At 30.9% G+C, this 57671-nt stretch carries 43 protein-coding genes, 1 tRNA gene, 2 rRNA genes and 2 pseudogenes (1 of these 48 running past the window's edge); 6 read left to right on the forward strand and 42 right to left on the reverse strand.

The genetic code is table 11. The features are described from left to right. From CLMAG_RS28735 to CLMAG_RS28750, 4 genes are all read right to left on the reverse strand, one after another. Window positions 1-2145, reverse strand: a 23S ribosomal RNA gene (locus CLMAG_RS28735); the annotation flags it as partial. Between the two features lie 584 nt (window positions 2146-2729). Further along, a 16S ribosomal RNA gene (locus CLMAG_RS28740) occupies window positions 2730-4239 on the reverse strand. A 721-nt stretch (window positions 4240-4960) separates the two neighbouring features. Then, window positions 4961-5036, reverse strand: a tRNA-Met gene (locus CLMAG_RS28745). A gap of 362 nt (window positions 5037-5398) precedes the next feature. Continuing rightward, window positions 5399-5830, reverse strand: coding sequence for a thermonuclease family protein (locus tag CLMAG_RS28750; protein ID WP_066630798.1), 432 nt, complete (start codon window positions 5828-5830; stop codon window positions 5399-5401). An 831-nt stretch (window positions 5831-6661) separates the two neighbouring features. Here CLMAG_RS28750 and CLMAG_RS28755 point away from each other — a divergent pair. From CLMAG_RS28755 to CLMAG_RS28765, 3 genes are all read left to right on the forward strand, one after another. Continuing rightward, window positions 6662-7093, forward strand: a complete 432-nt coding sequence (locus CLMAG_RS28755) for a helix-turn-helix domain-containing protein (RefSeq protein ID WP_066630799.1) — start codon at window positions 6662-6664, stop codon at window positions 7091-7093. A gap of 177 nt (window positions 7094-7270) precedes the next feature. Further along, a complete protein-coding gene (locus tag CLMAG_RS28760; RefSeq protein WP_066630800.1) occupies window positions 7271-8836 on the forward strand; it encodes a hypothetical protein in 1566 nt (521 codons plus the stop codon). 12 nt (window positions 8837-8848) lie between these two features. Beyond that, a complete protein-coding gene (locus CLMAG_RS28765) occupies window positions 8849-9064 on the forward strand; it encodes a hypothetical protein (RefSeq protein WP_066630801.1) in 216 nt (71 codons plus the stop codon). Between the two features lie 77 nt (window positions 9065-9141). Here the strand turns inward: CLMAG_RS28765 and CLMAG_RS34575 are convergent, their stop codons facing one another. The 13 genes from CLMAG_RS34575 to CLMAG_RS28820 all read right to left on the reverse strand — a co-directional run bounded on the left by CLMAG_RS34575 (window position 9142) and on the right by CLMAG_RS28820 (window position 18970). Beyond that, complete coding sequence (locus tag CLMAG_RS34575; RefSeq protein ID WP_278331915.1) at window positions 9142-9270, reverse strand: hypothetical protein; 129 nt, start codon at window positions 9268-9270, stop codon at window positions 9142-9144. Between the two features lie 6 nt (window positions 9271-9276). Continuing rightward, window positions 9277-10152, reverse strand: a complete 876-nt coding sequence (locus CLMAG_RS28770) for an RpnC/YadD family protein (protein WP_066630802.1) — start codon at window positions 10150-10152, stop codon at window positions 9277-9279. A gap of 19 nt (window positions 10153-10171) precedes the next feature. Further along, the gene (locus CLMAG_RS28775; protein WP_066630803.1) at window positions 10172-10357 is read right to left on the reverse strand and encodes a hypothetical protein; all 186 of its coding nucleotides are present in this window, start codon (window positions 10355-10357) and stop codon (window positions 10172-10174) included. Window positions 10358-10579: 222 nt separating this feature from the next. Next, on the reverse strand, window positions 10580-10795 hold the full coding sequence (locus tag CLMAG_RS28780; protein ID WP_175562215.1) for a hypothetical protein: 216 nt from the start codon (window positions 10793-10795) through the stop codon (window positions 10580-10582). Window positions 10796-10837: 42 nt separating this feature from the next. Continuing rightward, window positions 10838-11071, reverse strand: a complete 234-nt coding sequence (locus CLMAG_RS28785; RefSeq protein ID WP_066630804.1) for a hypothetical protein — start codon at window positions 11069-11071, stop codon at window positions 10838-10840. A gap of 231 nt (window positions 11072-11302) precedes the next feature. Further along, window positions 11303-11575, reverse strand: coding sequence for a hypothetical protein (locus tag CLMAG_RS28790; RefSeq protein WP_066630805.1), 273 nt, complete (start codon window positions 11573-11575; stop codon window positions 11303-11305). Between the two features lie 81 nt (window positions 11576-11656). Then, window positions 11657-11890 carry a nuclease domain-containing protein gene (locus CLMAG_RS31255; protein ID WP_082832138.1) on the reverse strand — a complete coding sequence of 78 codons (234 nt, stop codon included), beginning with the start codon at window positions 11888-11890 and terminating at the stop codon, window positions 11657-11659. Window positions 11891-11922: 32 nt separating this feature from the next. Then, entirely contained in the window at window positions 11923-14481 is a 2559-nt protein-coding gene (locus tag CLMAG_RS28795; RefSeq protein WP_066630807.1) for an ABC transporter permease, read from the reverse strand. Beyond that, window positions 14465-15160, reverse strand: coding sequence for an ABC transporter ATP-binding protein (locus CLMAG_RS28800; protein WP_066630808.1), 696 nt, complete (start codon window positions 15158-15160; stop codon window positions 14465-14467). The genes CLMAG_RS28795 and CLMAG_RS28800 overlap by 17 nt, the downstream gene beginning before the upstream one ends. 120 nt (window positions 15161-15280) lie before the next feature. Next, a complete protein-coding gene (locus tag CLMAG_RS28805; RefSeq protein WP_066630809.1) occupies window positions 15281-16318 on the reverse strand; it encodes a sensor histidine kinase in 1038 nt (345 codons plus the stop codon). Next, window positions 16311-17003, reverse strand: a complete 693-nt coding sequence (locus CLMAG_RS28810; protein WP_066630810.1) for a response regulator transcription factor — start codon at window positions 17001-17003, stop codon at window positions 16311-16313. The genes CLMAG_RS28805 and CLMAG_RS28810 overlap by 8 nt, the downstream gene beginning before the upstream one ends. 201 nt (window positions 17004-17204) lie before the next feature. After that, complete coding sequence (locus tag CLMAG_RS34020) at window positions 17205-18266, reverse strand: hypothetical protein (protein ID WP_066630811.1); 1062 nt, start codon at window positions 18264-18266, stop codon at window positions 17205-17207. A gap of 158 nt (window positions 18267-18424) precedes the next feature. After that, window positions 18425-18970, reverse strand: a complete 546-nt coding sequence (locus tag CLMAG_RS28820) for a transposase (RefSeq protein ID WP_066630812.1) — start codon at window positions 18968-18970, stop codon at window positions 18425-18427. Window positions 18971-19051: 81 nt separating this feature from the next. Between CLMAG_RS28820 and CLMAG_RS28825 the strand changes: the two genes are divergently transcribed. Both CLMAG_RS28825 and CLMAG_RS31265 read left to right on the forward strand, forming a co-directional pair. Next, on the forward strand, window positions 19052-20296 hold the full coding sequence (locus CLMAG_RS28825) for an aminotransferase-like domain-containing protein (protein WP_066630813.1): 1245 nt from the start codon (window positions 19052-19054) through the stop codon (window positions 20294-20296). A 192-nt stretch (window positions 20297-20488) separates the two neighbouring features. Next, window positions 20489-20797 (forward strand): annotated as a pseudogene (locus tag CLMAG_RS31265) (IS110 family transposase); the annotation flags it as partial. Window positions 20798-20800: 3 nt separating this feature from the next. Here CLMAG_RS31265 and CLMAG_RS31270 read toward each other — a convergent pair. The 18 genes and pseudogenes from CLMAG_RS31270 to CLMAG_RS28910 all read right to left on the reverse strand — a co-directional run bounded on the left by CLMAG_RS31270 (window position 20801) and on the right by CLMAG_RS28910 (window position 46412). Next, the gene (locus CLMAG_RS31270) at window positions 20801-20962 is read right to left on the reverse strand and encodes a nuclease domain-containing protein (RefSeq protein ID WP_082832139.1); all 162 of its coding nucleotides are present in this window, start codon (window positions 20960-20962) and stop codon (window positions 20801-20803) included. Next, window positions 20959-21615 (reverse strand): DUF2357 domain-containing protein, encoded by a 657-nt coding sequence (locus CLMAG_RS31275; protein WP_082832140.1) that lies wholly within the window; start codon window positions 21613-21615, stop codon window positions 20959-20961. The genes CLMAG_RS31270 and CLMAG_RS31275 overlap by 4 nt, the downstream gene beginning before the upstream one ends. 120 nt (window positions 21616-21735) lie before the next feature. Next, on the reverse strand, window positions 21736-21918 hold the full coding sequence (locus CLMAG_RS28835) for a hypothetical protein (protein ID WP_066630815.1): 183 nt from the start codon (window positions 21916-21918) through the stop codon (window positions 21736-21738). Between the two features lie 6 nt (window positions 21919-21924). Then, the gene (locus CLMAG_RS28840; RefSeq protein ID WP_066630816.1) at window positions 21925-22212 is read right to left on the reverse strand and encodes a GNAT family N-acetyltransferase; all 288 of its coding nucleotides are present in this window, start codon (window positions 22210-22212) and stop codon (window positions 21925-21927) included. A 242-nt stretch (window positions 22213-22454) separates the two neighbouring features. Beyond that, complete coding sequence (locus CLMAG_RS28845) at window positions 22455-22706, reverse strand: hypothetical protein (RefSeq protein ID WP_066630818.1); 252 nt, start codon at window positions 22704-22706, stop codon at window positions 22455-22457. A 982-nt stretch (window positions 22707-23688) separates the two neighbouring features. Beyond that, on the reverse strand, window positions 23689-24336 hold the full coding sequence (locus CLMAG_RS28850) for a DUF2290 domain-containing protein (protein ID WP_066630819.1): 648 nt from the start codon (window positions 24334-24336) through the stop codon (window positions 23689-23691). Beyond that, window positions 24326-26440 carry a DEAD/DEAH box helicase gene (locus tag CLMAG_RS28855; RefSeq protein WP_066630820.1) on the reverse strand — a complete coding sequence of 705 codons (2115 nt, stop codon included), beginning with the start codon at window positions 26438-26440 and terminating at the stop codon, window positions 24326-24328. Before CLMAG_RS28855 ends, CLMAG_RS28850 begins: the two co-directional genes overlap by 11 nt. Before the next feature lie 627 nt (window positions 26441-27067). Further along, window positions 27068-27874 (reverse strand): endonuclease domain-containing protein, encoded by an 807-nt coding sequence (locus tag CLMAG_RS28860; RefSeq protein ID WP_066630821.1) that lies wholly within the window; start codon window positions 27872-27874, stop codon window positions 27068-27070. 274 nt (window positions 27875-28148) lie between these two features. Beyond that, window positions 28149-29816, reverse strand: a complete 1668-nt coding sequence (locus CLMAG_RS28865; protein WP_066630825.1) for a hypothetical protein — start codon at window positions 29814-29816, stop codon at window positions 28149-28151. 258 nt (window positions 29817-30074) lie between these two features. Then, the gene (locus tag CLMAG_RS28870) at window positions 30075-32282 is read right to left on the reverse strand and encodes a ComEC/Rec2 family competence protein (RefSeq protein ID WP_066630827.1); all 2208 of its coding nucleotides are present in this window, start codon (window positions 32280-32282) and stop codon (window positions 30075-30077) included. A gap of 297 nt (window positions 32283-32579) precedes the next feature. After that, on the reverse strand, window positions 32580-34334 hold the full coding sequence (locus tag CLMAG_RS28875; RefSeq protein WP_066630829.1) for a UvrD-helicase domain-containing protein: 1755 nt from the start codon (window positions 34332-34334) through the stop codon (window positions 32580-32582). After that, a complete protein-coding gene (locus tag CLMAG_RS28880) occupies window positions 34334-36061 on the reverse strand; it encodes an ATP-dependent nuclease (RefSeq protein WP_066630831.1) in 1728 nt (575 codons plus the stop codon). The genes CLMAG_RS28875 and CLMAG_RS28880 overlap by 1 nt, the downstream gene beginning before the upstream one ends. Window positions 36062-36282: 221 nt before the next feature. Continuing rightward, the gene (locus CLMAG_RS28885; RefSeq protein ID WP_066630833.1) at window positions 36283-36837 is read right to left on the reverse strand and encodes a hypothetical protein; all 555 of its coding nucleotides are present in this window, start codon (window positions 36835-36837) and stop codon (window positions 36283-36285) included. 296 nt (window positions 36838-37133) lie between these two features. Beyond that, window positions 37134-38375 carry a nuclease domain-containing protein gene (locus tag CLMAG_RS28890; RefSeq protein WP_423231103.1) on the reverse strand — a complete coding sequence of 414 codons (1242 nt, stop codon included), beginning with the start codon at window positions 38373-38375 and terminating at the stop codon, window positions 37134-37136. 12 nt (window positions 38376-38387) lie between these two features. Continuing rightward, window positions 38388-39370: pseudogene (locus tag CLMAG_RS28895) on the reverse strand (DUF2357 domain-containing protein); the annotation flags it as partial. Next, window positions 39348-42083, reverse strand: a complete 2736-nt coding sequence (locus CLMAG_RS28900) for an McrB family protein (RefSeq protein ID WP_066630839.1) — start codon at window positions 42081-42083, stop codon at window positions 39348-39350. The pseudogene CLMAG_RS28895 and the gene CLMAG_RS28900, both read right to left, overlap by 23 nt. Window positions 42084-42280: 197 nt before the next feature. Next, window positions 42281-43888 carry a hypothetical protein gene (locus CLMAG_RS28905; RefSeq protein ID WP_066630841.1) on the reverse strand — a complete coding sequence of 536 codons (1608 nt, stop codon included), beginning with the start codon at window positions 43886-43888 and terminating at the stop codon, window positions 42281-42283. 82 nt (window positions 43889-43970) lie between these two features. Then, complete coding sequence (locus CLMAG_RS28910; RefSeq protein WP_066630843.1) at window positions 43971-46412, reverse strand: S24 family peptidase; 2442 nt, start codon at window positions 46410-46412, stop codon at window positions 43971-43973. 222 nt (window positions 46413-46634) lie between these two features. Between CLMAG_RS28910 and CLMAG_RS28915 the strand changes: the two genes are divergently transcribed. Further along, the gene (locus CLMAG_RS28915; protein WP_066630845.1) at window positions 46635-47033 is read left to right on the forward strand and encodes a (deoxy)nucleoside triphosphate pyrophosphohydrolase; all 399 of its coding nucleotides are present in this window, start codon (window positions 46635-46637) and stop codon (window positions 47031-47033) included. A gap of 10 nt (window positions 47034-47043) precedes the next feature. Here CLMAG_RS28915 and CLMAG_RS34835 read toward each other — a convergent pair whose 3' ends face one another. The 7 genes from CLMAG_RS34835 to CLMAG_RS28945 all read right to left on the reverse strand — a co-directional run. After that, the gene (locus tag CLMAG_RS34835; protein ID WP_341421198.1) at window positions 47044-48615 is read right to left on the reverse strand and encodes a DUF3427 domain-containing protein; all 1572 of its coding nucleotides are present in this window, start codon (window positions 48613-48615) and stop codon (window positions 47044-47046) included. A gap of 56 nt (window positions 48616-48671) precedes the next feature. Next, window positions 48672-49943, reverse strand: coding sequence for a DEAD/DEAH box helicase (locus CLMAG_RS34840; RefSeq protein WP_341421199.1), 1272 nt, complete (start codon window positions 49941-49943; stop codon window positions 48672-48674). A 103-nt stretch (window positions 49944-50046) separates the two neighbouring features. Further along, on the reverse strand, window positions 50047-50424 hold the full coding sequence (locus CLMAG_RS28925) for an HIT family protein (RefSeq protein WP_066630847.1): 378 nt from the start codon (window positions 50422-50424) through the stop codon (window positions 50047-50049). Between the two features lie 185 nt (window positions 50425-50609). Then, window positions 50610-52280: a DUF262 domain-containing protein gene (locus CLMAG_RS28930; RefSeq protein WP_066630849.1), complete on the reverse strand. Its 1671-nt coding sequence runs from the start codon at window positions 52278-52280 to the stop codon at window positions 50610-50612. A 178-nt stretch (window positions 52281-52458) separates the two neighbouring features. Further along, entirely contained in the window at window positions 52459-53157 is a 699-nt protein-coding gene (locus CLMAG_RS28935; protein ID WP_066630851.1) for an OmpA family protein, read from the reverse strand. A 48-nt stretch (window positions 53158-53205) separates the two neighbouring features. Further along, a complete protein-coding gene (locus CLMAG_RS28940) occupies window positions 53206-55278 on the reverse strand; it encodes a MotA/TolQ/ExbB proton channel family protein (RefSeq protein WP_066630853.1) in 2073 nt (690 codons plus the stop codon). Window positions 55279-55307: 29 nt separating this feature from the next. Then, window positions 55308-57671 carry the 3' portion of a dynamin family protein gene (locus CLMAG_RS28945; protein ID WP_066630855.1) on the reverse strand. 240 nt of this gene lie beyond the right edge of the window, so the window shows 2364 of its 2604 coding nt (coding positions 241-2604); the start codon falls outside the window, past its right edge — the gene reads right to left on this strand; the stop codon is at window positions 55308-55310.

Consider the following 57671-nt stretch of genomic DNA (forward strand, 5'->3'; position numbering starts at 1 on the left):
GCCCTTGTTTCTCAGTCTCCCACCTATCCTGTACAGACAATACCGAAATTCAATGCTAGCTACAGTAAAGCTCTACGGGGTCTTTCCGTCCAATCGCGGGTAGCGAGCATCTTCACTCGCAATACAATTTCGCCGGATTTGTTGTCGAGACAGTGCCCAAATCATTACGCCATTCGTGCGGGTCGGAACTTACCCGACAAGGAATTTCGCTACCTTAGGACCGTTATAGTTACGGCCGCCGTTTACTGGGGCTTAAGTTCATACCTTCGCTTGCGCTAAGTATTCCCCTTAACCTTCCAGCACCGGGCAGGCGTCAGCCCTATACTTCAGCTTTCGCTTTAGCAGAGACTGTGTTTTTGCTAAAACAGTTGCTTGGGCCTATTCTCTGCGACCTACTTGCGTAGGCACCCCTTCTCCCGAAGTTACGGGGTCAATTTGCCGAGTTCCTTGACAACAATTCTTCCGCTGGTCTTAGGATTCTCTCCTCACCTACCTGTGTCGGTTTGCGGTACGGGCGCCAACATCCTCCATAGAGACTTTTCTTGGCAGCGTGGAATCAGATACTTCGCCCATAAGGGCTCCCCATCACGTCTCAGCTAATTACAGGCGGATTTGCCTATCCTGTATACCTAAACGCTTAGACGCACATCCAATAGTGCGCAAATCTTATCCTCCTGCGTCATCCCATTTGTAATAACGTCAGTTGGCGGTATCGGAATATCAACCGATTGTCCATCACCTACGCCTTTCGGCCTCGGCTTAGGCCCCGACTAACCCTGAGCGGACGAGCCTTCCTCAGGAAACCTTAGGTTTTCGACCAATAAGATTCTCACTTATTTCTCGCTACTTATGCCAGCATACTCACTCCTGTACAGTCCACCGCTCCTTTCGGTACGACTTCAACCCATACAGGAAGCTCCTCTACCACTGATACTTACGTATCAATCCATAGCTTCGGTGGTAAGTTTTAGCCCCGGACATCTTCGGCGCAGGATCTCTCGACTAGTGAGCTATTACGCACTCTTTAAATGAGTGGCTGCTTCTAAGCCAACATCCTAGTTGTCTTAGAAATCCCACATCCTTTTCCACTTAACTTACACTTTGGGACCTTAGCTGATGGTCTGGGCTGTTTCCCTTTTGACCACGGATCTTATCATTCGTAGTCTGACTGCTTTGATTCAAGTATATGGCATTCGGAGTTTGATAGGGTTCAGTAACTGTTGTCAGCCCCTAGCCCATTCAGTGCTCTACCTCCATTACTCATTCAAAACGCTAGCCCTAAAGCTATTTCGAGGAGAACCAGCTATCTCCGAGTTCGATTGGAATTTCTCCGCTATCCACAGCTCATCCCATGGTTTTTCAACACCAACGTGGTTCGGTCCTCCACGGAATTTTACTTCCGCTTCAACCTGTCCATGGATAGGTCACCCGGTTTCGGGTCTACGACATGCAACTTTTCGCCCTATTCAGACTCGGTTTCCCTTCGGCTCCATACCTTAAGTATTTAACCTTGCTACACATCGTAACTCGCTGGCTCGTTCTACAAAAAGCACGCCGTCGCACATAAAAGTGCTTCGACTGATTGTGGACACACGGTTTCAGGTTCTATTTCACTCCCCTTCCGGGGTTCTTTTCACCTTTCCCTCACGGTACTGCTTCACTATCGGTCACCAGTTAGTATTTAGCCTTGGGAGGTGGTCCTCCCTGCTTCCCACAAGGTTTCACGTGTCTCGTGGTACTCTGGATTAGACCTGACTGCTCTTTTTTTTCACTTACAGGGCTTTTACCTTCTACGGCGGAGCCTTCCAGCTCTCTTCAGTTAAAAAATTGCAGTATTTATGGTCTATCCGCAACCCCAGGAACAAGTTCCTGGTTTGGGCTCTTTCCTTTTCGCTCGCCGCTACTTAGAAAATCGATTTTTCTTTCTCTTCCTCCGGGTACTTAGATGTTTCAGTTCCCCGGGTATACCTCTATAAACCTATGAATTCAGTTTACAGTACATTACGTTAGTAATGTGGGTTGCCCCATTCGGAAATCTCTGGATCACTGGCTATTTGCGCCTACCCAAAGCTTATCGCAGCTTATCGCGTCCTTCTTCGGCTTCTGGTGCCAAGGCATTCACCATGCGCCCTTTGTAGCTTGACCTATACCGAAAATTGCTATTAACTTCGCACTTCTTCGTCAAGTCTTTCATTGCGGTGCTCATTTACCAGTCAGTAAACTCTGCTCCTCATTCAAGCCTCTCCTCGAATTGCTCGTTACTATCAATTTTCTACTTTCACCTTAAAATCAATATTTACAACACATTTCTGCGTCAGGCCTCTCGTTCAGATACTCATTTACCATAAGTAAACTCCGCTCTTCACTCGTGTCCTTCCTTGAACTGCTCGCTTCTATCAATTTTCTGGTTTTAGTTCAATAAAATCTACAAAGGTGTTAAATATACTTTCGTATAAGTAATTTACCTTTAGCTTTACTTTGTTAAACAATTGCGATTGTTTAACGTTTCTTCACTGTGCAATTTTCAAAGAACAATTGAGGTATTTATGACGAGTAATCTCCTAAGTTACCCCCCTACTACAAACTGTAGTCCCGGGGTAATTCTTAATGCCGAAAGTATTCGGCTAAATTACCCGTTAAAATCCATTTAGGATTTTAACCCCTCAAGATTAAACAGAGGCTAAACAACCAGTCTTTCAGACAGCATTACCTGTCTGTATTATCCTTAGAAAGGAGGTGATCCAGCCGCAGGTTCTCCTACGGCTACCTTGTTACGACTTCACCCCAATCACTAACCCCACCTTCGGCCGCTGGCCCCTTTACAGGTTACCTCACGGACTTCGGGTGTTGCCAGCTCTCATGGTGTGACGGGCGGTGTGTACAAGGCCCGGGAACGTATTCACCGCGACATTCTGATTCGCGATTACTAGCAACTCCGGCTTCATGTAGGCGAGTTGCAGCCTACAATCCGAACTGGGATAGGTTTTTGAGTTTTGCTCCACCTCGCGGTCTTGCATCTCTCTGTACCTACCATTGTAGCACGTGTGTAGCCCTGGACATAAGGGGCATGATGATTTGACGTCATCCCCACCTTCCTCCCGGTTAACCCGGGCAGTCTCACTAGAGTGCTCAACTTAATGGTAGCAACTAATGATAGGGGTTGCGCTCGTTGCAGGACTTAACCTAACATCTCACGACACGAGCTGACGACAACCATGCACCACCTGTCTCCCTGCCCCGAAGGGCTTCATGCATCTCTGCACTATTCAGGGGATGTCAAGTCCAGGTAAGGTTCTTCGCGTTGCTTCGAATTAAACCACATGCTCCGCTGCTTGTGCGGGCCCCCGTCAATTCCTTTGAGTTTTAATCTTGCGATCGTACTTCCCAGGCGGAGTACTTATTGTGTTAACTGCGGCACAGAAGGTTGGACCCTCCTACACCTAGTACTCATCGTTTACGGCGTGGACTACCAGGGTATCTAATCCTGTTTGCTACCCACGCTTTCATGCCTCAGCGTCAGTTACGGTCCAGAGAATCGCCTTCGCCACTGGTGTTCTTCCTAATCTCTACGCATTTCACCGCTACACTAGGAATTCCATTCTCCTCTCCCGCACTCTAGATATCCAGTTTGAAATGCAGCACCCAAGTTAAGCTCGGGTATTTCACATCTCACTTAAATATCCGCCTACGCATCCTTTACGCCCAGTAAATCCGGACAACGCTCGCCACCTACGTATTACCGCGGCTGCTGGCACGTAGTTAGCCGTGGCTTCCTCCTTTGGTACCGTCATTATCGTCCCAAAAGACAGAGCTTTACAACCCGAAGGCCTTCATCACTCACGCGGCGTTGCTGCATCAGGCTTTCGCCCATTGTGCAATATTCCCCACTGCTGCCTCCCGTAGGAGTCTGGACCGTGTCTCAGTTCCAATGTGGCCGATCACCCTCTCAGGTCGGCTACGCATCGTCGCCTTGGTGAGCCTTTACCTCACCAACTAGCTAATGCGCCGCGGGTCCATCTCAAAGCGGATTACTCCTTTAATTAGTTCTTCATGCGAAAAACTAATGTTATGCGGTATTAATCTCCCTTTCGGGAGGCTATCCCCCTCTTTGAGGCAGGTTACCCACGTGTTACTCACCCGTCCGCCGCTAATCCACCCCGAAGGGCTTCATCGCTCGACTTGCATGTGTTAGGCACGCCGCCAGCGTTCGTCCTGAGCCAGGATCAAACTCTCAATTTAAAAGTTTGAATGCTCATTACTTAAGCAGACATCCAAAATCTATGATTTTGTGATGATCGCTTAGTTAAACACGTCAGTGTTTAACTTCATTTACTACTAATATATAGTAGTTAAAGAATTGCTGGTTTAGTTTATTTAATAAAAGTCATTTTGACTTTCATTGCACGGTGTAAATTTATTCATCGATTGTCATCGATTCATAACTTTACCCGTAAAAAGCCATTTAGGATTTTTACCTCTGTTTAATTTTCAAGGATCATGTCGCTTGTTTGCGACTGGATTTACATCTTATCATCTTCATCTCAGCTTGTCAACTAGTATTTTATTACCAGTTTTGTCTCACTAAGTTATCACTGATTTGCGATGGATTTATATCTTACCATGCTTGTCTCAGCTCGTCAACTAGTAATTTGTTACCAGTTAACTGATGTACTTAGTCGCTAATTGCGACCAGATTTACATCTTATCATCTCTGTGCTTATCTGTCAACTAGTAAATTGTTACCAAGTTACTCACACCACATTACATTATCGTACTGCGTCTTTAACAGCTTACACATAATATCAAACAAACTTATTTGTTGTCAATATTTTTCCGATGACTACCTGCTCTAATACTCCCATCTTCTCCAAGGTGGGAGTAAAGAGCGGGTACGTCCCTGGATTCGTTCAACTAAGAATCAGGTGGAGTTGAAACTCCATCTGATTCAAGTTTCACTTCATGGTTGCGGAGGCAGGACTTGAACCTACGACCTTCGGGTTATGAGCCCGACGAGCTACCAACTGCTCCACCCCGCGTCATTATATATACATATTGATCAACCACTGTTGTTTGTGTTTGTCACCTCTCGAAGGGACAAGTAGTATCTTAACATGAGTACACATATAGAAAACTATTAATATATCTCTTTAATCATATAATATCCTATTATTATGATATTATACTTCTACATACTCAGTAATTCACATAGTGATACACCAGACTTAGTTTATACGATGATTATCCGCTCTGTACTCACTGGATTGGCTCAACTAAGAATCAGGATCTATATCCGCCTCATTCTCCCATTCCACTGTATCAAAATTAATATCTCTTGAACATATTATAAGCATAGTACTTTAACACCTTACAACTATATGTAATAAAATAGTCATTATCCTTACACAATGCCCCAAATCCCCTTACTCTCCACCTTCGCCTCCTTTACATATTCTCCAAAATAACCGCTATACTTTATATCTGGGATATAAGTAGCCTGCCTGGCATATCCATTAGCTAACAAAATAGCATTAAACATTTTATTTCTTATCTCATCACTGCTAATTTTACTAGGAATTTGGAGCCAAATGTAGCGAAGTAATCTTCCGTAGACATCTCTGTCACTAATATCTTTCTCCAGATAAATTACCTTATCAAAAAGATTGTTTTTAGTATAACCAGCCGCTTCTTTGCCATAAGACTCCTGCTTTATAGTGCTTTCCGGACAGTTTATTCCTATAAACCTAACTCTTTCTTTTAACCCATTTTCCAATTTTACTACTGTTGTGTCACCATCAATATGGGCGCATACAATGGCTTTTTTAAATATCATGAAATCCCCTCCTTGAAACTATTAGTTTTACTAAGAAGGGCACCTTTTGGTTTAGCTGTGTAAATAATAAAAGTGCCTTCAGTTTGTATATATACTGAAGACACTCGTATAGGCATTGGAATAGGCTAAATTTTTTATCCTAGGATATCATCCCTCGAAGCTTATCTTTTAAGTCTGCTTTTTCTAATACATCTTTTTCAATAAGTTTAAGATATTCATTTATATCAATTGGCCTCACACTAATGAATGGCTTGTCTAAAGATTCATCGATAGTATTAATAAATATCTTCTCATATTTTTCTCTGTCATTCTCATACTTGGGATATATAATATAAATATTTGCCTTACATTTGCCAAAATTTACACCTCTAGGGTATTTGCGAAAGCTTGCCTGAGCTTGCTAGGCTTTTTGACAATTGTTTAACGTATACGTCAAAATCTGACAGGAACCAGGTACCCTTGTGGGGCTTGAAATGCCCCACTTGCTAGTTATCAGAATATTTTTCAGACACCACTTCGAAAATTATCTTTAGTGATGAAATAAAGCTTTCACCTAAAGTTTGAGCATTTTCACACATAACAAAAATATCAGGTTCCATTTTTCCACATCCTAACATTATACAATATATAATTCTATTATATATATTGTTATCACTTATAAATTCTTTATTTCCTTCAAATTTATATCCAGTTTCAAAAAAAGAATCGTAAATAGGTTAACTCATCGTTAACTTTGCACTTAAAGTTTTTCTATTGTTAACTTGCTTTATTAAATTTCCAGTTTATGCTATACTCTATTATATTTATTTTTTTATTATAGAGGTGCATAGTTTGGATACTTTCGGTAATCGATTTAAAAACTTGAGATTGTACAAAAAATATACTCAGGAGCAACTTATCAATGATTTCAATGAAAAATTTCATTATACTCTTACTAAATCTGCAATTTCTCAATATGAAAATGACAAAAGAATTCCCGAAATAAGTCTTCTTATAAATTTAGCTAGTTATTTCGAAGTTTCCATTGATTACCTCTTATGTGTAGATGATATAGTTTACGAACAAAAAACTGAATACTCTTTAGATAATGAACATATTGTTGAATTAAATCAATTAGTAAATAAAATACTACATTTATTTGATAACAATAATAAAATAACTTTAAATGGTAACATCATTTCCCCTAAAACAAAAGAACTTTTTATTAACTGTATTGAGGTAGCTTTAGAACTTGCCCAAAAAAATGAAAACAAAATAAAGTAAATAAGTTTTAAAATATTTTCTTAAAAAAGGTTAGTTTTTCAATAACTTACCTTTTTATTATTTTTTGAACATTTATTTTTATAAAATTAAACTACAAGCCATGTTAACTCAAACAAAACCATTTTCAAAATGTTTCGTTCATGTTAATATATAAATAAAACTATTAGAGGTGTTGTAATGTTTAAATCAAACTATTCAGCTATTGTTAATGAAAAAAATATTCCTTTAAATTTAATATTCGATTATCCTGTTTGCTGGTCAAAATATCAGGTTTTAAGAGACTTTATACAAAATTTCTATGATTCTGTTTCTTGTGATAAATTTGATGAGAGATTTTCATACCAAATAACAAAAGAAAATGTACTAATATTTACTTCAAAAAATGTAGAATTTAGCTACGAATGGCTAATACATATTGGCGCCTCTACTAAGAGAGAAAACTCTGAAAAATACGCTGGCTACTTTGGTGAGGGTTTTAAAATAGCTTCACTCTGCTCTATTCGTGATTATGATTGGAATATAAGTATTGCATCAAAGAACTGGTATTTAGATGTTATAACATCTGAAACACTAATAGATGGTAAACAACTTAAATCTTTGAGTTATAACGTTAAGGAATTTTCTTCATCAACAAAAGATACTATTCTAAAAATTTATCCATTTTATGAAGAAGATCTCGAAACGTTACAAGCTGCTATTTTTTCGTTTTATTATCCTGGAAACCCCTTGCTTGGAGAAACTTTGTATAAAGATAATGTATGTGCAATCTACAAAAGATCTAACAAAGCAAAGCCTCCAAAGTACCCCTATACCTATAACTGTGATGGAAATGGTATAGTTTTTGCTTCATATCAAGCACTAGGTTCTTTTGAGTTACCCTTTGTTTTTTGTTTACATGACTACAAACTGAAGGATAGGGATAGGAAGCTTTTTTCAAAAATAGATGTTATAAATATTATTGTTGGAGTGATTGTTAAATGTTCTTCAGAAGTTTCATATGCATTATTATCTGAATTCAGACAATACTGGTATTCATATCCTACTGAAAAATACGGATACAATTCCTATTATTCGATAATAAAAAATCTTATATTTAAAATATCTTCTTCAACTAAGTATTTAACATCATTTAAAAACATTTATCCTAACTTACTATGGGCAGACAAGATACAAAAAAACAAAAAATCAGATCTTAATAAAAGAACCGAAGCTCTATGTTGGTATGAACATAATAGAGCAAAATATACTCTTGTTCAGGATAACTTTAAATTACTTGGATATATGTCTATAGAAGAAGCTTGTGATAATGACAATGGTTTTTCATTAACAAGAGATCCTTATGAGTCAGAAATAAAATATTTCAATATACTAGAAGATTGTATGCATGACTTATTTTCAGACTTTTTTTATGTGAAAAGCATTCCTAAATACAAAGTTATAGTAAATAATAGTTCTTCTGTAGATGGATTCGCTAATTGTATAAAATTAAATGAATCTATAGTAAATGATCATGGTCTTAAGATTAGATACAAACTACCAATTATAGCACTGAAAATTAAACTCTTAACTAAAAATACTTTTAGCGATGCTTTAAGCACTTACTTACATGAATTGTGTCATGTATTCGGCGGCGACAACTCTGCTAAATTTAGTTTTGCTCTAACTATTGTCTTAAATATATTGATAGAGCAAACTAACAGGCTATCAATTTATAAGAAACGTTGGGAAGAAATTCAAAGTTAAGAGGTGCTTTATATGTCTTATGAAAGCAATTTTAATAAAGGTTTTAGGGAAGGTATGGCTATTGGTAAGGCTGAAATTCTAGAAAATATAATAAACCATGAATTTCCAGATTACTATGAAGAACATAAATATAAAATTCGCAGATTGAGTGACTATGAAGTTAACTTACTTGTCCATGAACTGATAGAAACTAATGACCTGAAAATTATAGGTAAATATATTAAATAATTAGCAAACCAACTAAGCTTTGTTTATCCTAATCAAATCTAAAATAGACTAGCTTACTGTATCAGCACTAAGCTAGTCTATTTTAGATTATCCTCTTCTCCTATTACAGTATAATATGCACCCAACTGAAATAATGCTTGTTCCAGTAATTCTACTTTATTACAATTTTGAGATTCATCTTCGAATAATTGAATAGAATATCCCATCACCTATTAATTTTTACTCATTTCTTCCTTTAACTTTTCAACTTCTTCAATAGATAATCCGGTTTTCTTTGATATCATCTCTACTGAAAGTATATCCATTAAATTTTTTGCTATCTCTGTCGCTTTATCCTTTTCAGCCTGACTCCTAGTCTCTTTCATAGCTTCTTCTTTTTCTTTTTCAAATATTTTTTCTACCTTAGTCATTTTTAACCAACTCCTTACCATATTAGCATATTCTTCATCAATAAACTTATCTGTAGAAGTTAACACTCCAGCAATAATAAAATACTGATTTCTTTCATCATCTACTTCTTTAGCTAATTCTATGGTATCTTTAATAATCTCATGCTTATCCTTTTTACTTTTCATTAATGGAAGTAATATTAAGTTCATAAGATCTATGTCCTCTAAGTTTTTACCTGCTTTTATCTTACTTTCAACATCTTTATAAATAATGTCTCCGTCATAGTTTTTCATAAAAACAGATTTTACAGTTATACCTACACTTCCTATATTAAAGTTATTCTCTGCCTTTTCAATGTTGCTTGCATATATTACTGCCACATTTACTTTTTTAATACTTTTATTTTCTTCGTAATATTTCCTTGAAATTCTTAAAACATAATCAATATACTTATACATATTTTCTATTATTCTATTATTACTTTCATATTCTAATAAAAGTATTGAACCATCTTCTAATAGAAACACACTATCTGCTCTGCGTTCATCTGCTTTTACTTCTGGAAACTCATTTGGAAGCATCTCAACTATCTTAGGATAGTCTAGTCCGTACATAATCAATGCCTTATCTTTAAACATCTCACTTAAAGTCTTAAAAAGTACGTCTTTTGCCTGATATGTTATCCCTTTTGCCGACAAATCTTCATCTCCTTTTATGTTAATTATACAAGATAATATTTTTGTTTTCTATAAGAAAATCTGTAAGTAGGTATCTTGTTTTTAGTGTAAATAACCTCTTTAAGATTTTATCCATTTGAAGAGGACTTTTTTTCTTTCCATAACTATCTTCCTTTTCTTTTATTAAAGTTAAAGGATAATCATTTTTTACACATAAATAAACCATACTACATCTCCTTTCAAACTTTCATAGATATAGTATGGTCTATTTTACCAGATCATATACAAACACTTGTTCTTAAAAAATTAGCAAATCAAGTAACTATGAAATTAGCTTACTTGTAGAAGAATTGATAGAAACTAAAGATCTAATTGTAAATAGACAACTTCTCATATTTCTACATGAACCGATCTTGTTCACTATAATGATTTAAATTCATCGTATCTCCTAACAGTTCACCCATTTATACATAAACTCCCAATCCATAACTGTCCCATCATTTTTTAAAATCTTTAGAAATACTCCGTCACCTTTTCCAACTTGATAGATGGCATTAGCTGAATTAGGTGTACCTGCCAGTCCATTATTTAAACAGTATTCAATAAAAGACTCTCTACCTGTATCTATATTTTCCGAAACATACGCCACTAGATAACCAGTCATTTTCTCCTCCAATCTTTATCTATAAAGTTAGCATCTTTTATCCTAGGATATCATCCCTCGAAGCTTATCTTTTAAATCTACTTTTCCTGATAAATCTTTTCCAATAAGCTTAAGATATCCATTTATATCAATTGATCTCACACTAATGAATGGCTTGTCTAAAGATTCATCGATGGTATTAATAAAAATCTTCTCATATTTTTCTCCGTCATTTTCATACTTGGGATATATAATATAAATCTTTGCCTTATGTTTATACATATTATAAAAATACATACCATAAAAGGACAGCTGGTAAATATCTTCGTTATATACTTTCTTATTTCCATAAGCCTTATTTTGGGTATCAATAATTATATAGTCATCTTTATTTTTCTTATTTACTAAAACAATATCAGGCTTTATCCTTCTATAGGATTTATCCGATGACTACCCGCTCTAATACTCCCATCTTCTTCAAAGTGTACGTTGCGAGCGGGTATGCCCCTGAATTCGTTCAACTAAAAATCAGATAGGGTCTGAAACCCCATCTGATTTAAGTTTCACTTCATCAGCCTTTGCTTTATTACATATTTTTTTGAATATATCATCCTTAAGTATGAAAGAAATATCACCTTTTCCATCACTAGAAGGTTTATACCCCTCAATAAAGTCCTCATAATTAAAGGAAGGGTGGAAGGTATAAAACTCTTTAATGACCCCATTACTTGAACTTTCAGATTTCCATTTTAAATATCTGCTGCTTAAATAGGTTTTTCCTGTTCCAGGAGGCCCGTACAATATTATGTTTCCATCTTTGATTCCTCTACATATTTTCTAAAATAACTGCTATACTTTATATTAAGGAAACATCACATAGGGTCAAAAGGTATCATACTTAAACTGCATCCCCTCATCCATTTCACTAACTATAGCATCTCTGTATCTATGCATTACATTTATATCATCTTCCATAGGCCCAACAATATTTTTATCATCTATACTTAATCTATATTTAGCATCAAATATGTAAACCCTGCATTTATCTTGATTATTTCTAAAGCAAAGAACAGTATCTGGTCTCTGATTTGCTATTTTGCTTGCTGCTTGAGATATAGGTTAACTTTATAATTTTATTTTCTTACCTGCTAATCTATTTCTCTTAATCTTTCTACTATACTCATCTTATTTCCTAGTGTATAGCATACAACTGGTATTGCTAAAGAAAATACTATAAGGAAAGGTACACAAATTAATACAGGTGTAAGTGTAAAGTGATAAGTAAAAAACCATATACTACCGGCTACAGCCTTAACTATAAAGTAATTAATGGCTGCTCCCAGAGTACAAACTATTAATATAGTGAATAAAGCGTAGTATAATCCCTCAAAAATTAGTAATTTATAAAGCTGCTTTCTGGTCATGCCTATACTTTGAAGCATTGCATGTTCTTGTCTTCTGGATATTATATTTGTTATCATAGAATTTACAAAATTTAGTATTCCTATAAGGGCAATTATAAAACTGAGGGAATATCCTATAGTTCTATAAGTGGATTGTGTCTTTGCAAATTCCTTTTCAAAGGTCTTTCTAGATTTATATTCGAGCATAGGATTTTTTGTTTTAATATAGTCTGTAAGATACTTTTCTGTACTGTCTATATATTTATCTTCCATATCAAATATTGCTGTCATTATTGTTGGATTATCAACAACAGTTTTAAATTCATCAGTTGGAATATAAATGTCTATTCCACAGCTGATGAAAAATCTCACAGAAATATTATATGGAATTTCTCCTATTGCTAAAACCTTATAGCTCTTTTCTTTTTCATTATCATATTTTATTTTGATAGTATCTCCAACTTCGTAATAGCTTTCTTTCATATCCGACTCTAAAAAATAAGGTCTTCCAATTACTACATAATTACCTGAAGAAAATTTCTCTGCATCAAAATTTCCTTTGACAATTTTCAGTTTATTTCCTACTGTCTTGTCTAGTCCATATATACTTAAAAATATTTGTCCTTTGCTTAATTCTGGTTTTGATTCTTTTATATAAAAATCATCACTTCCTCGTAATTTCTCTTCTTTTTTAAGCGAAGTTTCAAACCATTTCAAGGCCTTAGTATCAAGTTTGTGATATTGTGCTTTAAAGTATATTCTACTTATATGTTCTAGACCTTTTAAGGAGCTTATTTCCTTAATTGTATTTTCTGTTAATGTATTTTGTCCCTTGTATCCCATACTAGGATTAAAATATGCTGCGTCAGCTATAGCAAAATCACTAATCATATTGTGGCTAATATATTTTTCCATATCAAAACCAGTAACTATGGTATAGACACTATTAAGAAGTATTATACTTAAAGAAAGTGAAAGCATTACAATAAAGGCTTTCTTAAAATTTCTGAAGATATTTGATAAAGCCATCTTGGAAGCCTTTGCTCCATTAGTTGAGTTTTTAATTTTCCTCTTTCCCAGTTTTGAAAGACCTGTATACCGCACTGCCTCTATAGGTGATATTTTTGAAGCTATCTTTGCTGGCTTTTTACAGCTTATTGATATTGTTATTATTGAGAATAAAGCTGAACCTATAAATATTAGCGGATTAAAGGACAGGGATTTTTGTGTAATACTTAAAACCTGCATTGCAAAAGGCAAAAGTATCAAGCCTAAAATATATCCTATAAATAGCCCTATTGGTATCCCTATAGCAGAGAGTATTCTAGCCTGATTCTTTACAATTATTTTTATTTGCTTTTCTGTAGTTCCTATGGTTTTCAGCATACCATAAAATTTCGTATCCTTTGCTACTGAAATATAGAATATATTATATATAATAAGATAACCACTTAATAAAATAAGTATTATCGCACCTAGTAAACCAAGTACTGTTCCAAAATCTACTTGGAAATTTGCTATAGAATAGGCCCAGTTTACTCCTGTTTGTATATCATTTTCTGTATAACCACTGTCTTTTAATATTTGTAAAAGCTTGCCTTTTATATTAAAACTGTTGGAAAAAACTACATCAACAAAAATAAGACCAGCTATATCATTACTTTCTTTAATATTTTTTTTAACATAGTTTGTATCTATATTTGCAAGCCTCGTTTTGATAAATTCATCTGACACCCAGGCTAAACTAGCTGGGGCCACCTTATCTCCCTCCCAATATCCCGAAAGTACAAAAGTATCTGTAACCTGCTTTCCATTTATTTTATAAGAAAGGGTTACCTTTTTTCCTATTTCATGCGGTATGCCAAGCTTATCCAAAACTATTGTATCTGTGGCTAATTCATTTTCCTTTTCGGGCATTCTTCCTTCAGTTGGTTTAGAAAACATAAATTCTGCTTCTTTATCCGTTCCATATCGTATTTCAGTGGATCTTGTTATGAGTTCTTTGTTATCAGCGGAACCTACCATTATTGAGTAACCAAATTCTTTTATGAGTTTATGGTCTTTTATTTTGTTAAATTCTTCATTAGTTACATACTTAAAACTACCATGAGCACTGCCTCCAACCTGACGCATAGTGCTTCCCTCTATTGATTTTAACATACTCATTCCAATAGTAAATACACAGGTAAACAAAATAGTTGTAAGTGCTATTGATATTATTATAAATATATTTCTAAGTTTATTTGCTTTTAAACTCTTGATAGATAGCTTGTAAATTGACCTCCTGTTAGCAGTCTCTATCATCAGTATTCACCGCCTTATTTACAATTCTTCCATCTTCGATTCTTATGATTCTATCAGCCATTTGAGCTATTTCTTCATTATGAGTTATCATAACTATGGTTTGACAAAAACGCTGACTTGTAGTTTTTAATAATCCCAACACATCAAGGCTTGTCTTACTATCAAGATTTCCTGTAGGCTCATCTGCTAAAATAATAGCAGGTTTAGTTGCTAAAGCTCTTGCAATAGCTACTCTCTGCTGTTGACCTCCTGATAAGTTATTAGGATAATTATTAATTTTCCCCTTGAGTCCAAGCACTGATACTACATTTTCTAAATATTTCTCATCAATCTTATTTCCATCAAGTTCAATAGGAAGAGCGATATTCTCATAGACATTTAATATAGGTATAAGATTATAATTTTGAAATATAAAACCTATTTTTCTCCGCCTAAATATAGTCAGTTCTTCATCACTCAATTTAAATATTTCCTTTCCTTCAACTTCTACCATTCCTGAAGTTGGCCGGTCAAGCCCACCAAGCATATGTAATAGTGTACTTTTTCCACTTCCAGAAGTACCTACAATAGCAACAAACTCTCCCCGACTTATGCTTAAATCTACCCCATCTAAAGCTCTTACTGTATTTTCTCCATCCCCATAGATTTTCTTCAAATCCTTAGTTTGTAAAATTGTCATATCATTTCCTCCCAAAATATATCCTTTATATTTAGATACTATACTCCCCAAATCTAACAAACTGCTTTCTCAAATATAACAGTTTTGAAATATTTATGTATATTTCTGAAACTGATATCTTTATTTAGTATTGGGTAGGAATACTGAAAATACAGAACCTTTATTAATTTGAGATTTAACCTTGATATATCCGCCTTGTGAGGAAATAATCTCTCTTGAAAGGTAAAGACCTATACCAACACCCTCATATTGAGATACATTCTTACTTCTATAAAAACGCTTGAATATTCGGGTAATTTCATCTTCCCTAATTCCTATTCCAGTATCTGAAATAACTATCTCTGTAAAAATCTCATATTGCTTAACTGTTACAGCAACCCTTCCGCCTATAGTAGTATATTTAATAGCATTTTCAAGAATATTAATAATAGCTTCACTGGTCCACTTACTATCATAGTATGCTTTAATATCTTCACTGCAGGATACTTGAATTTGAATATTCTTTTTTTCTGCATCAGAAAATACAGCCCCAATAGAACTGCTGATAGTTTGAAATATTGATGTCAAAGCTTTATTGGCAGAGATAATACCAACTTCAAGTCTGGACATTTTAACAAGTGATTCTATCAACCACTTAAATTTTTCAGACTGAACCTTTATCCCCTTTGCCAACTGCTTCTCTTCATCATTTATTGTAGACCTATCAAGTAATAATTCTGAATAAAGTAATATATTTGCTATTGGTGTTTTAGTTTGATGTGAAATATCTGAAATAAGACTTTTTATTTTATTTCGCTCTTCATCAATTGCTGCTGTATTAGATTTAGATATCGAAACAAAACGATACATTTTGTTTTCCAAAGCAGAAATGGAGGTTTCATCATAGCTTGTGCATATATTTTTCCCACTTATTGCATTATCTATAATTCCATCAATTGATTTAATAACTGTAGTTATTTTATTTTTTAATGCAAATATAAACAAAACTGCTAATATTAGAGTAAAAAAAGCATATATAGATGTGGCAAGAACGAGTTTCTCCTTTTCGATATTATCAGTAGATAAAATAAATGCTACAACAACTAATGTTATTAATAAAAATAGACCTCCAAAAGTAAAATAAGTCCTATGAAATGAAGTTTCTGTAATTTTATTCATTTACTCCACCACCAGACCACATATATCCCATACCGTATATTGTTTTTATATATTTAGGAGAGTTAGGGGTATCTTCTATCTTATTTCTAAGTCTACTTACTGCCACAGTAAGAGCATTTTCATCCACATATTCAGAACCATCAGTCCAAATTTTATCTACAAGTTGTGTTCGGGATAGAACCGTACCTTTATTAGCTAGAAAAACTCTAAGGAGTTTCTGTTCTGTTTTGCTAAGTACAAAATTTTCTTCATTCTTAGTAAATTCCATAGTATCAAAGTTAAACACCATATTATCTATAACAACTCTATTGCCAGAATTTAAGCTTTGCCAGCGTCTCAGTGCTGCCATCACTCTTGCACGCAAAATCATAAGACTAAAGGGTTTAGTAATATAATCATCACCGCCAAGCTCTAAGCCTGTAACAACATCAATTTCCATATCATTAGCAGTAAGAAATATTATAGGAATGGATGATGTTTGACGAATTTCCTTACATAATTCAAAGCCGCTTCCATCAGGTAGGTTTACATCCAGTATAATAAGATCAATTGATTTCTCTGATAGTATCTTCTTAGTCTGTTTGATACTATAAGCCTGCTGGATGTCCACATCTTTCTGTCTAAGGGACAGCATAATTCCATTATTTAAAGTAATATCATCTTCAACTATAAGTATTGTTAACATAAAATCCCTCTCTTATTAAAACAATTTAGTATTAATATTCATTAACTAATTAATTTACACCCCTGGGGTGTTTGCGAAGGCTTGCCTGAGCTTGCTACTGCAGATATCCCGGCTGCTGAGCAGTTGTCATTAGAAAAGGTATAGCAGAAACCACTATACCTTTTTTATAAACTCTGTATATAAACTTATAGGCATTATATTTTACTGAACCTTTTTAGTTCCTATTTGTTTTATTAATTCTAAAATCTTATTTTCATCTAACTTCGTATATTTTTTAATCTTTTCTATAGGCTCTCCCTCTTTAATCATTTCTGTTGCTGTTTCTATTTTTCCTTTTTCTATTCCTCTTTCCTCAACTTTAGGATCATAAAAGCTCTTTACCATTTCCTTAACCTCCTCATCAAAATCTGTATATTTTCCGTACATATTTAAAAAATAGGAATTAATATTCTCTATAGCAGATGTCATTTCATCATAATCTTCTAAATTTATCTTACTATTATTATACGATAAATCTATAGCTTTTAAAGTACCTTCTATAACTATTTTCAACTGATTATATACATCAATCATTTTACTTTTCTTCTTTTCAAGAGGTAAACTACTTCTACTTATTTCATGCATTTTCTTTCTTAATCTAAATATCTGTAGTGGCAGTAATAGGTACATATTTTCCTTTAGCAATGTATCAATATTATAATTATAATACTTCAATACCTTACAAGTATATGTAACTGTATTTTGCTTCGGAATTTCTATCTCTAAATATATATCATCAGGTATATCCTTATTCTCTTCTAAAACAATAAGATAAGGCTCTGGTAATTTTATTTTAATTTTACCTTCTTTGATACTGCTATAATCTGCAAATTTTACAGCCCTTTCAAAACCATATCTAAACATTCTTATAGCCATACTATTTTCATAGACTGTTTGGAATTCTATTTCATATTCATAAATCTTTTCTCCGTCTATAACTTTTATATACATATCAGCATAAAAACTTATGTATCTACTGATTTTCTTGTTATAATTATTGATCTCTTTATCAGCATAATATAATTTAGCCTCATAACTTATATTGTCATTATAAGCTGCATTAAGAAAATCTATAATTGGTGTTGTATTTTTTAATGTAAATAACCTCTTTAAAATTTTGTCCATCTGAAGCTGAAATTTTCTTTCTTTTTTCTTTCCATAATTATTAACTTCTTCTTTTACTAAAGTTAAAGCATAATCATTTTCTATACATGAATAAACCATACTATATCTCCTTTCAAGCTTTCATAGATATAGTATGGTCTATTTTACCAGATGTTATACAAACATTTGTTCCGATTATTTCCTTTGATAGTTTACGTCCCGATCGGAATTTTCGAAAGAGACTTAAGACTAAGATTTTTAATATTAAGTCAGTGATGCTAAATTACCGCTTCCACATATTTTTTATATAATTCTCTGTTTTCACTATTAAAATAGGATAATAAGTAGCTACTACAAATTAAATTTTCTTTTTTATTACCAATGTACATAGGATAGCTGCTCCATTCATAATCCTCCGGCTTTTCAACCATTTTAGCTCTAACTGGGTTCAGATGGATATATTTACTTGTTTCAAGCATTTGAGCATCTGATTCTATAAGCTCTGAAAAATATCTATCTTGAAATAAATGTCCAATGTAGTTATATTTTTTATTATAATACTTTGCATATTTACTATTTATTTTACCTATAAATTGTCCTAAATGTCTCTCTCCTGTTTTAATTAATATATGCACATGGTTATCCATTAAGCAATAACTTATTATTTCATATTTGTCGTAGATATAATATTCCACTGCTTCTTTTATCAAAGTTAAATAATATATAAAATCCTCTTTATCTTTAAAAATATCATTTCTATGATTGCCTCTTGCAGTAATATGATAACTTGCATATGGATACCATTCTCTCTTTTTGGTCGGCATAATCTAAAACCTCACTTTATTTTTTATTATTGATTATTGCCAAATTTCCAAAATTTACACCCCTGGGGTGTTTGCGAAGGCTTGCCTGAGCTTGCTATCAATGATTCTACTTCACTTGATTGGCAGCTTTCAATCAGTGATCATCTTCCAAGAGCCCAATTTGGCATGCAAAATAGATATTTGACTAAAGAGCCACAAATTCAGATGTCTTTTGCCAATATTCATGGATCATTACTTCCTGGAGAGCATATTTCTAAGCACTTATCGTCATTTATTCTTAAAAATCCATCTATACTTTTTGAGTACGGACCCGTACAAGGAGATTCAGAATTACGTGCTTCTATGGCTAGTTATTTAAAAACCAAAGATATTGCTCTGTCTGAAGAAGAAATTGTAATAACCAATGGATCGCAACAGGGAATAAACTTAGTTGCAAGAACCTTTATTGGTTTAGGAGATATTGTAATTATGGAAGCTCCTACATATACAGCTGCTATTGATGTTTTTCGTTGGCAAGGAGCTACTATTTTATCTGTTCCTGTTGATAATGATGGAATGCGTACAGACTTACTTTTAAAAATATGTTATTCCCATTCTCCAAAATTAATTTATACAATTCCAACTTACCATAATCCATCTGGAACTGTTATGAGTATGCAAAGAAGAAAAGAACTACTTGATATTGCAAAAAGCTTTAACTGCCTGATTGTTGAAGATGATCCTTGGAGTGAGTTAACTTTTGAAAAAAATTCTTTACCTCCAATTAAAAGTATGGATACCGATGGTCATGTAATATATATTAAAGGATTTAGTAAATTTCTATCATCTGGTTGTAGAATTGGGGCACTAGCAGCATCAGGTTCGATACTTAATAGACTTGTAGCTGCTAAAGCAAATTCTGATCTGGGGAGTCCATTGCTAACTCAAAAAGTACTATTACCTTTTATTCAATATGATTTTATAAAAAAACATTTAAAAAATCTGAATTCCATTTTAATTAAAAGGCGTAATTTAGCTTTAGAGTTGCTTACAAAATATATGCCGATTAGTGTTAAATGGACTATTCCGCAAGGTGGACCAAATATTTGGATTACATTGCCTTCATGGCTAAACGCAGAAAGTCTTGTTTTTGATGCTCAAGACCAAAATATTAGCTTTCTTTGTGGATCAGCCTGCTATCCAAGTGAACCCGAATTTAATCATATACGTATTAGTTTTTCTTTTTTAGATGAACATAAATTGAAAGAAGGCATTATTGCTTTAAGTAATATTGTATCTTCCTTTATAAATCAAAAAAACAGTCATCCTAATATTCCGATAATTTAATACCTAGTTTTATTATGATTGTATTTTTTTAATATAGTAAAATAACTTTCAAACAATATTAAGTGTTGAATTTTATTATATTGTTTAATCTTATTTTTAAAAATTCTTTTGGCATAAGTACTACTGTTTTTCTCATACATAGAAATAAAAAAAGACTGCTGCACTAATTTTTACTATGCTCCCTTCTAGGTAGACATCATCCGTATAACCATTGCTAACCCCAAATGGGTGAAAGCTGTAAAAGGAAATAAGGATGATACAAAGGATTCCAAGTGGATTGGAGATTTATTCCGTCTAGGATTAGTTCCAGAAAGCTATATCCTCAAAAAAGAAATCCGTGTTCTTCGTGAGTACACACGCTATCGTTCCAAACTTGTTTCCTGCAAAAGCAGTGAAAAGAACCGTTTCCAAAATGCTTTCTCTGTTTGCAATGCAGCCCTTGATGCTGTCGTTTCCGACATGTTTGACAAATCTGCCACTTACATCACCGACTACTTGGTTTCCTCAGATACCTTTAGCAAGTGAGCCTCGCACATAGGCTCCAAAGGTATCATACTTAAACTGCACACCCTCATCCATTTCACTAACTATAGCATCCCTGTATCTATGCATTACATTTATATCGTCCTCCATAGGTCCAACAATATTTTTATCATCTATACTCAATCTATATTTAGCATCATATAATAGTAATAAACTTCCTTATACCCACTAGACATTTTAAAAATCAAAGACATACTTTTCTTACCTTGTATATCTGATATATTCGAAAAGAAGCCTTTTAAATGCCTTAGTATTCTATTCTCAAATAAAACTAACGACTTAAAGTACTCATTTTCTTCTCCATAAATATTTAATATATTATCCTTAATGAGTTTAATTCTTACAAGAATATTTTTAAGCATAAATTTTACATATTGATTTTCGTATATATCTAAGGTAGTGATCTTTTTTATTTCTACTACTTTAGAAGGCACATATTTTTCTCCTCTTATTTCAATAATACCTTTACTGGATTTTATAAGATTACTGCTGTGCTTTCTTATATAATCTATACTGTTTCTTGAAATCTTCTTGGCTTTATCTACATTTTTAATTTCTTGCTTATTTAATACTCCATGCTTAGGATGCTTTTCAATTCTTTTAATGGCTTTCTCTAACTGCTCATAAATATTCCTTAGTATTTCTATAAACTCTACTCCAGTCTGATTGGGTACTTCTTTTAATCTTGCAGTTTGAAAAGTTTTTCCTAAAAAATCGAATACTAAAGAGGCTATTTCTTCGTTAACCTCATTTAAAATTTCTTTATAATCCTTCAGTTAATTTTATCATATAAAACAAAAACTATTAGAATTCGAACTGAAAACTAATAGTTTTTCTCCGTCATGCTATTATAAAATTTACACCCCTGGGTGTTTGCGAAGGCTTGCTTGAGCTTGCTATTTTATTATTAATGTTATCTTCCCATTAGATTTACATACTTGAACTTTTTCTTTTGAGTCTTGTATAAATTTATCACGCTTATATATTACATTTGGATCCAAACTCTTCATTTTACAATTAAAATTCTTAGCAGCTTCTCCCGTCAAAATTATTGACCTATCTTTTCTTTCTATAGCCATGGTTATTTATACCTCCTCTTCGAAATAATCTATTACTATTTCATCATCTCTAAAGTCTATAAACATTGGTATCGTGACGTCATATTCTTTTAGGTTATCTTCGCTATCAATGAATTGAAATCCTCTATCTTTGTACCAATTTACTTTTTCTCTTATCGCATCTATAATTAGACATCTGCAACCTATAAACTCTGATAATTCTTTACATTGTGGTGTTATGTATTGTAGTATTGCTGAACCTATACCACTAGCTTGAAATTTTCTATCCACAGCTAAACATTTTAAACATGTCATTTCTGTGGTTACCTCTTGTAATAACATGACAGCTTGCAACAAGATACCATTCTATCTTTTGGGCCTATATAATCAAAAAACTTCACTTTAATTTGTTTATTATTGATTATTACCAAATTGCCAAAATTTACACCCTTGGGGCGCTTGCGAAGGCCTGCCTGAGCTTGCTAATCTCTTAAGATTTGAGTTCATGAATAATTCAAGTTTTATACTCAGTATAAAATTTTCTCAATATAAATATTTTAATCCCTACATTTTTTGCAGATACCATCCTCAATGTCTTCAGTAGCCTCTAAACAACAATAGCATAGACCAATTTTTTCACCAATACCATCTAATATTTCGCCATCATTGCAGTCATAATGTCTGCCTAGTTCTAATAACTCCAAAGCAAAATCTCTGAATTTTTCTTTTTCCTCCAGTTTAATTATCTGCTTTTCCATAACAATTTCCAAAACCTCATTTAGCATGTAACTTCCCGAATGATTTGACATTATAATAATTCCTCATTTCTTCATTATTAATATTAAATAAACACTGTATCTCCACCTACAACAGAAGATACTTCCCTTAAATCTAAGTCACCTCTGTTATACAATCTATCTACTGCTTCCCAAAAAATATAAGCAGAGTTGACATCAATGTAAAAAACAACCTTTTTATCTTCTTCATATCCCTTCTACAGCATTATTATAATAAGATTATACACGAACATTAGTTCTGTGTAAACATATTTATATCCTTTTTTTAGTTTTTATTCCGCTATTTAAAACTATAGCCTTAATAGCATATAATTCATTAATTTTACCTAAATTAAAATGATTTACCAATACACATGGCTCGACAGATAGCATTGATTATTTTCAACCTCTTGGTGCGTGGGAATATGTTCACCGATTTTCGAGGTTCATATCAAAACAAATTGTTAACAATTTGTTAACGACCCCCAGGGGTCCTTGGCGGACCTAAGGTACGCCTTGCTAATATGTGCATTTAATTTAGATGCAATAACAAGTACTAGCTTCGCTCCCACTAAGGTACCTGGTTCTCCTCAAGTTTTGTCAAAACACTGTAAGTTATCTGCTTTAAATTCGACAATAACCAGATACCTTGGTAGAGAGTACACTACCCTACTATTTTACTTTTCATTGTACTATTTTGCATAAAAAAAGACTTCCCAATAACTTAGAAAGCCTTAATTATAGTGCATCAGAGAGGATTTAAACCCTTGTCCCTACACTTTTATCTTATTATAATATAATTTATGCATTCACTGTAACCATGGTTATTTCAATACTTTACAACCATATATTAATTATACAATGTTACTTCATATTACTTTTATTATATAATTTCAATGCTGTTGCCTATTACTTGTCTACATATTTTTAAACGTTAATAAAATATTATAATTCTCCAACTATCATTCAATATTCCAATTTTTAAGACTACTTTAGATAAGTATTTTTTATTATGTCAAACTATTTTAAGATGAATCTTCGACATGTCTTCTTCATGCATATTTGATTCTACGTCATCTACGTATTTTTTAAAATCATATTCAAGAAAAGCTCTTGTTGGTACATAATAAAAATTTTCCAATATGAATGTAATAAATTGTTTCGGCGAAATTGGTTTATCAACAGGTATTCTACAATTTTTGTATTGTCCTAAGGTAAGATGACAATAAGGATGATGAAGTTCAGATTCCACTTCATTTTTATCATAATCAATTCTTACTATAACAGGCATAACTTGCTTATCTACTACATCCCCATATATTTCATCATTTTCATATATTTCAGGGTTATTTTGAAATTCTTCAAAATCTGGGGATGGGAAAAATGCAAGTCTATGTTTTATTAGCTCTTCATTGTCAAAATGATATAATAATTGAATTACTCCCCCATCAGGAAACTTAAAATTAAAACTTTTATCCGAAATTATTTTTTTATATATTTCTTTGTAAGGTATGTTTCTCATAGATATAGATAAATCTTTACATCCACTCCATGAAACACTATTATTATTTAATATAGGTATGCTAAATTCGTCAGCTAAACCTATACGAACTAATTCCATGGTAATATTAGTAACCTCTTTTAGTACATTTTTAGGATTCATTCATTAAAAGCTCCATTATTTCTTTTATAATGTCTTCGGATAGATCTTCCTTTTGTATCTTTCCATCTTTTAATTCACTTAATATACCTTTCAACTTACTTTCAGTAGCTTTTATATTTTCTTCCTCAGTCTTGGTTTTATCCCTATGAATAATTCTTAACTTCTTTCTTTCATCCTCATTTGGGTAAATAAAATCAAGTTTAAATTCTTTTTGCTTAACCTTATTGTATTCTTCTATTAAGTTATTCATACCTTCACCTACACCTGAGACTCTTACCCATGCCTTCGACCTTGTAATACCTGTGAATAATATATTTCTTTTACTAGCTAAATTTGTACCAGAATAACAATAATCTGCATTTACAAAATAAACTATAGCTGCTTCATTACCTTTTGCTCTATAAATTTGTGATATGGTAATAGAATTTTCTCTGAAAAATTCATCTGGTGAACTATCATACCCTGCAATATGAGTTTGTATTCTATTTTCTAATAACTTCATTCTAATCTTGCTAACATAATTTCTAATTGTTAGAGGATTAGGATGAATTATAATAATATCATTAAATCTCAATTCATCTTCTTCTAAATTTTTAATTATTCCGTTAGCTACCCATTCTGCCTCTTCTTCTATATTGTTAAAACTTCTAAATTGCAGTAAATCATCAATATCTGAATGAGTTTCTAGAAACTCTGGACTGCTTTTATCTGTCCTACTTAATACAACTCGTCCATTATCATTTAAATTCCCTTCTAATACTGTATATCCTATATCTTCCCACAGCTTTTTATCTTCAAATAGCTGAACTAATTTACCTTCTCGATATATTCCAAAACCTAAACTATGAGCCGTTGTAAGAACAGGTCTTGAATTTCTATAGCATTTATAAAGAATTACATCCTCTGTTGGTTTGTTATCCTCATTTCTTAAAGTAACAATTGGCTTTCCATTTCTATCTCCAAACAACTTTTCTGGAGACTCTACCCTATTATTATTCAAACTTTGTAATTCATCATATGCATATACTAGCATTTTATTATCTTCTGGTAGTGATGCATAACATAATCTCAAGAAATATTTTGAGAAGTCTTGAGCTTCATCAACTAATATAACATCATATAATTTTTTAGGATTTTTTACAGTTCCTAAAGCTTCTCTACATACATCACCAAATATGTCATCTGAAAATCTATATTTAGACTTTGCAGCAGAAAAATCTAAATATTCAACATTATTTTCTATGCAAAAATCATAATATAATCCATCACTCTTTGAACTTCCCCAAGCATGAATAATTTTTATTCTTGACCAATCAGGCTCTTCATTAGTATTTTCAATAATAAAATTTGCTATTAATGTTTCAAATTGTCCTTTTAATGACCTGGTATTAAAAGTAACAGCAATAATTTTATCTTCAAACATTGTATATAAATATGCCACTTTTAACGCTAATACTATAGTTTTTCCTGAGCCAGCTAAACCACGTATTCTTTGTACTCCCTTAACTGTTTCAATTACTGCCTTACTCTGGCAATGGTCTAAACTAGATATTTCATCTTCTATTGCTCTTAATTTTCCTCCACGAGAATTTTCGTTGGTTACATTTGTTCTCGTATTTCTTTTCTTTAGTTGTGAAATAAGCTGTATAGATTCAACTAATCTAGGGTAATACTCATTGTTACTCCAATTTATACCTATTATATATTCTATAATGGTATCTTCATTGCATGCATCAAAGTCTTCTGCCATTTCTAATTTTGAATCATTCCATGTTGGAGCAAATTCAACAATGTTAATAGTTACCATTAAATTTCTTCTTTTAGTAAGACTATTATATCTTTTTAACCTTGCTTCAATATTATTATATATACTATCATGAATTTCTGTTTTATCTTCAAATGCAGAATCTTGATTGATATTAAAAATTATTAAACCATGTTTTTCTGATAGTAACATCGAGTCTATTTTAAATTTCTCTAATACTCCTCCAATAATAGGATAACCAGTATATAAAATTCCATCAACTTGGTTTTCTTCAAGTTTTTCTATTAATTTTTCCGTGTATGCTGTTTTTGCTGTAGCTCCTCTTATTACCTGAAGCATATAAATCCACTTCCTTATAAATATATTACTTATTCATTTTATCATAAATAAAAATTAAATAAATATTTATTTAACTTTCATTTTCTAAGCATAAATTCACGACCTTCTCTTATTAGCTTTCCCGTCATAGAACCTTCTACCTATACTTATAATTCTATACCATCATATTGAAAATATACACAAATTCAGAATATAACTCTAAGAACCGAGTAGGAGCTGAATAATTATTTTATTTCAGCAACCTCTCAGAACTGTGCGTACCATTCGCTACACAGCAGTTGATTAAGAATTATGAATTAGTTGATATCCATTGGAAATGCTTTTATAGTTAAGTCTTCCAAGATATTTATTATTTAGAGTTGTGTTAAGAATTGGGCTATTGTATATTCTCCAGTAGCCTTTCCTTTTGTGAGCAAGTGCTCGCTTCGTTCACACTAAGGTACCTGGTTCTCCTCAACTTTTGTCAAAACACAGTAAGTTATCTGTTTTAAATTCGATAATAATCTGGTACCTTGGTAGGGCGTGCAACGCCCTACTTGCTAAAGGTTTAGCAAGTGAGCCTTGCTCACAAGAAACCCTGGGTGGAAATTTTTTCTACCCAGGGTTCTTAGTGAGGACATGTTGGACTCACTTGCTAATTTCAATATTCCAATTTTTATCATCTAAATTTATTATACCAACTTCCAGTAAACTAAGGATTGTTATCTGAAATCTTATAACAGCAGTAGCTCTAATATTTATATTCCATTTACAATTATCTTTATAATTATCTTGATTAAAGTAATAATATAAATAAGGTTTTAAATTTTTATCATAGTCGCAACATCTTTGTTTTATTAAATTAATTTTGCTCTTAAAACATTCATTTTCTTCCTCCAAGTCAGCAGTATTTATTCTGATAGTTACAATACCATTTGATGTCAAATATTCATCTCTTGCAGCATCGTTTTTTTTGATAGCTTCATCCTTATGCTGTCCTCCATCTATCTCAATAACCAGCTTTGCTTGAGGTAAATAAAAATCCACCTGCTGATTTACAAATTGTTTTTCTTCTTTACCAACAATTTCACTTATCTTAAACTCTGGAACAATAAGACATCGAATAAACTCATATTCTTCCAAGTACTTAGGAATTTTATCTTTAAAAAAGTCTAGGGCAGGAAAGTAGTTATTCTTATCATCACCTTTAATGGTATTAATCCACTTTGGCGATTCTCTATCTATAAAATAAATTTTTTCTTTACAATTTATTAAATCAATTACACCTAATTTTTCCTCTAAAAATTTAGAATATCTAGTTGGAATTCCTCTTTGTAATAGATTTTTCATTATGCAAATTATTGAATAGTATTTCTCATTTATATGTTTTGAATCTATATTCTGTATAACAAAATTGTTATTTGTATATGCATAATTAGCACTATACCTTATCATTTTCGTTTCTCTCCCAATTTTTTTTATAATTCTATGAATCTTTACTTTATCCTAAACAGAATTTTTTATTATCAAATCAATTTTTATTTACATTTTAACATATAAAGTGAAAAATTTGTATAATTACCTACATATTCAAATCCTATACAACAAAAAAGCACAGTAAGTTTTATACTGTACTTCGCCTTAAATATAATATTCCCTTGTTCTTAAATCCACTGCATCTTTAAAGTTTCTTATAAAAGTTTCACTGCTGCTAAACTCTTCTAAAGCTTCATTTAAGCAGTAGCAAGTGAGCCTTGCTCACAAGAAACCCTGGGTGGAAATTTTTTCTACCCAGGGTTCTTAGTGAGGACATGTTGGACTCACTTGCTACAATTATTTGTGATCTTACAAAATGTAACCCTTCAACAGTTTTATCTTGTTTGTTTGTAATAATTAAATACTCATTTTCCAGATATTTTAAACATTCCTTATTATATCTTCCTAAAAATAGAGCGAGTTTTTTCAAGCTTATTCTTGAGTCATAAGTTGAAGCTAAAGATACCATTTCTAGTATGTCTAAACTAATTTCATTTTTCTCTTTCTCTATTTTTTCTATTTGTAATTTTATTTTCTTTCTCAAAGTTATACCACTATTTATGAAATATGCATATTCTAATAAAGGTCCTTTTCCTCCAAAACTTGTCCATGATTCTTCGAAATTCAAAAATTTATCATTTCTAAGTTCTTTCATGTATCGATTATAAAAATCCTCTGACTCTTCTTTTGAAAAGGTCAACTCTAAGTCTTCCCATGTTAAGTTATCAGTTTCCCCTTCAGATCTATTCCAATCTTCTTCTCTTATTGTTATAAGAATATATATTCCTTTAACACCTACAATTTCTTTAAGCAACTCTATCCATTTAATTTCTCTAGGAGGTATATCTATATAAAAACCTATTGGTATGTCATAATCTTTAATGTTATTTGCTACTCCCTTAATGCACTGAGCTATTTCCAATACTTTTTCTGTATTTTCAATACCCTTCTCTATTATTTCAAATCTTCTATAGCTAGGAAAATAGTCTTTCATATATCTATAAGCTAATGTACTCTTTCCTTGACCTGATGCACCATGCATTATAACTATATTATGCTTATTGTGTTTTTCATTTATTTTTTCTAGCCAATTACATCTCTTAATATCTAAATTATTATTTATATGACAAAACTTCGTAATGCTTCCTTGATAAAAGTCTTTCTCATTTACCAATTCAGTTTCATCTTCAAGCCTTTGGATTATTTTAAACCAGTTTTCATTATAATATAACTGTGCATTAGAATTTTTACCTATGTCTAATATTTTTTTATCTAACAACTCTTGATTTATACTTTTTTTAAATTCAGAACAATCATAAATCCATGCGTTTAAGTTGTCAAATATGGTATCTACTGAACAGGAAAAAATACTTTTAATAAGTTTCTCCTGTATCTTATTCTTTAAATCTTCCTCACTACATTCTAAAATCTTTATAATTTCAAAAAAGAAATTTATATCATCCTTCTCAAAATTTGCTTCTTTAAGCTTTTTTGCTATAGATTTTATATGTTTATCATCTTTATTTTTAAAAGCCCCCGATAATTCAGGCCCAACTTTATCAAAACTTACTATTAAAACTTTAGGTTTATTTTCGCTATACTTATACTTTAATATTCTTCTAAAAAAGCCTTCTGGCTTATTTATATTAAAATCTTTTAGTGATAAATTATTACTAGCATGAGCTTTTATTTGAATATCTTCAACTTCTTCATTAGTGTCTACATTAACTATTGTCAGGTCTTCAGATTTTTCTGGACAATAAACTAAGTTCTTATTTCCTTCTAATATCCTGTACATTATATATAAACTTTGAAGCCTATACCCTCTAAATGCAGCAGGAGCTCCTGATTTGTTACACACTTTATCACTACCTTCTAAATTTTAATAGTCATTTTTCTTAATCTATTTTTCACTTTCTGCTGATCTTCACCATTCAAATCATAATATTTTTCTAGATATTGTACAAACACTTCTATTAGTTTATGATTTTCTTCTTTTCGAGTTTCTCTTAAATTTTATCTATAAAACTTTATACTATCTTCAATTAGTAAACCAAATTGTTTACGTCCCCTCGTGGTTATAATGAGAACAGCAAATTTGCTAATAATCTGTATTTTTTTAAAATAAATGTAAAAAACTACTAACATATTCATAATCATACTTTGATGCAAGTAATTTATCTATTCTAAGAAGATAACTTTGATGTTCTAAATTATAATCAAGGCTATTGTGAAACTTTTCATAATAACTACTTAATCCAGCTACTGATAATGGCATCCATTTTAAACTCCTTACGTACTCTTGAACTAAATAATCATTAATGACATCCTTATCGTAGTTAGGTATCCCCCATTTTTCTCTTACGTATCCTTCACAAGCCAATTCTTTCGTTTCTTTCTCTAATCTTTCTACTATTTTTTCTTTTATTTGATTCATATAATCTTTATAATTAATATTTTTATTAACTAAAACTATTAATATATTTTCTATAGTCTTCTCATCTTCATTAGGTAAGTATAAAACATTAAAATTCAAAACAAGTTTTTCAATTATTTGCGGCCAAATATAATCATCCACCAGTAAACTAGGATATGATGTTTTTTGTTCTACTTGTTTACAAAATAATTTTCTATCAATTCCTAATAAAAAAGTATTTATATCACCCTTTAAATATTTTGCAGAAGAAATAAGTATATCCTTTTTACAAATACTAGATGCTATCTTAGTGATTTCAGCATTTGTTGGTCTACGATAAACTTTATCCCAAATATATACTCCATATTTTTCAGATGTATATGATAAAAATTTTCCTTCAGAATATCCATATTCTAAGATTTGACTAATTTGTTTTTCTGTTAAAAATCTACATTCTTTTAAAGCTAGTCCCCTTATTTCATGTATAGTTATTAGTTTAGATTCCTTATATTTACTATTTGCTTTTCTATCATTATAAATTTGGGTTAACTTTTCCTTGAGCCACTCAGTATGAATTTTAATTTCCCTTTCACTCAAGTAAGTTAACACTTTACTATCAGAAACTAAATGTTGTTCAAGCTGAATTATTGGTATAGGTGAAGTATATGCCGAATGCATACAAGGTGGAGGTTCAATTTTCATTTGCGAGTCTTTTATTTCTACGCTCACCCCTAAATTTTTACTATTTGTAGCTTTGGAATGCTTACTACAGCAATATTGATTATGACAACAATCTGTTTTAGAGGATATAATCCTATTCAAGCTCATAGTATCATAAGTTTTATGCTGAGTACATGCTAACGCAGTTGACCAACGTGTTATGGCATCTCGAACTTTGGTTTTGGGCAACTTATACTGTCCATTTGCACTAATAACTGAAAGTTTAGGTCTTATAGATTGAATTATTTCATCATACTTAATTTCCTGCGCAAGATACATGTTGCTACCATGATGTGATACCTTATAGATATCTGATACTAAATCATTTGGCCTTTTAGCTATTAAATACAGCCAATTTTGAATATCTCCTGGAAAGAGTAAAGTATTCCACCTGCTTCCTGTCCAAACTTCAAATTTCAAAACTATGCTCGTATCATTCAATACATGATTACCAAAGAATTCAGGTTCAATTTTAGTTTTTTGCGACCACAATTCTTTTATTCTTTGATCAATAAAGTTACTTTTACTCATTTGTTCAAGTTCTATTTTTTCTTCTTCTAGGTTTCGTGTAATTAAATTTCCTTTTATTCTTTTATTTAAACCTCGTTGAAGTGAATTGATATCTTCATAATTAATAGTTTCATCTGTTTCTTCTATTAGCCAATTCAAAGGAGTCGGATAGCTTTCAAACAAAAATTTTATATCTTCGTTTGATAGTAATTTTTCATATAATTTATAGGCTGGATATAAAACTTTAATTTTTAATCCTTCTACAGGACAATATATAAGTTTTTCAAGTGGAGATGCTAAACTTGTTCCTCTACTTAACAATTCTTCTTCTAATTTTTCCGCTCTCTCTATAGATCTTTTTACTCTATCACCGAAAAGCCAAATATTTTTCTTAAAGGCTGGGGTATACGGAGACCAGTATTCTTCAATCTTAATCTTCTTGTCTAAATCAAAATATCCGCCTATGTGATCTAAATCAAAATGAGACGTTATTGCTAAATTTATGCGACTAATACTATTTTTTAACAAGAAATCTTCAAGTTGTTTTTTATCCTTACCTGAGTCAATTGTACAAATCCAAGGTTCTTGCCTAAGTCCATTATCCCATTTAATAATAGCACAATCACCATGTCCAACATTTAAAAAATTAACTTTTAATTTTGTATTATTTAATACATTCATTATTTTTCCCCTTTCAAAAGTAAACTTTAATTATATTTGTAAGTATTCTTAGCTGAAATTTCCCTTCCATGTTTCTATATCCTATTAATTCTGATACATCCAACTAATCCGATCTTGAATGTATTAATATTGTAGGTTTCGTCTTCTCTGTACGCTCCTGTAGTCTCAGCAAAGAGCTCCACTAATTTACTTTTATCTGTTCCAGAGATTCCATATTAACAAAACAAATTATTAATAATTTATTTGCATCTCCCGACAGTAATACTGAACGTACTAAATTTATTAGCCGTTAATTATTTACCACTTATACTTCTCACAAGTTAATCCCGGTAAATTTATTAAACAACTTGTCTGATTATGAAATCCGTTCGAATTAGTTCCTGTATTAGCCGTTATAAATACATCTTTTTTAGCTCTTGTAATACCAACATAAAAAACACTTATCTCTTCATTAAATTTTCTTTTCATATTTTTGCCAAAAGTAAATTTACAGTAATTACCCCCTTTGTTTCTGCTTCCATGCTGTATACATAGCTTACACACCCCACCATAGGATGGAAACTGACTACACATCATTTTAGGAATTATTATATATTCCCATTCAAGTCCTTTTGCAGAATGAATAGTTGTTATAAATACAGGATCATCTATATATTCCATCATATGTTTTAAACTATTATTATTTAAGATAAATGCTATTCTTTCATATCGTTCTTGCGATGAATGGCAAATATTTAAGGATTGAGTAAATAGCACATCTAGCAATCTATATAGTGAATCAAAAATAAATTCTCTCTTAGGATTAGAACATATCTCACTTTTATATCCTTTTATTTCTCTTTTGCACTTTTCTAGAACAGATTTGATAATTCTTTTGTTTCCAGCCGTAATAGAATTTATAATTTTCAAAGCTGTTTGATGGAATCTAATATATTCTTGATCATTGTCATTGAATATTGCATTGAAGTATAGGATATTATTATCATCAAATACATCAACAATAGATTTTGCTTGATAGCCTGCCCTTACAAGTATCGCTACTTTATCATTTGAGCTAGATATTATTTTTTTCGTTCCTTCTAGGATAGACTCTGCTTCTTTTACCTCACTATCAAAAACATTTACATTTATTTTTGCCGTTTCCGTCGATGGTGCATATGTTGTTCCATAACTACGAATAAATTTATCAAGCTCTTTCATTTTTAAATTTTTAGCAAATCTATAATTGTTTAAAAATTCTATTTCTCTCATTTCATATTGTTCAGCATAAGCAGAAAATATATTTTTCATTGCTCCTAAAAAGCCATATATCTTCTGAATGTCATCTCCTAGCAGGAATAGTTTATTATTTCCAATCAACTTATTTATAAATAGAAATGAAAGATAGTTGGTATCTTGAAATTCATCAATAATAACAATTCTGAAATACTGCTTATAAAATTTTCTTATTGAATCAATATCAAATAACTTAATAGCACATAACAATAAACCGTTGTAGGTAATAACAAGATTAGGAAACAACTTCTTTTGTAAAATATCTATATATGACGATATAAGCCTTTTTACTTTATCATAATTTAAATTTTTTACTGCTGTATCAAAATCATTCAATATATTTCTTTCTGAAGAAATCAAATACGAATCTAAAATATCATTAAACTCAGCAATAATTTGAAATTCTGATAAATTAATAAGTTCCTCATTTAGTAAATATCCATGTTTATAGAGTAACTTTGTAGCAAAACTATGGTAATTTGCCACTTCTACCTTGTTTAGTTCTCTCTCACAATCTCCTATTAAAGAAGGTAGTAAATCATTCACGGCATCTTTTATTTTTGTTGCTGCTGGAACACTAAACGTCATACCCAATATTTTCTTATTTCTTGGAACATTCCCTTGACTGAGTTCCCATGCAATCTTACTTACCATTGCTGTTGTTTTACCACAACCTGCCGGAGCGGTTACAATAATTCTTTTATCAGTTGAAAAGATAAATTCTAACTGCTTCACATCTCCCGAGTGTTTTGCTTCAATATCTTCCCTTAACCCCATCATTTCACCTCCTTTTCCAATATCTTAATAACTCTCTGAAATGATGTTGGAATAACTGTTACATGCTCCGCTAGCATTATGGACTTGGATGCGTTTTTAGTTCCTTTTAGTTTTGCTAACTCATTTGTACGAATTTCCTTCATTATATCTTTCTGTAATACATCATTTATAACACATGTTGATGGATCACTTTTAAAACTTTGTACATCAAATGTAATGCCATGCCTTTTTAAAATTCCAATAAAGCCATTAATCATTCCCATGTTTTTGTTGTATTTCAAATAATCGTCCAACTTAAAATTGCTATAGACATCTTCTTCAAAGTCATTTTCTCTTGTAAAATAAATATCTGGCAAATGACTATACTTATTCTTTTTATCTTTATCTATTACAGCTATTGTTTTTATGCTAAATTTGTTACATAACTTCATACAGTTTTCTACACTATCAGCACCATCAAGTTTTACAACACCTATATTTTTTTCATCTAAATCTAACCCCATTCTTCTTGCAAAAACAGGTATAGCTCCATTTTCAGTATCCCCCTCAACAAATACAATACACTTACTAAACATAGCCTCCTTTAGATATAAGAAGCTACGTAATAAATGCTTATATAATTTATCATCTAAAATAATTTTGTTTCCAGATATTATTTCTAGACTATTATTTGTTGTTCCAATTGGCTTATAAACCCTTATAAACTGCTTGTAATCATTTAATAGTATGTTAGGTGAATGAGTGGCTATAAATATTTGTCCTGTTAATCCATCTATATCAAATAATACTTTTAGTAGCTCTAAAAATATCATGTTTCCGTTGTTAACAAGATCTTGAATCTTTTTAATTAAACTCCGTTGTCTATATGGATGTTGATGAATTTCTGGCTCATCTAATACAATAAATAATGGAAATAATTTTTCTCCATCTTCATTTTCAATTAACCTATCAACAAAATCTTCTGGTTTTCTGGTTGATTTTACACTATAGATAATTTCTATTATTTGTAACAAAATATTAAATGCATATTGAATTCCTTCTCCAAGAGAGTTTAAAGCTCGTCCATTTTGATCTCCTAGCTCTAATATTCTACTAATAATTTTATCAGCACTTTCATTAATATAAGCATTTACATAATCTCCTGTAATAGAATTAAGGCTTTCTATCCGCTTATTTACACCCTTGACAATTCCACTTAATTTTGTTTTCTTAATAATGTCCTTTTCCTCTATACCGCTTTGCTCCAAGCTGTGCTGAATAAGATAATTCAAAACTTTACCTGAACCCTGTGTCTTTCTAAAATCAACTTCTTTGCTCGGCATTCTTTGAGCATAGTAATATAAAATATTTAATTTTTTGATAACTGACACACTTATTACAGGCTTAGTCGGTGTATCATGATAATATTCAATTCTTTGGTCTACAGAATCTTGCCTTGCAACTATTGTAATAGCATGTTCATCCTCTATATCAAAATTATTTTCGAAAAACCCCAATTCTGAATCATCATATTTTAAGGTAACTTTAACTTCAATTGGATCTAATATATTAAAAAAATCATTTTCATCAAATTTTCCAATGGCAAATATAACATTGATCAGTTCTAGGATGTTAGTTTTACCTATATTGTTTTCTCCTATTATAAAATTTAATTTTCTATCAAAACTCATCTGCTTACCTGACAGATTACGATAGTTATTAATTTCCCTAATCTCACTTATGTGCACTTTGCAATTCCCCCTAATAAATATTGTTAAAAAATATAGGTTCTTAAGTTTTAACATTTATTTTATACATAATAGCTTATCATCTCATCTTTGAGCAGATATCTTCAAAATTCAATAATTTCTTCTATGGTTATGATATATATTCTATGTACCAGCAATATATACAAAATACATATGTAATTGTAAACCTCAAATGATTCCACAAAAGATTTTTAAATATTTTATTTTTTTATATTTAAAAATCTTTTGTGGAATTTTTCTACCAACTTTCCATTTATATAATATTCAATCATTATTATCTCATTTAATATATCAAATTCATAATATACCCCTAAAGAATATCCACATACATGTTCTGGAAAAGTTTTTCCGTCATATGACCAAATTTCATTTGTACTTGTAGATTTAGTTAAAGCTATTAGCCTATTCCTATCTGCATCTTTTTCTTTCTGTGCACGATAGGATTTCTTCATTTCTAAAGCTATTAAATTATCATCATTTTCATTTTCCCCTCTACTATGCACTATTAGATCACAAGTAATCTTTATAATTTCTTCTTTATCATTAATAATTGTCTTGACATGACCAGCATTTCTATTATATTCGACATCAACATAATAATTTTGATATTTCAATTTTTTTTGTATTTCATGCTCTATAAATGGTTTCAAAGAAGCACATATACATCGTTCTGATACATCAGACTTTATCAATGATAATTCTTTAGCTAAAAATTTATTATTTGCAATGCTAAAGATTTCTTTTAAATAATCCATATTTCTCTTACACTCCTTTGTATTTTAAAGTTCATACTTTTTTATGAAAGAATAATTTTTTCATCAATATTCTTAACATCTTTTCTTGATGTTATATACCTTTTTCTTGCGAGTAACTCTTCTTCCGCATCTGTTAAGCTCTAAACATCCTTTGTTCACCATAAATTTCTGCCAATTTTATTCATTATAATCTTCGGGAATAGTATTACATGAATGCCTATCTAGATATTTCTATTCGAGAATTAGGAAAACCTACAATAAATTGGCTTATAAATATTTCTATTCCTAATTCTCTCTCACTTACTTCCCCACACAACTTCCTTCTTCAACTCCCACCACTCCCTAAACTCATCCTTCGTCCTTATTCCAAGCTCCTCAACCCTACTACTATTCCTCAACAAAAACTCCGTAGTATACATAATTTCTCGCACATTATACCCTTCTACCTCAATCTTCCTATCCAACTCCTTCAAATCCTCCAACAGAAACTTTATATACAGCTCCTCCGCCTTATCACTAACCTCAGGTATCTCAACTATATCCTTCCTCTTCAATATCTCATACCCTACAACTTCACCATAATACAAGATCCCAGCCTCTTCCTTAAACAAATTCTTTGACTGAGCTATAGCTACAGTCTTCACAATATGTTTATTCAAATCAACATTTTTAAGAGGCGTATGATAAAACTTATACTTCTTAATACTCTCTAGCTGCTCCTTACTAGACAGCGTACCTACAAGCACACTTCTATCATTAAAATAAGACTCCTTAATATAATACTCTCTTCCTCTTTGCTCCAAAGCTCTTTCAAAGGAAGACAGATGTGATTCTCCTATAAGTTCCTTTAAAAACTCTTCCATAAGCTTTGTAGCTGTTGGTAAGAAGGGGATTCCTCCTATATTTACAGTTTCTATGCTTTTGTATAGAGGATGCTTTGAATATTCTTCTTCATTGTTATAAGGAAAAATCACAAAGGCTCCAAATATGTTGTTTTCCAGTCTTCCTTCTTTCTTATTTTCATAGACTATGGCATCTCTGTACTTATGCATGGTGTTAATGTCTTCTTCTTCAGGCCCTGGATTTTTGTTACATGATTCATATATTGTATCTTTTACAGCTCTGTCCAGCTTATATTTAGCATCAAATATGTAGTTATACGTTGCTTTTCCGCCCACTTTTTTTATAGATAAAACATTGTCTGGTTTTTGGCCTACAGTTTCCGATTTCATTTTTGAATTATAAAAGAGCTCAAATCTTTCTCCGTTTTTAGGGTCTTCATAAACTACTTTGGATTCTACTCCTTTTTTCAGAGTTACAAAAATCCCCTTGTTATTTACCTTTACTGTATCATTGGAAACTAAGGTATAGTTTTTTCTAAGTATTCCGTTTATCTTTATAAAGCACCAGTATTCATATAATACAGAAAGATCCTTTATATTTAGCTTAAATAATTCTCCTTTTAAGGTTAAGCCTTTCTGAAGCATTAAATAATATTTATAAACATCCTTATAACCTAAGGCCATTTTAAAGACCATAGACGAGTTTTCTCTAAATTCATATTCTCCTACATCCTTTAAAAATGTGGAGGTTAGGTATTTATTCATTTCTTTTATAAAAGCTTCTAATTGTAGAATAAATGAGTTATCTACTCCTCTTCCCAATAGCAGATATCTTTTTCTAAGCTCCTTCAGCTTAAATAAAATGCCCTTAATAATATACTTTAAAAATCTATTTTCATTGGTATCTAAAGTTACTCTCTTATTAATTTGCAAAGCCTCTACAGGTAGAAGTTTGTCTCTTTTTCTAATAAGCTTTTCTGGTCTTTTTTCAAGCCATTTTATTGTTTCATTGGTTACATTTTTATTTTATGATAGGGAGCAATTTTCCTTTCATTAATTAGGGAGTGATGCGGTATGGCTGTAATAATATTCAATTCCTTTTTAAGTTTTTCAAAGATGTAGGTTAGAATACTGTAATATTCAGTTAAAGTTGTTCCTTTATTTTTACTTAATCCACTCATAGAATAGGTTCTTTTAAGAAAATCAAAGGCCAAATTATAAATTTCTTCATTTATGTCCTGTAAAATAGCCATATAATCTTTTCTATAATCTATTTTTGTAGGAAATACTTCTATTTGTATAATCAGATGCTCTTTGCCGTTAACCTTTATTATTAAGTCAGAATACCCTATTTCTCCTCTAAAGGTTACAATACCGCTTAAGCTGCCGCTCCTGTTTTTAGTTATTTTATTTCTTATATCTTTGTTTGCATGATAGAAGCTTATTTCTGTATCTCTGTCTTTCTTTTCTATTATTAATTCATAATTTTCATATTCAAAGAAGTAAGCCTCTTCCGTATCAATGACTAACTCATTTCCTTCTTCTGAATAAATTATTTTAAAGCCTTTGCTGTCTGTGTCCTGCTCATTTATTTCTGAATTTCTGTTTTTACCTTTTATAGTGAAGTATATTTTATCTGTTTCCAAACATAGCAGCTCTTCTTTTCCTCTACCAGAAGGTTGTAAATCCATCTCTATTAAACCTCCAAAGCATCTTTAGTATTTTTTCAGAAGATATAGGATATCTGCAGGAAGATTTTTCTTTACTGCCTTCTTTAAGTTCTTTTTTATCTTCTTTTAAATACTTGAACATTTTATCTAAAGTATCTTCATCTATGTAATCAGAGGCAAAATTACTTTTATTCATATTAGAAAAAAGTATAAATAGTTTAAGTAGACATTTTTCTATTTCACCACTGCTGCCTCCAATTCTAGGCAGTATCTTTTGTTTTATTGCATAATCTAGAGCTTTTTGAAAATCCATTATTTCTTCATTTACTGCATAAATTACATAAAAGACTACTTCATCCCTAACTCTGTAGGCAAACTGCATATCACATTCTTCTAAAATCCAATTTATAGTTTTAAGTTCATCTATAACCTCTTTAGCAGTATCCTTTTTTTCTCTGCATTGAGCAATCTTTATGTATTCTGAGCAAAGGAGTTCATTAGAATAAATCTTAGCTGCTTCTACATTCTCATCTCTATCAAAGTCAAAATCCAAATCGACCTCATTGAATTCAATAGTATTTGCTCTATCCAATACCTTCTTGCTAAAAGGAAAGGTGGTTTCGTCCATGTTTACTGTACCAATTATATATAGATTCTCTGGTATATATAAAGCTTCAAATCTTTCTACCGCTTCTAAATCTCCAGCAAAAAGCTCTTTTCTTATAAGCTTGTCTGTTTTAACTTCTTCATCTATCTTATCTCTTGTTTCCATTATGGATAATATATCGCTGAAGTAATATTCCACTCTGGCTAAATTCATTTCATCCAAACAAACAAAGTAAGGTATTTCCTTATGTTTTATAGCCTTTTTGATTATATTTGTAAGTATTCCAAGCTGAAACTTTCCTTCTATATTTCTATAGCCAATCAATTCAGATGCATCTGACCAATCTGGTCTTACAGGTATTAAATTATAAGTTCCATCCTCCCTGGAAGCTCCTATAGCTTCAGCAAATAGCTCCACTAACTTACTTTTACCTGTTCCAGAGATTCCATATAAGATTACAAATGGTTTAGTTTTTAAGGATAAGTATAGATTTTTTATAATATCCCTGCTGTATTCATAACCTTTTGCTGCTATATAATTGTAAATGTAGTCTATTACATCCTTACTTTGAAAATTTGATTCTTCTAGGATTGAAATCTTTTCTGATATAGCTTCTTCTAATTTATCAGTTTCTTCAGGATCTGCAGTTACATCATTAACAACACCTTCATGTCTTGAATCATTCTTCAACAAAATACTATTAATAAGTTTCTCTGCGTCGTTAAAACCCTTTTTCGTTAGTTCACCAAAAGCACTATTAGCTTTTTCAAGAGTGTTTTTTTGTTCTATACTTTTATCAAATTTGTCTACATATAGCGGATGACTTAAAACACTGGTCCATCTAACCCCTATTCTTTGATTATAAGTTCTGCACTCTTTAGCTTTATCCATGTTTACGCCATTATAAACAAATTTACTCTTGTCCATCTCTTCATAATACGTTTTTATTACTTCTCCAACTGCAAGTATTTGTTGGGGTTTTGCATAAGCAATTATTTTGTCACCAATTCTTATCTGTTTGGCTACATTTATTACCCGGGTTATAGTACCAGCAGTATCTAAGTTCTGTATATAACTTATTGCAGCACATTCATGTTCCAAACAATGCTGCCATACATTTGGATTTTCGCAAACGGTGTTATAAAGATAATATTTTCTTGGATCCATATTTTCTCCTAGATTTTTTTCTAAATAGTAGTTATTAAGTTTATACTTCAAAATATCCTTAAGCTCTTCCTTATCTTCCTCAATGAGTTCATCCCAAAGCTCTGTATTGAAACTTAAATATTCAACCTCATCTACATATTCTTTAAATATATAATCTTTTTCGCTTATAACATTATAGGGATTTTCATTCATTACCTTTTTTACAGTATTTATTTCTAAATTTTTTATACTCTTTTGAATTTCTGAATCAAAAGTTTCTACTGCTAGACCTTCTTTGTGTCTTTCAATGTATATTTCTTTAATATAAGAACAAACATCCTCATATATAGCTTTTCCTTCAAAATCAGCTAGTTCTAGAAGTGCTATTAGTAATACAATTTTATAAGTTTTCTGATACTTTCTATTTATGTTTTCTTCTTTATCACCAATGTATTTAAAAAATTCTTCTTTTAATGCTTTATTGTTTTCTGATGCAGCAGCTACAGTTTCCTTAGTGATGTTTTCATCTTCATTAGGTAATTCCTTAAAACTGTAGTTATCATCTGTAATTAGCTCAACTCTAAAGGTATTTAGCTTATCTGTTTTATAAAATCCAATGTACTCTTGGGGCTTTTCTATGTTGGGATTTTCTTTGTATTTGAATATGTATTTATAGCTCTTGGGTAAGTTTTCTTTTATATAATTTTTGATTTCTTTTCTAAAAAGGAATTGATATGTGTCATCTCTTTTATCTGATTTGACATTTCTAAATAATGCTTTAAACTCTTTTCCATCAACTAATATGGTAACTACTTCATTTTCTCCTCTTTGAAGATATTCTCTATTTATAGTGTTGAAATATTTATGTGCTTCATCTTTTGGGATTGTTGTACCATGTCTAAAAATTGATTTATCTACTAATTTTTTACCTAATATGCCTTCTCCATTTACCTCTATCCATCCACCTGATCTACCTTCCATAATTTCACCTGCTTGTAAAATATATTTATTATAGTCATATTAATTACTACTTTTACATAAACTTTCAAATTATACTATCATTTTATAACATATAAATGATTTTTTACAGCAAAAAATGGAGATAAATATTAACTTTTATACTAGCTATTTATATAAAGCATGTATAAAGTTAAAACTTACCTCAATTATTATTTTAGTTAATTACTAATAGTAAAATTCATCTTTACTTTATGTTTAATATTCTTGTTATTTTTTGAATGAGCATTATCTAATATATATAGTGTATATTTTTCTCCCACATCATATCCTCCTTGCGGTGGATATATTAAAATACTTTTCTTATCTTGTGAAAGCTCCATAGATACATTAACCAAATTTTCCTTACTGTCCTTTACTAAAACATTTTGTTTAGTAGTATCATCATAGCCAACTTCTGATGTAAAACTTACTGTCCACACTTTGCTTCTCTCTACTATCTTGTCATCAATTTTCCTAAAATCATCATCGTTACTTGCTTGAATTTTATTGTATACTGCAAATTCTATGTTGTCTCTACTTGATGATACTCTATTTACCGTTATTTTAGCTTTTCCTTTTTGTGGTACTATTACTGATGTATCATAGCAATTATCTTTTTGTATAGATATAGTTCCATCCTCTTTATAACTTATAAAGCTGTAACTTGAATAATAATCAGCATTGGTTAATATAGTTAAATTATTTTCTGAATCGGTGTTATCAAACTCATAACTGTCACCTTCCATAAGTTTTACATTGAATAGAGCTGTAGCATTAGTTTTTTTGCCACTTATCCACTTATCTCCAGCAAATTCTTCATAATCTTTCCCAGATATTTTCTTTGCTGTTACTATCGCTTTTCCTCCTGCTGGCACAGTTATTTTATTAATATATAGTTGTACATTTAATCCTGTTCTTTTTATATTTCCTTTGCTGTCATATGAAGCATAATCAAAAGTTGAACTTATATCATAGTCACTCATCAACTGCTTTGAATTATTTAGGTCGTTATTATCAAATTCAAAACTATCTCCTTCCATAAGCTTTACATTAAATAGCGCCTTATTACTAGCTTCTTTACCACTTATCCACTTGTCTCCAGCAAACTCTTCATAATCTTTCCCAGATATTTTCTTTGCTGTTACTATTGCTTTCCCTCCTGCTGGCACAGTTATTTTATTAATATATAGTTGTACATTTAATCCTGTTCCTTTTATATTTCCCTTGCTATCATATGTGGCATAATCAAAAGTTGAACTTATATCATAATCACTCATTAATTGTTTAGAATTATTTAAATCACTATTATCAAATTCATAGCTGTCACCTTCCATAAGTTTTACATTAAATAAAGCTGTCTCATTGATTTCTTTGACACTTATACTTTTATCTCCACTAAATTTAATTGAAGTCTTCCCAGAAGAAAGTTTTTTTACTGTTACAACTGCTTTTCCTCCTGATGGTATGGATATTTGCTTATAATAGAGCTGGGCATTTAAAGCAGTTTCTTTAATATTTCCTTTACTATCATATGTAACGTAGTCAAATGCAGAATAAATATCGTACTCAGCTGAAAGTTGTTTTGAATTTAATAGGTCACTATTATCAAATTCATAGTTTTCTCCTTCTACTAGTGTAGCATTAAATTGCGAACTGTCTTCACTTGTATCTGCTAAAATACTTTTAATTTGTATCTTATCTCTGACATTTAAGTTAGCTGATACATTAATATTGAATGATAGCAAAAAGAAACTTATTAGGCTAACAGTTATAATTTTTTTATTCAATGATAAATCCTCCCCCATAACTATACATAATGTTTATAAAATAACATAATCTTTTTCCTGTTTTAAATATACATATAGTTTACTATCCCTTCACAATCCCCACTGCAACTCCCATAACCTTAGCCTCATCACTCCTAATCTGTATCGGCTCATACTTATCATTCTCAGGTATCAACAGTACACTATCTCCCATCTTCATAAATCTTTTTAAAGTAGCATTCTCACTATCTACTGCAGCTGCCACTATATCACGGTTATCCGCAGTATCCTGTTTTTTTATAACTACCATATCTCCATTATCTATGCCTGCACCTATCATGCTGTCACCCTTAACTTTAAGTACAAAGTATTCATCACTGCTGTTAAACCAATACTTTGGTAGCCTTAAAGTGTCTTCACACTGCGCGTTCATAAAAATAGGTATGCCTGCCGCAATACTGCTATATATTTTAAAATAGGCTAATTCTTCTGCTGTATACTGTACATTTTCCTGTCCTTCTTTAACATTAATCTCATCTATAACTTCTGAATCAAAAGTAATAATATAGTCTTTCCCATGCTTTAAATCTACATATTTACGATTCTCAAGGCTTTGAGGTAACATATTTATATTAAATTCTGGTATATCACCAACATTTTCAAAATCTCTATTTATTATAATGCAATCGCTTCCATTGGTAGCTAGTCCATACTGACAGCTGCTGCAATTACTCATGTAGCTTTTTAATTGACTTACAGCTGAAACTAACGGGGTACTCGGAGCCTTTACTTCTGCAATTATATATGGAATAGTAGTGCCATTACTGTATATCTCAACACAAATATCTGCTAATCCCATTTTTGAAAAGCTGTTTACCTTATACTCAACCTTTATTAATTCCTTTGTATACTTATAATTTTCCTGTAGCTCTTTTAAAAGCCATTGCCTTACCTTCTCTTCATTTGAATATAAATCTACTATATTTTCTTTAAAATCATAGTTTTCAAAAGGTATATTGTAAAACTTGGCCAATTTGCATTTGTCCTTTATTCTCAAAAACTTAGGATTTATATCTTCTATAAACCTTGAAGGTTTGCCGCTGCTTGTAAGATATAACTGTTCCGTAGCTCTAGTCATCCCTACATAAAGGAGTTTTCTTTCCATAGACTCCTGCAACCCTTGCTCTTCTGGTTCTGAATAAGAAAGATAAGGTATTACTCTTTCATTTAGACCTATAAGTATAACCACCTTAAATTCTAAACCTTTTATAGAATGCATAGTTAACAACTTTACATTTTCGCTCTCAAAATCATCATCGCTTTTGCCTACAACTATGCTGGGTATTTTAGCACTATCAAAGTAATTTTTCATATATATAAGCTGATTTTTATTTTTTGCTACTACAACTATATCTTTATACTTATAATTTTTTGATAAAGTTCTTATTTGATTTACTACATAAGAATCCTGTTCTTCTTCATTTATAAATCTTCTGTAAATAGGATATGAACCTTGTTTGTCTATTAAGGAAGGTTTTACGAAGTTATCATCTTCTACAATATTAGTGTCCTTTTCTATTAGACTATAAGCAGCCTGCGATATTTGAGTAGTAGTTCTATAGTTTTTTGCTAAGATATTACTTTTTCCTGTCATATCAAAACCTATACTAGTAAAACTTCTTCCCTTTACAAGCCAGGAATGAGTATATATGCTTTGTGCATTATCTGCTACAAACATGAAACTTGAATATTCTTTTTCAAGTTGAAGGTGCTTTAAAAATTCTAACTGAACTCTGGTTAAATCTTGACTTTCATCTACTATTATGTGAGTGTACCTTTTTACTGGGTTTGCCTTAACCTGATGTAAGGCAATAAGAGCCATATCTTCAAAATCAATATAACCTTCTGCTTTTAACCTTTTTCTGTAAAGAAGCATTAAATTAAATATAGCCTCTCTTGTTCTAGAATTTTTCATAAGTTTTTGAGGACTTTCATTATTTTTCCTCATTGCCCTGCCTATTCTGTCTACATTTTGATATTCCTCAAGCTCCATATAGTTACAAGCTTTAATCCACTCCACTTCATCTAATAAAAATTTTGAATTTCGAGTATCTAATATTGCTACATCTGTATAAACTTTATGTAGCTCAGCAATCGCTTGGTTTATTAAGGTATATTTTGTGTTTCCAGTAATCAGATTACAATTTAACTTTTTAGCCTGCCTATAAGCCTTATAGTACTCAAATATAATTTTATCTATTGTATAAATTTCAACTTTAGACTTATCTACTGCAAATAAGCTTTGTAAATCAACTTTATCTTCATCTTGAACTTTTTCATAAATGTATTTTATATAATTTATTAGGGTCTTATTAAAAGTAACCATTAATATTTTGTCATCTGATGCAAAACAGTAGTGATTAAGTAAAAATGGTATTCTATTTACAGCTACTGTAGTTTTTCCTGAGCCCGCTACTCCTCTAATAAGACTGTGACCTGCAGGTTTTGATTGAATTAATTTCTTTTGCTCAACATTTAGCTGCATAAATTTATCCCCCTGTCCAAAATACTAAATAATAATACCAAATTAGCGTAATATATACATATTATAACGTATTTTTACTTTTTTATCAAAATATATGGTAGAGTGTAAATAAAAAACATAGGTGTTAAATCCATGTTTTTCAAAATACTTAATTTATTCACCTAAAATTGCTTTGTAAAATAGATTTGTGGTAAACTTGTCTAGAAGAGAGGTGCTATAATAATGAAAAAACTAATAAAAGTTGTTGGAGCTATTGTTGAAAATGACAATAATGAAATATTATGTGCTCTTCGTTCTCCAAAGATGTCTCTACCAAATATGTGGGAGTTCCCAGGTGGAAAAGTTGAGAAGGGTGAAAATTTGAGCCAAGCTATAGAAAGAGAAATAAGAGAAGAGTTAGGCTGTACTGTGGTGGCTTCTGATGTATTTAATGACAATACTCACGAATATGATACTTTTATAGTAAATTTAATTACTGTAAAGTGCAAATTAGTATCAGGCACTCCTACAGCTAATGAACATTCTAAACTGATATGGTTGAAGAGAGATAACTTAACTTCTTTAAAATGGGCTCCAGCAGATATCCCTGCTGTTGAGCAATTAGTATCAGAAAAGGTATAGCAAAAAATCGCTATACCTTTTTGATAAATTCTGTATATAAACTTACTGGCATTTCATTTTGCATCTTCATTTTCACAGTTATAGGTTTTTCACCATAATACTCTACTACATCACCTTTACCAATGTAGATATAAGACTGCACAATGCCATCTATTTCTTTGTATTTTCTTACAAAAGCATGTAAATTAATACCCCTATCTTTATTGAATATAATATTTTTTCCTCTTTCAGAGCTTTGAGCTGTGTTATTAGGAGTTTGCCATTGGAAATATTGCCTATCTATAAATTTATCTTTATAGTTTATTTTTTCTTCTATATTTTCATCTTTATGTAGATCTATAAATAGAAAATACTCTTTTCCATTAGTAACAAGTCCTTGTCCTCTGAAAGAACTATGGATTTTCGTAAAATTAGATAAAAGTGCTGCATCTATCATTTGATATTGTTCATATAGCTTAAAGAACGGAATTCCATAATATTTATTTTCAAACTCTTTTTCATATCTTATAATGGCATAGTTTATGATATCTTCAATATATACTCTATATTTTTTATTTTGTACTATCTTTTTAAAATCCCAGGTAACACTTAAAACTCCATCTTTTAATTCAAAGCATTTCACACTATTTCTAAGTTGTGCTGAATCATAATAAGTTCCATTCAAACAATTCAAACTGTGAAGCACACTTTCATTATCTACATAATCAACATATTTTAATATTTCACTTTTAGCCTGTTCTATATCTATCTTCTCATTGTTCAATAAATACTTTAAAATACTAAACTCATATATTCTTTTTATTGGAAGTCTGTTTGAAAGGTCCTTAAGTATTTTTAAAAATACTTCCTCTTCTAATAATTTTTTTAGTTCCTCATCCTTTTCCATCTTAGCAACAAAGCCTATATAAGTTTTTTCTTTATTTAAAAATTTTAGTGGATCTGGTGCACCGTCATATTTTATATAATCCATTAATAAATAAGGTATTTTCCCACCATTCATTTTTTTAAATTTCAAATACTCTTCCCTCAAATATTTCATTGAGTTAAAGTTTTCTTCATTTAACTGATCTAATATTCTTTCCTGTGATATTCTGTCCATTTGAATATTTGTACAGCCTGGGATATTAGCAAATTGAGTAGCAACTGCTACTTTTAAGCTGTCTTTATCATAGTATCTAGAGCCATTTAAAGCTATTGCAATTAAGAAAGCTTTATTGTGGTTTCCTATAAAATCTAATACCGTTAAAAATTCTTTACTCCCGTGTTTTCTAAGACCTCTACCTAACTGCTGTATAAATATTATTGGAGAATCTGTTGGTCTTAGCATTAAAACTAAATTAATTGCTGGTATATCTACACCTTCATTAAAAATATCCACTGTAAATATAACTTCTAAATCATCCGTATCTGATTCTAGTTTTTTAATATAACTCTCCCTTTCTTCTGGAGAATTTTCTCCAGTTAAACATACACTTTTTATTCCTCTTTTATTGAACTCATCTGACATATACTGAGCATGATCAATTCCTACACAAAAGCCGATGCACTTGCGTTTTTCTCCGTCATGGCCATAAAAGTTCATCTTTTCAGCTATAAAGTCAACTCTTTCGTTAACTTTTAATCTTTTAGTTATTTCTGCTATATCATCAATTTTGTATCACTTAAATCTATGCCCTCAATGTCTGTTATTCCAAAGTAATGAAAAGGTATTACAAGATTTAACTCTAAAGCTTCACGAAGTCTTACTTCCAAAGCTAGATTATTATTAAAAATATCAAATATACTTTCACTGTCACATCTTTCTGGTGTTGCAGTCATTCCTAAGAGAAATTTAGGCTTAAAATATTGCATAACCTTTTGATAAGACGGACTAGAAGCATGATGTGCTTCGTCTATAATAATATATTCAAATTCCTCAGGTTCAAATTGCTGAAGATTTATATTCATAGATTGTATAGTAGAAAACAGGTAATCAACATTTAAATCTTTACTACTACCTGTTAAAAGCCCTGTAGTTTTTTTCTTATTCTTTACCAATCTTTTGAAAGTCTTTTCTGCACTTCTTAAAATTTCCTCTCTATGTACCAGAAAGAGCATTTTTTTAGGCTTATAGTTTATAACATCAAAGGCTGACATATAGGTCTTCCCTGTACCTGTAGCTGCAATAACTAAAGCCTTGTTTTCTCCTGCACATCTTAATCTATTTAAGTTATCCATAGCTCTCTTTTGCATATTATTAGGTTTTATCAATTCATAATCTGCAAAATCTATTTTCTTGTTCTTTTCTACTTTTCTTAGCTCATTTATAAAGTTTTTGTAACTATCTAAAAATTCTTCATTAACAATAGCAGTATCTTCCCATAATTTTAAATACTCTTCTAATACCTCTCTTACAAAGCTGTCATCTTTCTTAGATACAACTCTAACATTCCATTCAACATTACTCTTTAGAGCACGTTGGGTTATGTTTGAAGAGCCTATAATTATTTTGTACTCCTCTTTATTTTCAAATATGTAAGCCTTGGTATGAAATCCTAAATCTTTTGTTGCTATAAAAACCTTCAAATCAATGTTGTTAAACTTATTAATCCGTTCCAATGCTTTAGGTTCAGTAAAGTTAAGATATGTCGAGGTTAATATCTTTCCTTTAATACCCTTTTCTTCTAGCTCTTTAAAACAGTCTAATAAAAGCTGAAGTCCACTAAAGTTGATAAATGCAACACTAAAATAAAATTTTTCACATTCGCTTAAACTTCTTTTTAACTCATTTAGCAGATTGCCTTCTTGAGAGTTAACTATTAATTTATTATTTATTAAGAATTCTTTCGTTTCTATTTCTTTATGTTGAATTCCTAATATTTCTAATTGTTTTTCTTTAATAATACTTTCTTCATTAGGTAGCAAATTCATTTTCTCTCCCCCACTTGGCTTTAATTTGAATTTATCTAACTATGTGTTTTTCTTTAAATTCATTAAATATTCAATATTTCTCTTTTTTAAAACAAATATTACTTTATCCATCATACTCCACTAAAGCTTGTTTCAAATGCCTTATTCCACCTCTAGGATTTTCCACATCACCTTTGTATCTTGGAATTAAATGTACATGAAGATGCTTTATTGTCTGTCCAGCATAATAACCTACATTTACACCAATATTATATCCTGCTGGTTCATACTGAACATCCAGCATTTCTTTAACCTCATGCATAAGGCTGTATATAGCTTTTATTTCTTCTTCTGTAGCTTCAAAGAAAAATGGAAAATGTCTCTTTGGTATTATTAAAGCATGACCTTCGTTTACCGGAAACTTATCCATTATTGCAAAGGCAAGTTTATTTTCTGCTATTATTTCTGATTTGTTGTAGTTACAAAATATACAATCTGTCAATTTATATCCTTCCTTTCACTCTGTACTCTATATTTCTTTAAATTATAATGCTCTTCCTTATCTGCTTTTCTTACAATATACATAATTATAGCTTCTTTTTACTTTTTTATCAAAATGCAAATAAAACCCTGTAACCACGAAAGTTATAGGGCTTTAATATGTACAGTTTATTTAAAAATACTGTTTTAATTCTTCAATAACATCTCTACAATCTCTTTCTGTCTTTCCTTCAGCACATCTGGTGTCCAAGTAGCATTCTGTTGTATAAATATTTTATTCCCATGAAATGCATCTATTCTCTGCTTTAAATATCTTTCTTTTTTCTCCTGAAAATCCAAATTACTTAACTTGGAATTTTTCTTCATACTAATTAGCACTAAATTAGCTATTCTATGCAGCCAGTAAAATCTCTGCTCTTTAGTAAAATCTTCAGCCCACTTACTATCTTCATCAGGATTCTGTGGAAGCACATGTTCTACACTTATTGTATTATATCCTGACAGATGAACTGTATTATCTCCCATTAAATATTCCACTTTTAATAGAAGGTATCTTCCAAATCTTCTTTTATATACTTCCCCATCTATTAATTGTTTATAAAACTCCATATCTATTCCAAATAAATCTTTATCCTCTAATAGGCTGTCTAAATCCTTCTGATCTGTTTTTTCAATAACACTTAAAATTCTGTTCATTGCCTCTATTCTATAGGTTGGACTTTGCTGACATACCCAATCTCCTGTAAACTTAAACTCAAGCTTCTTTAAAAATTCTATGAGCTTTTCCATTTTAAATTTACTGTAGTAATACATCAGCGGCGGTATCCAATCCTCTGATGGCAGCCCTAATTTCATAATAGTAATTAAATTTCTATACTCATTACTTAAGTGCGGATTTTCCAAATCGATTATTTCACCATATATGTTGTCATAATGCATTAAAAACTTTATAGTTTCCTTGCCCATCTCTAATTTACCTTTTTTATATACATTTGTCTCAAATTCCTCCAGCAAATTAGCTCTTGCCTTTTCCTTAACTAACATGGTTCTTATAAAAGCTAAAAATCTATCAAAGTTTTCCCCATACTTTCCCTCTAACTCTTCCCAAATTGCTGCATATTTTTTGACTTCATCTTTGTCTTTTATTTTACCTATATTAGAGGACTTAAGGATATCTGCACTGGTTAGAGGAATTCCTCTATTATTTAATATGGTAAATAACCTAAAGGCATCCTCTGTATTATCAGTTGAAACATATATAAACAAGGCATTATTAAGTAAAAAGCCTGCAAATTCTTCTAAGTTATCTTTTTCTCTCAACATATCTCTCATAGTTAACATAGCTATGGCCATATTAGCTATAGAAATGTTATTTTCTTCTGCTTTTTCATTTAACTCTTCAGATAAAGTTCCATTTTTACTTATTATGAATTGTTTTATAAACTCTTCTACATTATCTCTTATCTCGTAGGTTATCCTCTGCCTGGAAGGTATTCTTTTTAATTTATTTTCTTTTTGATATATCATACTCTGAAGTGTATTTTTATAATCTTCATCCTGAAGTAAATCTCTCATTACAGCTATAAGCATAAAAAATGTTGTTAATCTTTGCTGTCCATCTAAAACTTCGTATTCTGAAAATTCGTTGTTATCTTTTCTCTTTAACACTAAAGAACCTAGAAAATATTCATTTTCCGGCTTATTTTCAAAGGCAAAAATCAAATCATCCAAAAGCTCCGATACATTATCTTTCTGCCATACATAAGAACGCTGATATTCTGGTATTACAAACCAAAAATCCTGAGAAAAAACCTTTTGTAAAACTTCTTTATTAGCTTCTATTTTTCCACTAGCCATATAGTTGTCCCCCAAACTTGCATTATTTAATTAGTTTTATGTAAGTATTATTTATTTATTGAATTTTGCCTATAGCTAATTATATCTTGTTTTTACTTTTTTATCAAAATACAAATAAAACCCTGTAACCACAAAGTTATAGGGCTTTAATACATTCAACCTATTTAAAAATACTGTCTCACCTTTTCAAAATTTCCCCTAATTCCTTAATTGACTCCTCGTCCTTTAAGCGAAACTTAAACAATACTCTACGGGATTTATCACTGTTAACTGTACCATCTGCATTTTTAATTAATCTGCTGTTAGACTTACCATTTGCTGTAATAAGTGTTTTTAAAATATCTTTATTTGAATCATCTAGATCCTTAAATTCATTACTTAATATGTAATTTACAATACTATTTGCTCTTTTCTGTGATAAGTCCATATTATAGTTATAATCTCCTACATCATCTGTATGACCCTCTATAACTATTTCCGAAACGGAGTCACAGTATTTAGGGGAAAGAAGTACCTTCACATATTGAGGTATAAATTTGTTAAGGCTATCTTTAAATTCTGGTTTTATCTCTGACTTATTAAATTCAAATAGAACATCGCTACTAAATATTATATCTCCTGTCTTTTTATCAATATCGATATTCAATCCTGCATTTTTAAAAGATTTTCTCATGTCTTCGATAATACTTTCTCTCAATCCAATTATTTGTTCAACTCTGTGCTTTGTTAAATCTATTTCTCCCTGCTTTATGATATTACTGAAAACCAGAAACAAAAGTACAAATAATAATATAGTACTGAGTAGGTCTGTAAATGTACGCCATATATTACCATCTTCTTTGGATGTTCCTATTAATCTATTGTATTTCGTAAACATTTTATCACACCTTTATAATTAATGCTCAGGTAAGGTTTCCTGAGTATTTTATTCCTTACTTTCTTTATTTTCTTTGTTTTCAACAAGGGATTGAGTTAAATTTGTTATGGTAGCTGTAAGATAACTAATCAAATTATTTTGTTGATTTACACCATTAGTTAATTCAAGTAAGTTATGGTTAAATTCTTTATTTGTACTGCTCAGATCCTTTAGATTATTTAAGCTACCTGTAACTTGAAACAACATTGTGGTTACCCCGTTTAATTCTTCTACAACTTTTGTATATTTTTCTTGAATGCTGTCTGCAGTATTAGTCATTCCTTCATAGGTAATAGCAACTTCCTTTTCATATTCGTTAACGTATTTTATATTCTGCGAAATATCTTTTATTAGATTTTCATGGTCCTTAAAGTATTCTTTCATACTATCTTGACCTTGAGAGTATATTTTGCTCTGCTCTTCACCATGATTAATTATATGCTTTTGAATTTCTTCCATTGTACTGCTAATCGTAGTATATCCGCTTATAACCTTATCCTGTCGTTCTTCTATATTTTTAAAATATAATGATACGTCTTGGAATTTTTCTCCTATATAATTAAAGGAATCTCTTACAAAGCCTGTCTGCTTTATATATTCCCCATTAATATCTTCACAGCTTTTTATAAGATTTTCGTATTTTTCATTCATGTTTGATACAAATTCCTCTTCTTTTTCAAAAGACTGAGATAGTTTTAAAATATTTTCCGACATATTTTCTGTGAACTTATCTGAAAATAACTTAAGAGTATCATTAACATTAGTTACCCCCTCTATATACTTTATCCCTACCTCATCGTAAGAACACTTAATTTGTTCTAAGAAAGTCTTCTGCACGTAGCTTTGATCCTTAAGAGCTGCATAGAAGTTATCACTTAGTTTTCCTAATTTATCATATATAGAATTATAGCTTTGTTCTACCTTTCCCTGCTGATCATTTACATCATTTACACAGCTATCTAAGACCCCTAGTTTCGTATCTAGGCTATTCATTCCCTTATTAAATACATTTATAAATTCACTAAAGTCCTTAAACAAGCCTTCAAAGCTTTCTATAGATGAATTTAGTTGTTCATTAAAGGTACCCATATGAATAGTTGCTTGTTCAAATTGCTGTGAAAATATATAAAAGCCCTGTACAGAAGCATATATCTCCTTTATTACTTCTATTGACCTATTCATAGCAACAGTAACACTTGTATTTAATTCACTTATAGTCTTATTATTAGAAGAAGCCATGTTATTTGTAAACCATATAATTGCCTCTTTAGAATCTTCTGCAACTTTGTTTATATTTGAATTTAAAGCTTCTATAGTGCTGTTATTTGATTGTGAAAGATTGTTTATAGCTTCCTCAAAAGTCTCTTTTGTACTATTTAAACAAAAACAAATACTTTCTTTCATTTGATCAATTGAATGCTGTGTGGAATTAGACAATTTCTCCACTGCAGCAGTCACTTGATCAAATAATTCTGTTGAATTGTCAGTACGTAATTTGTTATCCATGTAGTTTTCTAATTTTGACATAACGGTTATAAGAAGTTGTTCTACATTAAATACTTTTGTAGCCACAGTAAGTATTAAAGAAAAAGTTATACCTACTATACTTGCATTAAAAGCTACTCCCATACCGGATAGTATAGGTCCTATCTTAGAAACATCAGTAGTAATATCGTTCATCTTTAAGGAGTTTAGGGACACAGTTAACCCTGTAAATGTGCCCAATACTCCCATAAGAATAAATGCAGATATGGTCATCTGTATTATATGAACTATATTTATTAGGGGAATATTTATTTTCTCAAAGATCTTGTATTTAGAAAAATAGGATTCTATATACGACTGTGTATTAACATTACTTGATGATTTTTTTATTAATTTTTCATATCCATCTATCAAATCTTTAAAAGGTTCAAAAGATTGATTTTCTATAGATTTGTTAACTTTATCTAAATGTTTATAAATTAAAGTATAAAAAGCTACATCTGCTACAAATAGTATCAATTCAATCATAAAGATTATAGCCCCAATTTTAGTGCTAAAAATCCCTTTAATAAAGAAAATTATCCCGAAATTTTCCACTTTAATCGCCCCCTTGCTTTATAAATATACTAAATAGTTGACACAACCTGGCTTAGTTCTTTTGCAATCTCTTGTCTAGTTTCTGATGTATCCCTTCTATTTCTTATATCCTCAAATTTGTTATAGTATATTTTATCAATATTTTCAGCAAGGAAATTTCTAAATTCTAAACTTTGATTTGCATCTATTTTGTCTATGATAAGATTTATCTGCTTATTTATAGTAGATAAAAAGGCCTTTTCAAGGAATGCAGCATTCAAAGTAACATTTTTTAATATATTTATTAGGTTTTGTCCATCTATATTGATTTCGTTAACTACTTCTTCTATGGTTTCTGAAAATTTAACTTCTGCTAACAGTTTTTCAATGTATTCATCTTTATTATTTATACCAATGTTATCAGCAGCAACTTCTTCTCCAGCAAAATTATTACCAGAATAATCTATAGCTGCTTTTAGGCTGCCTTTTACAGACATAAGTGCAGTAGCTTTTAATCTTGCTTCATCCATTCCATTTAGTGTGTCCATATTTAATGCAACTCTACTAATTACTGTATTTATATTCAATTTTTTATTATATATTTCAGTAGAAAAAGGTCTAAGTTCTTTTTTCCAGGTTTCCTCATCATATAAATTGTAAACTGTTGGATATTTTTTTATTGTATTTAATAATTTATTGTTTAAAACTTCATCTGAAGACTCTACTTCATTTAGAGATTCTTGAGCTAATATCACCCGTATCAATGGATGCATGTAACTAGGCTTATTATTAAAACTGTGATCATAGTAGGTAGCTAAGTTGTAAAAGTCTTGTTCTGCAACTTTGAATTTATTTTTTCTGTCAGGTGAACCTAGCGGATAGTTTATTAGTATATCCATTAAGTCTATTGAGAAATGATCTATAATAGTACTAAAATTTTTTCTGTCATAAGATACTTGGCTTGTTATTGATTCAATAAAGCTTTCCACGGACTTTTTAATATTGTTATAATATTTATTACTTTTAGAAACCTCTAGTGCCTCCAAAAACTTATTTAAAATATACTCATAATAGATCACAACTTCCTCATCTGCAAGGGAAGTAATGACCTTAGGGAAATTCTCTCTAACTTCTGAATACAGTTTTTCTCTTAAACTATAGTTTCCTCTGCCAATAGGCAGTTCCCTTGTAGATGTTTTTCTGATTCTTTCTATGATATAATTTGTAACAAATTCCTTTGTAATTGGTTTAAAAATACTTTCTACTGAAGCTCTAAAGTTTTTTGTGAAGTTGTTATCGTTATATATTTTCTCCTTCAAATAATCCTCTGCTTTTAACAATTCTACTTTTATGTTTTGAATTATTTTATTTTTAAGTTCTTCGCTTAACTCCTGTTCTTCTCTATAAAAAGTTTCGCTGCTTACATTATTTTCAGCTATAATTTTATTAAATACTTCCCTTGTTTCATCAAGATTTTTATCTATCCTGTTTTGAAGAATATAAAATCTATCTGTATTGCAGTATTCTTTTATTTCATTCTTTATTTCTTCTATGCTATCTTTCATATTAAACAATTTTAGTTTTTCTTTAGTTCCATCAGACGGGATTATATAGTTTTCTTCAAGATAAACCTGTGCTGAACCTATCAATACCCTTTGACTTTTTGCAATTCTATACACCTCAATAACATCATTCTTTAAAATTTCAATATTATTTAGAGCATCCATAATGTTATTGCAGGTATCCACCTTATTCCCGAATACAAAAAGTTTCTCTTCTATAGGAATTCCATCTCTATCTTTAGCATTAAGTAATACTTGAATTTGATTTATATTTAACTGTGGATTTTTGCAAACATCTATTATTAAAATAATTGCATCTGCATTTTGTATTTTCTCGATAGTTTGTTTTTCGTGGAGTATTGCTGGTGAGTCAAAACCTGGTACGTCGTATATTTTTATTTCTTTTGTATCCTTTAATTCGCTTGATTTGATTATAACTTTTTTTACCGCTCTTGATTTGTAATTATCTGTTATGAATGATTTGTAGTCCTGCTCTACCTCCCCTCTATTTATATAAATTGTTTCTATACCTTTATCTAAAAATTTTCTTATAATATCTTTTCCTTCAATAATCTCTTTGATATCACTGAAGATTTTTTGTTTGAAGACTTTTTCACTTTCACTCATTTGATCGTATAACATTTCTACTCTATGTATACTTAAAGTACTGAAATCCTCAGCTCTGAAGTCTTCAACTTTAAAATCCTTTAACAACTCTCTAAAGTTTTCATTAAATTCTTCTGTGCTATAAAATTCTATTTCAGCTGCATCTTCTTCTCCATACTCTAACTGTGTAGATGTATAAGTACATCTAGAAGCTTTAGAAGGTAATACATTATTTTTTACTAAAGC

It is taken from the genome of Clostridium magnum DSM 2767, assembly GCF_001623875.1.
Taxonomy (GTDB): domain Bacteria; phylum Bacillota; class Clostridia; order Clostridiales; family Clostridiaceae; genus Clostridium_AM; species Clostridium_AM magnum.

Coding starts and splice junctions, on each gene's coding strand:
- CLMAG_RS34575 (WP_278331915.1), bottom strand. CDS start 9,270: ATGGGATATTCTATTCAATTATTCGAAGATGAATCTCAAAATTGTAAT.
- CLMAG_RS34835 (WP_341421198.1), bottom strand. CDS start 48,615: ATGAACTTTTATGGCCATGACGGAGAAAAACGCAAGTGCATCGGCTTT.
- CLMAG_RS28765 (WP_066630801.1), top strand. CDS start 8,849: ATGTCTTATGAAAGCAATTTTAATAAAGGTTTTAGGGAAGGTATGGCT.
- CLMAG_RS28835 (WP_066630815.1), bottom strand. CDS start 21,918: ATGGCTATAGAAAGAAAAGATAGGTCAATAATTTTGACGGGAGAAGCT.
- CLMAG_RS28845 (WP_066630818.1), bottom strand. CDS start 22,706: ATGTCAAATCATTCGGGAAGTTACATGCTAAATGAGGTTTTGGAAATT.
- CLMAG_RS28840 (WP_066630816.1), bottom strand. CDS start 22,212: ATGACATGTTTAAAATGTTTAGCTGTGGATAGAAAATTTCAAGCTAGT.
- CLMAG_RS28805 (WP_066630809.1), bottom strand. CDS start 16,318: ATGAATAAAATTACAGAAACTTCATTTCATAGGACTTATTTTACTTTT.
- CLMAG_RS28885 (WP_066630833.1), bottom strand. CDS start 36,837: ATGGATTATTTAAAAGAAATCTTTAGCATTGCAAATAATAAATTTTTA.
- CLMAG_RS28935 (WP_066630851.1), bottom strand. CDS start 53,157: ATGTTTACGAAATACAATAGATTAATAGGAACATCCAAAGAAGATGGT.
- CLMAG_RS28860 (WP_066630821.1), bottom strand. CDS start 27,874: ATGATAAGGTATAGTGCTAATTATGCATATACAAATAACAATTTTGTT.
- CLMAG_RS28900 (WP_066630839.1), bottom strand. CDS start 42,083: ATGGAAGGTAGATCAGGTGGATGGATAGAGGTAAATGGAGAAGGCATA.
- CLMAG_RS28820 (WP_066630812.1), bottom strand. CDS start 18,970: ATGCCGACCAAAAAGAGAGAATGGTATCCATATGCAAGTTATCATATT.
- CLMAG_RS28800 (WP_066630808.1), bottom strand. CDS start 15,160: ATGACAATTTTACAAACTAAGGATTTGAAGAAAATCTATGGGGATGGA.
- CLMAG_RS34020 (WP_066630811.1), bottom strand. CDS start 18,266: ATGGTTTATTCATGTATAGAAAATGATTATGCTTTAACTTTAGTAAAA.
- CLMAG_RS28855 (WP_066630820.1), bottom strand. CDS start 26,440: ATGCTTCAGGTAATAAGAGGAGCTACAGCAAAAACAGCATACACGGAA.
- CLMAG_RS28795 (WP_066630807.1), bottom strand. CDS start 14,481: ATGATAGAGACTGCTAACAGGAGGTCAATTTACAAGCTATCTATCAAG.
- CLMAG_RS28850 (WP_066630819.1), bottom strand. CDS start 24,336: ATGAATCCTAAAAATGTACTAAAAGAGGTTACTAATATTACCATGGAA.
- CLMAG_RS28810 (WP_066630810.1), bottom strand. CDS start 17,003: ATGTTAACAATACTTATAGTTGAAGATGATATTACTTTAAATAATGGA.
- CLMAG_RS28870 (WP_066630827.1), bottom strand. CDS start 32,282: ATGAATGTATTAAATAATACAAAATTAAAAGTTAATTTTTTAAATGTT.
- CLMAG_RS28750 (WP_066630798.1), bottom strand. CDS start 5,830: ATGATATTTAAAAAAGCCATTGTATGCGCCCATATTGATGGTGACACA.
- CLMAG_RS28930 (WP_066630849.1), bottom strand. CDS start 52,280: ATGGCTAGTGGAAAAATAGAAGCTAATAAAGAAGTTTTACAAAAGGTT.
- CLMAG_RS28875 (WP_066630829.1), bottom strand. CDS start 34,334: ATGGGGTTAAGGGAAGATATTGAAGCAAAACACTCGGGAGATGTGAAG.
- CLMAG_RS28775 (WP_066630803.1), bottom strand. CDS start 10,357: ATGGTTTATTTATGTGTAAAAAATGATTATCCTTTAACTTTAATAAAA.
- CLMAG_RS28910 (WP_066630843.1), bottom strand. CDS start 46,412: ATGCAGCTAAATGTTGAGCAAAAGAAATTAATTCAATCAAAACCTGCA.
- CLMAG_RS28760 (WP_066630800.1), top strand. CDS start 7,271: ATGTTTAAATCAAACTATTCAGCTATTGTTAATGAAAAAAATATTCCT.
- CLMAG_RS34840 (WP_341421199.1), bottom strand. CDS start 49,943: ATGAATTTGCTACCTAATGAAGAAAGTATTATTAAAGAAAAACAATTA.
- CLMAG_RS28890 (WP_423231103.1), bottom strand. CDS start 38,375: ATGGTCTTTAAAATGGCCTTAGGTTATAAGGATGTTTATAAATATTAT.
- CLMAG_RS28780 (WP_175562215.1), bottom strand. CDS start 10,795: ATGACTGGTTATCTAGTGGCGTATGTTTCGGAAAATATAGATACAGGT.
- CLMAG_RS28915 (WP_066630845.1), top strand. CDS start 46,635: ATGAAAAAACTAATAAAAGTTGTTGGAGCTATTGTTGAAAATGACAAT.
- CLMAG_RS28785 (WP_066630804.1), bottom strand. CDS start 11,071: ATGTATTTTTATAATATGTATAAACATAAGGCAAAGATTTATATTATA.